We start from the raw sequence: 55,759 nt of genomic DNA, 5'->3' as shown, positions 1-55,759 counted from the left end.
GCCGCCATGCGGCGCATGCAGGGGCAACTGTCCGGCACGCTCGGCGACGTCGTCGGCGCGGCCGGCGCCATCGCCACCGCGACGCGCCAGATCTCCGAAGGCAATGGGGACCTGTCGCAGCGCACCGAGGAGCAGGCGTCGGCGCTCGAGCAGACCGCGGCCAGCATGGAGCAGCTCACGGGCATCGTGCGGCAGAACGCGGACAATGCGCGCCAGGCCAGCACGCTGGCGGCAGACGCATCGGCCATCGCGCACCGCGGTGGCGAAGTGGTGGGCGAGGTGGTCAGCACCATGGGCGAGATCAACGGCGCCTCGCGCCAGATCGTGGACATTATCGGCGTGATCGAAGGCATCGCCTTCCAGACCAACATCCTGGCGCTGAATGCGGCGGTGGAAGCCGCACGCGCCGGCGAGCAGGGCCGCGGCTTCGCCGTGGTGGCGGGCGAGGTGCGCAGCCTGGCCCAGCGCAGCGCGAACGCTGCGAAGGAGATCAAGACCCTGATCGACAACTCGGTGGCCCAGGTCGAGAATGGCGCCGCCCTGGTCGCCAACGCCGGCACGACCATGGACGAGGTGGTCGAAGCCGTGCGACGCGTGACCGACCTGATGGGCGAAATCAGCGCTGCGTCATCCGAGCAGAGCGCGGGGATCGAACAGGTCGGCCGCGCCGTCAGCCAGATGGACTCGGTCACGCAGCAGAACGCGGCGCTGGTGGAAGAAGCTGCTTCCGCGGCCGAATCGCTCGCCGCGCAGGCGCAGTCGATGCTGCAGGCTGTGTCGGCCTTCCGCCTGGCCGCCTGACATCAGGCCCCGCTGCGGGGCGCCCGCGGCGGGCGCCGCGTTCAGTTGCGCGGCGCCAGTTCGCGCAGCGCCTGCGCCGCGATCTCGAAGGAGCGCAAGCGCGCCGTGTGATCGTGGATCTGCCCGGTCAGCATCAGCTCGTCGGGGCGCAGGTCCTCGATGAAGCGCTGCAGGCCTTCGCGCACGCCCTGCGCATCCCCCACCACGGAACAGGCCAGCGAGCGGCGGATATGGTCGGCCTCACTCTCGGTCCACATCGATTCGATATCGTCCACCGGCGCGCGCAGCCTGCCCGGCGTGCCGCGCACCAGCGCCAGGAACTGCTGCTGCAGCGAACTGAACAGGCGCCTGGCTTCGGCTTCCGTGTCCGCGGCGAACACGTTCAGGCCCAGCATCACGTGCGGCCTGGCCAGCGCTTCCGAGGGACGGAACGTGCGGCGGTACAGGTCGACGGCCTGGCGCATGAAACCCGGCGCGAAATGCGAGGCGAAGGCGAATGGCAGCCCCAGCGCCGCGGACAGCTGCGCGCTGAACAGGCTGGAGCCCAGCAGCCAGATCGGCACCTTCAGGCCCGCGCCCGGCACCGCGCGCACGCGCTGCCCCGCCCGCGGCTCGTCAAAATAGGCCAGCAATTCCTCGACATCCTGCGGAAAGGTGTCGGCCGTGTCCTGCCCGAGATGGCGGCGCAGCGCGCGCGCCGTGGCCTGGTCGGTGCCCGGCGCGCGGCCCAGGCCCAGGTCGATGCGGCCCGGATACAGCGAGGCCAGCGTACCGAACTGCTCGGCCACCACCAGCGGCGAATGGTTGGGCAGCATCACGCCGCCCGAGCCGACGCGAATGGTCGAGGTGCCGCCCGCCACGTAGCCGATCAGCACCGCGGTGGCGGCACTCGCGATGCCCGGCATATTGTGGTGCTCGGCCAGCCAGAAGCGGCGATAGCCGAGACGTTCGGCGTGGCGCGCCAGGTCGAGCGAATTGCGCATGGCCTGGCCCGGATCGGACCCTTCCGCGATGGGAGACAGGTCCAGCAGGGAGTAGGGAATCATCGGCGTTGCGTGCCCCCTCGGCCGCCGCAAGGGCGGGCAGCCGGGGCATCGTCCTGATTTATGGAGCGATCGTTATATTAATCAGCGCTGGCGGCGGTGACAACGGAAAAATATAATGACCACTATGGAAAAGAGTGTATCGCCCGGCCGCGGCCGCCCCCGCCAGTTCGACCGCGACGCGGCCCTTGGCACCGCCATGTCACTGTTCTGGCGGCATGGCTATGACGCCACCTCGATCGCCGCGCTGACCGAGGCGATGTCGATCACCGCGCCCAGCCTCTATGCCGCTTTTGGCAGCAAGGAACAGCTCTTCTACGAGGCCGTGGACCGCTACGCGCAGACGCACGGCGCGCGCCTGTATGCGCCGCTGGCGCAGCCCGGCGCCGCACACCTGGCCATCCACGCGCTGCTGCACGGCGCGGCCGCCCTGTTCAGCACACGCGGCAACCCGGCCGGCTGCTTCCTGCTCTCCGGCGCCAGCCATTCCGTCGACTGCGCCTATATCGACGACACCCTGAAGCAGCGCCGCAAGGACATGCAGGCCGCGCTGCAGACGCGCATCCAGCAAGCGATCGACAGCGCCGAGTTGCCTGCGGATGCCGATGCGGCTGCCCTGGCGCGCTTCTTCAACACCGTGATGCAGGGCATGTCGATGCAGGCGCGCGACGGCGCCACGCGCGCGGCGCTGGAATCGGTGGCCGAAACGGCCATGCTGGCGTGGCCGCAGAAACGGGTACGCCGCTGATTCCGGGCCTGCCTATGCAGGCATAGCCAGCGGCGGATTGCTTCGCGTCCCGCGCGGCGACCGCGCCCGCCTGCGCACGATACCGGCGACGTTGGCGCCTGCCGCCGCATCGCCTCATGGCTGCAGGGCAGCCGGGTCACAGTGCAAACAAAGTCCGCGCCACCGCATCGCCGCGCGGGCCGCCGCCGAAGACCCGCTCGCCGATGGCCAGGCCCAGCGCACGGTAGCTCTCCCACTGCGCTTCGTCGAAGAACTGGTCGGCGGTCGGCTCTTGCGGGAAGGCGGGATGCGTGGCGGCGTATTCCCTGACGTCGACCGGCACGAAGTCGGTCAGGCGTGGCTTGATCAACACGATGCGGCACACCGGCTGGCGCGGCTGCGCCTCTGCGGCGCGGTACACGTTGAGCAGCAGTGCACACTTGCCACCGTTGCCGACCGCGGGAGCGGCAGCGCGGAAGTCCTCGGGCACGCCGAATACCTGGCCGAGCACCGGATCGGCCGCCGCGTGCTCGTCGACGGCAATCTCCAGCTCGTGGTCGATGCGCGCCAGCCGCACGAGGTTGGCCAGGTCGCCGAAGCGGTAGTCGGGATCGCAGCCACAGTCGCACAGCACGATCAGGCCGACATTGCGCTCCGGACGAAGCAGCTCGTAGACCGCGGTGTTCTCGAAATGGCCGCCGTCCGACAGGTACTGCCAGCCGCGCCGGGTGCCGTGGAATCGCGCTGAGAGCTCGCAGCCGAGGTAGTACTGGGTGCCGAACAGCGCGATGAAGCGGTCCAGCCAGGGGTGCGCCGCGCGGTCGGCCTGGCGGCGCGAGGCATGGGCGCCATGTCCGGCGTCCAGCGGATAGGACGGCCACCAGATGCCGAGCCGCAGATTGGCGAGCCCCATCAGCATCGAGGTGCCGAGCGTGGTGGCGCGGCCGAGGCCGGTCGAGACCGCCGCGCCCGAGATGGCGACCCAGTCGCCGACGCCCTGCGCCTGCGTCACTTCGCTGGCCCTGGCCTTGCCGCTGGCGGGGTGGTAAGGCTGGCCGTCGACGGTGAAGCGCGCATAGTTGTCCGGCGGCAGGAAGGCCGCGCCGTGTGAGACGCTGCCCGCGCCCGGCGCGACGCACAGGGGCTTGCCCTTGCGATCGCGCTGGACCAGCTGCTCGGCGGGGTCGATGGTGAGGTTCAGCGTGACATTGATCAGGTGCAGCGGCGCCAGCACCTTGGGATCGTAGTAGGCGTTCAGGCTGAGCCCGTCGCCGGCCACCGGCTCGGCCACGCTGAGCGCGGCACGCCGCGCGGGCGTCGCCGCGTGTTCGGCGCTGCCGAAGCGCTGGCCGTTGGAGGCGCCAAGGTAGGCGCGCGTGAGCCGCGCCGCGTAGAAGGGCTGCAGCGTGGAAAGGTTGAGGAAGCCGGCAAAGCGGCCGGCCAGCAGCGCGAGGGCCAGCGCCGCTAGAGTCAGCAGGCTCAGCACCGGCGTCGTCCAGGCATTGCCGAACACCAGCCAGTCGACCGGCTCGTGGCCGTTCCAGCGCACCCACAGCACCAGCCACGACCACAGGATGAAGACCAGCAGTGCCAGCACCGCCGCGGCGATGCCGGCGAGCAAGGACACCGGCAGATGGCTGAGCCAGCCCGCGCCCCCCGCCCCGCCGGCGCGGCCGCGCTCGTCCAGCAGAGTGCTGCCGTAGCGCACCATCCAGACAAGGGCGCCCAGCACGCCGCCGGGCGCCAGCACGCTCCAGTGTTGGCGGGCCATGTAGCCATAGAGGTAGGTGCTGCGTGCCAGGGTATCGGCCAGGCCCAGCGCGACCAGCCACAGCGTGAGCCCGAGGCCGAAGCGCAGCGCCCGCGTGGCGCGCACGCGGTAGCTGGTGACCGTGGCCGGCGCCAGCAGCATGGCGGCACACCAGGCCACGCCGAGCAGGATGGTGGCGCCGATGAAGAGGAACAGATACGCCAGCGACAGCCCCAGCGCATGCGCGGGAAACACGGCGGCGGCGGCCAGCAGGAAACCGAGTCCGGCCAGGGCGGCCAGCAGGGTAGCGGCATTGAACAGGCGCGCGCGTTGGGGGTCCTGCGGCGAGGGGTAGACCAGCCAGTACGCCAGCCCGGGTGGCACGGCGAGCAGCAGCAGGCTCGCCAACGGCAACCACAGGAGTTCGCTCCACCACAGCGGCAGGCCGCCTTCGTTGAAGGCCTGGCGGGCATCGTGCAGGAGGTCGATCTGATAGCGTCCGAGCGCGATCCAGGCGCCCGTCAGCAAGTGCCGGCCCAGGGCCAGTGCCGCCAGCACCGTCACCAGCGCGCTGCCCAGCACGCAGTGCATGGCGAACCAGTTGCGCACGACCGTGGCGGCGGCATAGAGCGCATCGCCGGCGCCGGTCGGGGTCAGGTAGCGCCCGTTCTCGCGCAGCCAGGCGACGGCCTCCCGTGTCGGCTCGTCGCTGTGGCTGGTATGGATGCGCCCAGGCGGCTCGCTTTGCAGTGTGCGATAGGCATCGCCGGCCGCCTGGACCGGATTGGTGCCCCGGCGCAGGCGCCCGGGCACGAACAGGCTGGCGAAGAAGGCGCCGAGGTAGCCTCCGCCGCTGACCGTGGACAGGTAATCGAATTGCGCCAGCAGTGTCGGCGGCACGGGAGGAGGGGGCGGCGGCGCGGCCGACTCGGCGGGCGCGCGCCCTGCCGCTTCCGGCTCGGGCTCGGGCTCGCGCAGCGACGGTGGCGGCGGTGCCTTGGCCAGGGCCTGCAGCACGCCCAGGCAGAAGGTGGCGCTGCGGATGCCGCCCCCCGAGAGCGCCAGCGCCCAGTTGCGCGCGCCGTCGCGCTGGCGCAGGGGAATGCCGAGAAGCTTGCGCCGGCGCGCGATACGGGCCGGCTCGTCGCTGCCAGGATGGGCTTCGTCTCGCATCCGATCCTCCGTCTCGAAGGGTTCAGCCCAGCGAAGTGTTCAGCCCAGTATAGGCAGTCGGAGCGCAGTGCAAGGCACTGCGTGCGCCAGACTCAGGTTTACCCTCGACGAGATGCCGACATGCGGGTGGCGAAGCAGGTGGCCCGTCGCCGGGCGGAGGAAGCGAGCCCGGCCGCTCGCCGCGACCGGGCCTGAGGGATGGAATCGTGGACTCAGCCGGCAGCGGGCTTGTGCACCACCGCCTGCGTCGCTTGCCGTGGCGCTTCCTGCGTCGCAGCCTCCCCGTGCACGCGCTTCCATTCGTCGAAGCCCCCCGCCAGCGCCCAGGTGCTGACATAGCCTGCGGCGTTCAGCCGTTCGGCCAGGATGGCGGCCGAGACCTCGTTCGGGCACGCACAGTAGATCACGATCTCGGCGGTGGGCGGACGGTCGGCCAGCAACTGCAATGCGGAGTTGAGATCGGCGGGAAGCGCGCCGGGGATGCGTTCGATGTCGTCAGATGACACAGAGCGCACATCCAGTACCAGCGGCAGCATGCCATTGCTGCGGCGCGCCTCGAGTTCGTCCACGGTCATGCGCGGGATGCGGCGGGTGCGGCGCAACAGGTGCACGCGCCGCCACCAGCGCCAGGCCAGGAAGAGCGCGAACGCCGCCACCGCGGCCATGACGGCAAGGTGGCCATACGCGCTGAAGGCGCTCAGGATGACGTCGACGAAGTCGCTGAACACCACGCCGACCAGCAAGGCAGCGCCGGCCCAGACCAGCGAGCCAAGTGCGTCATAGAAGAGGAAGACGGTGTAGCGCGTGCCCGTCATGCCGGCCATGGCCGTCGACAAGGCGCCGGCGCCGGGCAGCAGCTTGGCAAACAGCAGCGAGCGCGGCCCCAGCTTCAGGAAGATCGACTGCGTCTGGCGGATGCAGCTGTCGGGCGAGATCGAGACGCGGCAGACCGTGCGCAGCATCGGCTGCCCGAGCCGCTTGCCGGCCAGGTACCAGGCCGTGTCGGCGATCAGGCAGGCAAGGATCACGGCGGCCAGCACGGCGCCGATGGACGGGCCGGAATCCTGCATGCCCAGCGCCCCGGCGACGAACAGCATCGGATAGGCCGGCACCGGCAAGCCAGCCTGCTCGGCCAGCACATTGAGGAACACCAGCATCAGCCCGTGGTGCTCTAGCAAGGCCTGCAAATCACCCACGACGATCTCCTAAGCGGCGCGCCCCGTCAGATGCAAAGGCGCGGCACGAGGAACAAGGCCTCAGTGTGCCAGTGCCGCGCCGAGCCTGCACGGCAGCGCCTTGCATGAAGCCGTCAAAATTCCTGAATGTCGGCAACCCTGCCCGCCGGCTGCCATCGGCAGGTGCGCGCGCTTCACGCGGCGATCTTGCAGCGGCGCGCGAAATCGACCAGTTCGACCAGGGAACCGACCTGCAGCTTGATCATGATGCGGGCCTTGTGGCTGCTGACCGTCTTGTTGCTGATGAACAGCGCCTCGCCGATGGCCTTGTTGGACAGGCCCTTGGTCAGCATCTGCAGGATGATGACCTCCTTGTCGGAAAGGCGGCGCAGGCGCTCCTCGTCGGGGGTCGGCACGCGGGCGGAGGCGCCGCTGTCGCGCGGCATCGCGGGGAAGACCATGTAGCCGGCCATCACCGCTTCCACGCAGCGGACGATTTCCTTGAGGTCCTGCGTCTTGCTGACGAAGCCCTGCGCACCGGCCTGCATGGCGCGTGTGGCGAAGGCGCGCTGGTCCTGGCCGGACACCACCAGGATGCGGATGCCGGCCTGCAGCGTCTTCAAGCGCGGGACGACATCCAGGCCGTTGATCTTGGGGATATCCAGGTCCAGCACCACCAGGTCGGGCGCGTATTGGCGCACTGCCTCCACGGCCGCTTGCCCGTTGTCGGCCTCCAGCACGCCATTGACGCCGAGCACCTGTTCCAACTGCGTCTTGAGCACCAGGCGCAGGGCAGGATGGTCGTCCACGATCAGGATCGTCGTCATAGAATCATCACCTCTTGAATGCCCGGGTAGCATTGGCAGAACCCGGGCCTGTGGGAAAAAGCTGCATCGGTGGCCCGAGTCTAAAAAGACACTGCCGCACGATCTATGCGACATTTCTTTTTTTGGTGTCAGACGTTTCTTCGACGGCGTCCAAAGACTTCCGCTTGTGGCGTATCACGCACGCTAAGGCCGGCGCGCTCGCGCCGGCAATTCCATCACTGCACGCCCTGCCATGCACACCTCGGAAATGGGAATGTGCGCAGCGTTCAACCGGAAAACGCCGAAAGTGCTACGCTACTCGGGCAGTCCTTCCAGGAGCCAAACGTGCCTCGCAAAACACCGATCGAACGCTACCGCAACATCGGCATCAGCGCGCATATCGATGCCGGCAAGACCACCACCACCGAGCGCATCCTGTTTTACACCGGCGTGAACCACAAGATCGGTGAAGTGCACGACGGCGCGGCTACGATGGACTGGATGGAGCAGGAGCAGGAGCGCGGCATCACCATCACCTCGGCCGCCACCACGGCATTCTGGCGTGGCATGGCCGGCAACTATCCCGAGCACCGGATCAATATCATCGACACCCCGGGCCACGTCGACTTCACAATCGAGGTGGAGCGCTCGATGCGCGTGCTCGACGGCGCCTGCATGGTCTATGACGCCGTCGGCGGCGTGCAGCCGCAGTCCGAAACCGTCTGGCGCCAGGCCAACAAGTACAAGGTGCCGCGCCTGGCCTTCGTCAACAAGATGGACCGCGTGGGCGCGGACTTCTTCCGCGTGCACAGCCAGATCCTCGAACGGCTCAAGGGCAACGCGGTGCCCATCCAGATACCCATCGGCGCCGAGGACAAGTTCCGCGGCGTGATCGACCTGGTCAAGATGAAGGGCATTGTCTGGGACGACGAAAGCCAGGGTGTGCGCTTCGAGTACATCGACATCCCGCCCGAGCTGCTGGAGACCGCGCAGATCTGGCGCGAGAAGATGGTCGAAGCCGCGGCGGAAGCCAGCGAGGCGTTGCTGGAACAATACCTGTCCGGCGAGCCGCTGACCGAAGAGCAGATCAAGGCCGGCCTGCGCAAGCGCACCGTGGCCAACCAGATCGTTCCCATGCTGTGCGGCAGCGCCTTCAAGAACAAGGGCGTGCAGAGCATGCTCGACGCGGTGATCGACTACCTGCCGTCACCGGTGGATGTGCCCGCCATCCTGGGCCATACCGAGGACGACCGCGAGGCCGAGCGCCATCCCAGCGACGACGAGCCGTTCGCCGCGCTGGCCTTCAAGATCATGACCGACCCCTTCGTCGGCCAGCTGATCTTCTTCCGCGTCTACTCGGGCGTGGTCCACTCGGGCGACACCGTCTACAACCCGGGCAAGTCCAAGCGCGAGCGCATCGGGCGCATCCTGCAGATGCACGCCAATGTGCGCAACGAGATCAAGGAAGTGCGCGCGGGCGACATCGCCGCCGCGGTCGGCTTGAAGGAAGCCACCACCGGCGACACGCTGTGCGATCCGAACAAGATCATCATCCTGGAGCGCATGAGCTTCCCCGATCCGGTGATCTCGCAGGCCGTCGAGCCCAAGACCAAGGCCGACCAGGAAAAGATGGGCATCGCCCTGAACCGCCTGGCGCAGGAAGACCCGTCGTTCCGCGTCAAGACCGACGAGGAATCGGGCCAGACCATCATTTCGGGCATGGGCGAGCTGCACCTCGAGATCATCGTCGATCGCATGCGGCGCGAGTTCGGCGTGGAAGCATCCGTCGGCAAGCCACAGGTGGCCTACCGCGAGACCATCAAGCAGCCGGTGAAGGATGTCGAGGGCAAGTTCATCAAGCAATCCGGCGGGCGCGGCCAGTACGGGCACGTGGTGATCGACCTGGCGCCGCAGCCGCACGGCAAGGGCTATGAATTCGTCGACGCCATCAAGGGCGGCGTGGTGCCGCGCGAGTTCATCCCGGCGGTGGACAAGGGCATCCATGACACGCTGAGCGCCGGCGTGCTGGCCGGCTATCCGGTGGTGGACGTCAAGGTGACGCTGGTGTTCGGCTCCTACCATGACGTGGACTCCAACGAGAACGCCTTCCGCATGGCGGGCTCGATGGCCTTCAAGGAAGGCATGCGCCGGGCCAGGCCGATACTGCTCGAGCCGATGATGGCGGTGGAGGTGGAGACGCCGGAGGAATTCACCGGCAACGTGATGGGCGACCTCACCTCCCGGCGCGGCATGGTGCTGGGCATGGAGGACATCGCCGGAGGCGGCGGCAAGATCGTGCGCGCCGAAGTGCCGCTGGCCACGATGTTCGGCTACTCCACCTCGCTGCGCTCGCTCACGCAGGGCCGCGCCACCTACACGATGGAGTTCAAGCACTATGCCGAGGCGCCGGCCAGTGTGGCCGAGGCGGTGATCAACGCGAAGAAGGCGGCTTGAGGCTGCGGGCGGCGATGGCTTCGTCTTCGCCATGGCGGGCCGGATAACACCGACGGCTCCGTTGCTTAAACAGGCGCCTTCTGGCGAATGCCGTTCAGTTTAGGCTGGGCGGCATTTTTCTTTTGGGGTGGCGCGGGTCTTAGCGCTTTGCCTTTAGCGGCGTGGGTTGATCGTGGCAAAAGCTTGTTTCGACTCCCCCTGCGGGGGAGCCGAAACAAGCTGTTGTCTCGCAGACCAAAGCCGCTGGGTTGCGAGCTGGCGCTCGCCCTGCGGGCCGTCCTGCGGACGTCCAATGCCCTGCGAGCATTGTCCCGCCTGCGCGGGAACGACGACATAGGCTTAACTGAACGGCATTGCGCCTTCGGGCGCCTGTTTTGTTTTGGGGTTTACACTTGCGGATCCCAGGGTTAGGAACACGTCATGCAAGTGCAAGCTGTTGTCGCCGCAGTAACGTCCGCTGTGTTGATCGTGCTTGCCCTCTGGCACGTGTACTGGGCCTTCGGGGGCCGCCTGGCCCATGCGGCCGCGCTGCCCATCAAGGATGGAAAGCCGCTGTTCCGGCCGTCGGCGCCGGGCACGTTTGCGGTCGCGCTGGCGCTGTTCGGCTTTGCCTGGCTTGCGGCCTTCAATGGCGGCCTCCTGGGTGCATCCGCCCCGTCCCGCTGGCTGCAATGGGCGGGCGCCGTCGTGGCGCTGGCCATGCTGGGCCGCGCCATCGGCGACTTCCGCTACGTGGGGTTCTTCAAGCGCCTGGGTGGAGAGCCCTTTGCCAGCCTGGACAGCCGCGTGTATTCGCCGCTGTGCCTACTGTTGTCCGCCGGCATGGCCAGCGCAAGCTGGCCCGCCTGACACGCCCTGCGCCAACCCCTAATGAGCGGGGCTGACGCACCGCCAGCGCGGTTTTCTCCCCTCACCCGCGCGGACACCGCAGCAAGGCGCGATTCGTTCCGGTGCTGCCCGCCATCGCTGTGAGTTGCGGCGCCAGTGCGCGCAGCAGGTGCACCGCAAGCGCGCTGGTGTAGTTGTAGTGCGCTGCATCCGAACCCTTGACGAACAGCGTCACGGTGCCGAAGTAGCGCTCACCCAGCGTGAACACGAAGGTGGCTGAACGGCTGACCGAGTACGATGCGATCACCCTGCCGCCGGGCCCGCCGACCTGGTAGCGCTGGTCGCCGGTTCCGGTCTTGCCGCCCACCGAAAGTTGCATCGATGGCGGCTGGCCGGGCACCATAAACGCATCGTGGATCGACTTGGCGGTGCCGCCCTCCACCACATCCGTCATCGAGCGGCGCACCAGCGCCGCCACCGGCTCGGGCAGCAGGCGCTGGGGCGGCGGCGGCTGCAGCGTGAAGTGGGTCGCGTAGGGCGTACCGTCGGCGAACTGCAGCCGCGTCAGTGCGGCGGTACGCACCGACATGCCGCCGCTGAGGATGATGCCCGCCAGTTCGGCCAGCGCTGCCGGGCGGTCGCCCGACGCGCCGATGGCGGTGGCGTAGGACGGCGTCAGCGAATCAAAGGGATAGCCAAGCCGCTGCCAGCGCTGCGCGATATGTGCGAAGGCGTCCTGCTCCAGCAGGGTGCGGATGCGGTTGTCCTGGCCGAACTTGCTGTGCGTGCGGAACAGCCAGCGGTAGACTTCCTGCCGCTGCGCGCGGCTGTCCTGCAGCACCTGGGCCAGCGTGGCCTTTGGGTGGCTGGCCAGGTATTCCACCAGCCACAGCTCGAGCGGGTGGATGCGTGACAGGTAGCCGCGGTCGTTCAGGTTGAACTTGTCGTGGCCATACTTCTGGTAGAGCTTGTCGATGTCTTCGTCGGACAGCTTCAGCGCGGGCAGGCGCGCGCGCAGCACCTTGCCGAAGGTTTCTTCGTCGAGAGAAGGCTCCACACTCAGCAACGTCACCGCCAGGCGTACCGCACCGACATGCATGGCGGCGGGCGCACGCACCCGGTCCAGCAGCGTGGTGACGCGGTGGGTCCGGTCCAGGCCGTGGTAGCGCCGATAGAAGCCCGTCATGTAGGCGCTGCCTTCCATGTCGGCGAAGCGTTCGAGGTAGCCGCGCCGCTCGGGCGATGAACGGTCCTCCATCAGCCGATCCAGCTCGGGGTGGGCTTGTGCCACCTCATAGCGGACGATGTCGCGCATCAGCCGGATGAAGACGAGGTTGACCGAATGCTGGAAGCCCTGGCGCACGGTCATGATGCGCTCGCCTTCCCAGCGCTCGAAGTTGGAGAAGCCCTGCATGCCGCCGCCGGTGTAGAAGGCTTCGCCCGGATTGCCGGAATACTTGCGCTCGAGCGCCGCTTCCAGCATCGGCTCCAGCGCGCGCTGGTCGACATCCTTGGTCTTGAGCATGTAGTCGATGGCCCAGCGGCTGAGCACATCCTGGCGCGGCAGCTGGACGGCCTGCAGCTCGGCGCGGCTCATGCCGGCGTAGCGTGCCTGCAATTCAGTGACGATCTCCAGATAGGTGACAAGGGTGCGCAGCTTGGCGGTAGAGCCGAGGTTCAGCCGCGCGCCGCTGTTGAGGTCGAAGGGCTGGTCTACATTGTCGGCCTGCACGCGCAGCAGGCTGGCATTGCCGACCCGCTCGTAGAGGGTGAAGCTCGCCACCAGCTTGCTGGGATCGTCCTTGGGGCGCAGCATGTTGTAGCCGTACAGCCCCATGGCGCGCGCGCCATCCGGCTCGCGCACGCGCTGCAGCGCGTCCGTGATGGTGGCCTGCGCCTCGCGGTTGACGCTGCTGCTCGCGCGCAGGTCGAGCCGATCGAGTTCGTAGCGGCTGGGAATGCCGGTCAGCCTGGCCAGGTCCGCGCGCAACTGGTTGACGGCCTTGCGCGTGACGTAGGGCGGCTGCTGCGGTTGCGGCGGCGGCGCGGCCTTCTCCAGCGACTGTGCCAGCGCGGCATCGCGCAGCGCGGGCGTGATGCGGCCGCTGGCCGACAGCAGCCGCAGGTAGCTGCCGGTCAGCGCATCCAGGTTGGTGTCGTCGCGGCGCAGGTGGTAGGTAGGCCGGCGCTGGGCGATGATCAGCGACAACGCGCGCTTGAACACCTGCGCCTCGCGCGGGGTCGGATTGGCGGGATCCATGTTCACCAGCAGGCGGTTGGCCTCGCCGAAGTCCTCGCCGTACCACACCCACAATCCATCGCCGATGCCGTTGATCTCGCCGAAGCCCGCGCGTGCCGACAGCGGCACGGTGTTCAGGTAGTCCACCACGATGCGCTCGCGCGCGGCCTGTGTGTCCGGCCCGCCCAGATAGGCGCGCAGCGAGGCCGAGGTCATCTGGCGCAGCTTCTCCTTGACGGAAGCAGTGCGGCCTTCAGGCGAGTGCCGGAACTTCTCGATCTGGGTGGCCAACGTGCTGCCGCCGGGCGATTCGTGGTGGCGCAGCACCAGCCGCAGGCCCTGGTCGACAATGGCATGCGAGAAGCGGACCCAGTCCAGGGCCGGATTCAGCTCCGGGTACTCGGGATTGAGCAAGCCCTGGTTCTCGACGAACAGGAGCGCGCTGACCAGCACCGCCGGCACCGCGCCGAAGCCATCGTACTGCCGCTGCGGATAGTGCTGTGAGGCCAGCGTCAGGCCGTTGCAGTCAAGCAGCGCCAGCCCGGCCTGGTCCTTTTCGCGGTAAGGCGCGAACAGGCCGGCATCGACGGCCCGCAGCATCGTATCGGACATGCGCGCCTGGGCATCGGGCACGTAGCCGCGCGCCTCGAGCCGGGACGCGATATCCGGCAGCAGCGCATACCCCAAACGGGTGTCATAAGGAGACGGGTGCGGATACCGGATGCTGTCGCTGGCGCCGGGCTGCAGTTCGAAACCGAGGTCGCGCCCGAGGCGGGCGAAGTAGCGCGCCTGCAGGCGCGAGGTGCGTATTTCATCGGCGATGCTGTGACCGATGATGTAGACGCCACCCAGGGTGGTCAGCAGCAGCACCACTCGGATCCAGACGCGCCGCGGCGCGCGGCGAACGGCCTCGCGCTCCGCGTCGGACGCGGAGGCGGAAGACCGGTTCAGGACCCTGGGCAGCACGGCGGCAATCCTGCGGCAGCGTTGCGACGGAAGCTCGATGATCCCTCTAGTATCGTCGCTGGCGCGCGGAATGCGCGTGTTTTCGCGCACAGAATTTGAGACGCGGCGGCGGGTGGAGACCGTGCCACACAAGGTGGCCGGCCCGGTCGCGCGTGCGCAACGGACCGGCCCGGCAAGGTACCAAAGCGCGGCAGCGGGGTAACGCCGCCGTGCCCCCCCGTGCCCTCAGTTCGCCGCCACCGTCACCGGCCGGCCACCGAAGGGATAGTTCGGGTCGGTGTAGCCGGGCGTGGAAGCGTGGCCCGGGCGCACTAGGGCATCGACCATGGCCTCTTCCTGCGGCGAGATCGGCACCCCCAGCGCGCCGAAGTAGTCTTCGAACTGCGCCAGCGTACGCGGTCCCGCGATGACCGAGCTGATCAGCGGGTTGCCCAGCACCCAGGCGGTGGCGAACTGCCCCAGTGTCAATCCGCGCGTCGCGGCATGCGCCTTAAGCGTCTGGGCGATGACCAGCGACTCGTGGCGGAACTCCGTCTCCATGATGCGGCGGTCGGCGCGTCCGGCGCGCGTGCCCTCTGGCGGCTGCTGACCCGGCACGTACTTGCCGGTCAGCACGCCGCGCGCGATCGGGCTGTAGGGAACCACGCCCAGTCCGTAGTATTCGCAGGCCGGCAGGATCTCGACCTCCGGCATGCGGTTGAGCAGGTTGTAGTACGGCTGGCAGCAGACCGGGCGCGGCACGCCAAGCTGCTCGCACAGGCGCGCCACTTCGGCGATGCGCCAGCCGCGGAAGTTCGACAGGGCCCAGTAGCGGATCTTGCCGGCGCGCACGAGGTCGCCCATCGCGCGCACCGCTTCCTCCAGGTTCTCGCCGGCGTAGTCGCGGTGCAGGTAGAGGATGTCGAGATAGTCCGTGGCGAGGCGGCGCAGGCTGTCTTCGGTCTCGCGCAGGATCCAGGTGCGCGAATAGTGCGACTGGTTGGGGCCCGGGCCCATGGGATTGCCGAGCTTGGACGCCAGCACCCAGTGATCGCGGTCCGCTGTCAGCAGCCGTCCCACCATCTGCTCCGAGGCGCCCCGGCTGTAGACATCGGCGGTATCGATGAAGTTGACGCCGCGCTCGCGCGCGCGGGCAACGATGCGCCCGGCTTCGGCCTCATCGGTCTGGTCGGCGAACATCATGGTGCCGAGGCAGAGGGCCGACACTTTCAGGTTGCTGGCGCCCAGGCGCCGATAGAGCATGTTCGAGTCAGGCATGGCGGGTCTTTGCAGGTGGTGGTTAGACGACGCGTGGCGGCGCGGGCCGCCGCGACTGGCATTGTGCCGCGTGCGCGGCGGTCTTGCAGGGCAGGCGATCCCTGCCCTGTCCGCCGACACGCCGACACGCCGACACGCCGACAGCGGCGGCGCGTCGGCGCGTCGGCGCACTGCAGCACCGGCAGCACCGGCAGCGCCGGGCGGCAGCGGGCAGGCCGCGGCTATTCGCCCCAGCCGTCAGTGTGCAGCAGCGCGTCGAGCGGACGGCCTTGCCGCCACCCCTCCAGCTCCAGCATCGGCGCCGGGTAGAAGGCATGGACCGGCCCCAGGCACAGGATGGCGATGGGCTGGCTGCCTGCCGGCAGGCGCAGCAGGTCGGCCAGGGCCTGCGGCGCGAACATGGACACCCAGCCCATCCCGATATTCTCCACGCGCGCGGCCAGCCACAGGTTCTGGATCGCGCAGGCGGCCGAGCACAGCGCCATCTCGCGCGGCATGGTGCGCCGGCCGAACACGGTGCCATCGTCGGGTGCCAGCGCCACCACCAGCAGTTCGGCGCAATCCTTGACGCCTTCTACCTTGAGCTTGAGAAAGGCCTCGCCGCGCTCGCCCAGCGCCGCGGCGGTGTTCTGCCGCTCCTGCTCCACCAGGTCGGCGATGCGGGCGCGCAGGCCTGGGGCGGCGATGCGGATAAAGCGCCAGGGCTGCATCAGGCCGACAGAGGGCGCGCTGTGGGCCGCCTCCAGCAGGCGGCGCAGGGTTGTCTCTTCCACCTGCGCACCGGCGACGAAATGGCGCATGTCGCGCCGCGCCGCAACCAGGCGGTAGAAGCCGGCCTGCTCCTCGGCGCTGAAATCTGGAACGGTCGTCTGTGGATCCCTTGGATCGCTGGCGGAAGAGGTCATGGCATCGGGGACGTGGCCTGGCGGCCGGAAAAACAAAACGCCGCCGGCAGGACTGCCGGCGGCGTCGGTGCGGGACAGGCAGCGGGAGTCATGCCCCTGCTGCCATCCGCGTTCAGTCTTCCAGCTGGGGCAGGCCAGCGTCGCCGCCGGTCAGCAGGCCACCCTTGGTGTAGTTGACCAGCTTCTGGCGGGTGTCGACGATGTCCAGCGTACGCATGGTCAGCTGGCCGATGCGGTCCTGCGGCGAGAACATCGATTCGCCCTTCTCCATGGTCAGCCGCTCGGGCTGGTAGGTCAGGTTGGGCGAGGTGGTGTTCAGCAGCGAGTAGTCGTTGCCGCGGCGCAGCTCGATGGTGACTTCGCCAGTGATGGCGCTGGCCACCCAGCGCTGCGCGGCCTCGCGCAGCATGATGGCCTGCGGGTCGAACCAGCGGCCCTGGTACAGCAGGCGGCCCAGGCGACGGCCGTTGTCGCGGTACTGCTCGATGGTGTCCTCGTTGTGGATGCCGGTCACCAGGCGCTCGTAGGCGATGAACAGCAGCGCCAGCCCCGGGGCTTCGTAGATGCCGCGGCTCTTGGCCTCGATGATGCGGTTCTCGATCTGGTCGCTCATGCCCAGGCCGTGGCGGCCGCCGATGCGGTTGGCCTCGGCCAGCAGTTCGACGGCATTGGCGAAGGTCTTGCCGTTCAGCGCGACCGGCTGGCCGGCCTCGAAGCGCACGGTGACTTCCTCGGCCTTGATGGCGCAGTCATCGCGCCAGAACGGCACGCCCATGATGGGCTGGACGATCTTGATGCCGGCGTTCAGGTGCTCGAGGTCCTTGGCCTCGTGCGTGGCGCCCAGCATGTTCGAGTCGGTGGAATAGGCCTTCTCGACCGACATCTTGTAGTCGAAGCCGTTGGCGATGAGGAACTCGCTCATCTCCTTGCGGCCGCCCAGCTCGTCGATGAAGGTCTGGTCCAGCCAGGGCTTGTAGATCTGCAGGCCGGGGTTGGTCAGCAGGCCGTAGCGGTAGAAGCGCTCGATGTCATTGCCCTTGAACGTGCTGCCATCGCCCCAGATGTTGACGTCATCTTCCTTCATCGCAGCCACCAGCATGGTGCCCGTGACGGCACGGCCGATCGGCGTGGTGTTGAAGTAGGTCACGCCCGCGGTCGAGATGTGGAAGGCGCCGCACTGCAGCGCGGCGATGCCCTCGGCCACCAGCTGCTGGCGGCAGTCGATCAGGCGCGCGTCCTCGGCGCCGTATTGCTTGGCGCGGCGGGGGATGTCGTCGTAGTCCGGCTCGTCGGGCTGGCCCAGGTTGGCCGTGTAGGCGTAGGGAATCGCGCCCTTTTGGCGCATCCACAGGAGCGCTGCGCTGGTGTCGAGGCCGCCCGAGAAGGCGATACCGACGCGCTGGCCGGTCGGAATGTGCTGCAGAATGGTAGTCATCGCCAGTGATGGTGTGAGTTTGTCGGCTCTTTCGGCGCTCTTCCCGCGGCCGTGCGGTGGCCTTTCGGCGGGAACGCCGGTTTTCCGGCCCCGGGCGGGACCAGGCAACGCGAGCAGCCGGATTCGGATGCCAATCCGTAATTGTGACACGGACGCGCCGGTGCGCCAAACGGTGCGCCAAACGGCGGCGACGGGCGCGGGCATGCGGCGGGCATTCGAATTGCGCGAACGCGCGCTTCAAAACTCTCGACTGGCCCGCCGCGGGGGAGCGCCCCCATACTCGGCCGCACCTTTCATCGACACGGAGCCGACATGCTTCATCGGGCCCTGGAGGGGATCAAGGTGCTGGATCTGTCGCGGATCCTGGCCGGTCCCTGGTGCACGCAGAACCTCGCCGACCTCGGCGCCGAAGTGACCAAGGTCGAGCATCCCGGCCGCGGCGACGACACGCGCGGCTGGGGGCCGCCCTACCTGGAAGCGGCCGACGGCGAGGCCCGCCAGTCCGCCTACTTCCTCTGCTGCAACCGCGGCAAGCGCTCGATCGCGCTCGACTTCACCACTGCCGAGGGCCATGCGCGCCTGCTGGAGCTGGTGCGCGAGGCCGACGTGCTGGTGGAGAACTACAAGGTCGGCACGCTGCGCCGCCACGGCCTGGACTACGACACGCTCAAGGCGGTCAATCCGCGCCTTGTCTACCTGTCCATCACCGGCTTCGGCCAGTCGGGACCGATGGCCGGCAAACCCGGCTACGACTACGTATTCCAGGGCATGGGCGGGCTGATGAGCTACACCGGCCAGCCCGACGGCACGCCCGGCGCCGGGCCGCTGCGCACCGGCGTGGCGGTGGTCGACCTGTCCACCGGCATGTATGCCACCTCGGCCGTGCTGGCCGCGCTGTTCCAGCGCCAGTCGAGCGGCACCGGTGCGCACCTCGATATTGCCCTGCTCGACGTGGCGGTGGCGCTCAACGCGAACCAGGGCGCCAACTACCTGGTCTCGGGCCGCAACCCGCAGCGCAGCGGCAACGCGCACCCCAACTGCGCGCCCTACGAGGTCTTCCGCTGCGCCGACGGCCACCTGATCCTGGCCATCGGCAACGACGCGCAGTTCGCGCGCTTCTGCGCGGTGGCCGGGCTCGGCGCGCTGGCCACGGACCCGCGCTACGCCACCAATTCCGCCCGCCTGCAGCACCTGGAGGCCTTGCGCGCCATCCTGTCCGAGGTCTTTCCCACGCGCCCCCGCGCCGCCTGGACCGAGGCCTTCGATGCCGCCGACGTGCCCTGGGGCCCGATCCACACCATGGAGGAAGTCTTCGCCCATCCGCAGGTGCGGCACCGCGCGCTGCTGCAGCACGTCGAGCACCCGCGCCTGGGCGCCATCCCCCTGGTCCGGAACCCAATGCTGGCGGGCTGCCCGCCGCACGCAACACTGGCGCCGCCGCTGCTGGACGAGCACGGCGCCGGCTGACGGGGCGCGGCCCTGCGCCGCGCGCCGCGCGCCGCGCCACCACAAAACATCCCCAACCTTCGGAGACAAACCGTGCGATCTACGCTTCCCCGCGCCGTCGCCCTGCTGGCGGGCGCCGCGCTCGCCAGCGCGGCCCAGGCCGGCCCCTATCCCGACCGGCCCATCAAGCTGATCGTGCCCTACGCGGCCGGCGGCACCACCGACATCATCGCGCGCATCGTCGCCACGCGGCTCGGCCCCGTGCTCAAGCAGCCGGTGGTGATCGAGAACCGTCCCGGCGCGGGCGGCGCGGTGGGCAGCGCCTATGCCGCCAAGCAAGCGCCGGACGGCTACACGCTGGTGATGGAGGTGGAGAGCTCGCATGCGGTCAATCCCAACGTCTACCTGAAGACGCCCTATGACCCGGTCAAGGACTTCGCGCCGATCAGCAACCTGGCCGACGTGCCCAATGTGCTGGTGGTCAACCCGGACTTCCCCGCCAAGGACCTGCACGCTTTCATCAGCCTGCTCAAGGCCAAACCGGGCGCATACTCCTTCGGTTCTTCCGGCAACGGCGGCCTGAGCCATATGAACGGCGAACTGTTCATGCGCGAAACCGGCACGAAGCTGCTGCACGTGCCCTACAAGGGCCTGGGCCCCGCGCTCAACGACGCCGTGGCCGGGCAGATCCAGGTGGTGTTCGACAACATTCCCTCCTCGGCCGGCCTGATCCAGGGCGGCCGCCTGCGCCCGCTTGCGGTGGCGGCGCGCCAGCGCCTGAAGCTGCTGCCCGACGTGCCCACCTACGGCGAACTGGGCCTGCCCGCGATGAACAACCCCTCATGGTTCGGCCTGGGCGCGCCCGCCGGCGTGCCGGCGCCCATCCTCGACCAGCTCAACCAGGCCGTACGCCAGGTGCTGGCCGAGCCAGAGGTAGTGGCCGCCATCGAGAAGCAGGGCGCCCTGCCCAGCCCGAGCTCGCGCGAGGCGTTCGCCCAGCTCATCCGCACGCAGAATGCGCATTGGCGCAAGATCGTCGAGGATATCCACTTCGCCAAGCTGCAATGAGCCGGCGCAACGACCGTCACCACGACCACCACGAGAACCACGAGAACCAGGAAGAATCCATGAGTGAAATCGTCACGCAAGGCCAGCAGGCCGACTCGCAAGACTCGCAATATGCGCAGTACGCCGGCGTCGAGGTCGACGCCCAGGGCATCGCCACGCTCACCATCCGCGGCGCCGGCTCGCTGAACATTCTCTCCACCCCGGTGATCCAGGCGCTGACCACGGCAGTCACGTCACTGTCGGCCAACCCGGACGTGCGCGTGCTGATCCTGCGCGGCAGCGGCGACAAGGGGCTGGTCGGCGGCGCCGACATCAAGGAAATGGCGGCATTGGACCGCGCCAGCGCCGAGCGCTTCATCAGCGGCCTGCGCGCGCTGTGTGACGCCGTGCGGCATTGCCCGGCTCCGGTCATCGCACGCATGCCCGGCTGGTGCCTGGGCGGCGGCCTGGAACTGGCGCTGGCCTGCGACCTGCGCATCGCCGCCGACGACGTGCGCCTGGGCATGCCGGAGGTGAAGGTCGGCATTCCCTCGGTGATCCACGCCGCGTTGATGCCCAGGCTGATCGGCAATGCGCGTGCCGCCTGGCTGCTGCTGACCGGCGAGCATTGCGAGGCCGCCGAAGCGCTGTCCTGGGGCCTGGTGCACAAGACCGTGCCGCTGGCGGCGCTGGACGAGGAAGTCGCGCGGCTGGCCACGCTGCTGGCCGGCTTCGGCCCGACGGCGCTGCGCCAGCAGAAGCGGCTGCTGCGCGAGTGGGAGGATGCGCCGGTCGATGAATCGATCGCGCGCAGCGTGGCGGAGTTCGGCAGCGCCTTCGACACCGGCGAGCCGCAGCAGCATATGCAGTCCTTCCTGCAGCGCAAGCGCTGAGTCCGCCCGCGCTCCGGACACCGGGGCGGCCACCGCCGCCACGGTCCTTCAGCCCGCCTCGCGCGTGGCCGCCACGCTCGGATCCTCCAGCAGGAACTGCGCGAAGGCGGCGGTGAAAGCCGGCAGCCGGCCATCGGCGCGCACGATCAGGCTCAGTTCGCGGCGCGCCCACGGTTCGGCCAGCGGCACGGCGCCGATGCGCGCCTGCTGCAGCGCTGCCGCGGCCACGCTGCGCGGCACCAGCGCCAGCCCCACGCCCGCCTCGACCAGCGCCAGCACGGCATCGAAGCCGTGCGCGTGCAAACGCACGTTTGGGCTGCGCCCCTCGCGCTGCGCCATCTCGCGCAGGAACAGATAGTTGCTGCTGGCGCGGCTCATGCAGACAAAGTCGAATTCCAGCGCCGCGCCGAAGCGGATGCCGCCGGCCGCGCCCGGTTGGCGCAGCAGCGGGTGACCGGGCGGCGCGGCCAGGATCAGTTCGTCCACCGCGTAGCGCGACGCGCGCACGCCCGGCGTGTCGACCGCGGCCGCGAGGATGCCGATATCGGCCTCCTGTGCCGCCACCGCGGCCAGGATCGCCTCGCTGGCACGCTCCTCCAGATCGATATTGATCTCGGGATGCGCGCCCAGGAAGCGGCTCACGCTGGGGATGATGAAGCCATTGAGCGAACTGCTGTTGGCCAGCAGCTTGATGTGGCCGCGCAGCCCGGCGGCAAAGCGCCCCACCTCGCCATGCATCCGCTCGACGCCGAGCAGCAGCTCGCGCACATGGACCAGCAGCGTCTCGCCCGCCGGTGTCAGTTCCATGCCACGCGCGCTGCGCACGAACAGTGGCGTGCCCATCGCGTGCTCCAGGTTCTTCAAGCGGTAGCTCGCAGCCGAGGCCGTGATGTGCACGGCCGCCGCGCCGTTCGAGAGGCTTTGTGCCTGCGCGATCGCCTGGAACAACCGCAGGTCCGTCAATTCATAACGCACGATGTCTCCTTCCCCCTGCCTCGCCGGCAGGCCGCCAGTCTAGAGCAAGCTCCGGGGGCACCGCATTTTTGTAACCGGGCACGCGATTATGTGGACAACAACCACATTAGCGCCTATGTTTTTGTGTACGCCGTACACAAACCTGCGCCGTCGCCGCGATGGTGGCGCGGCGCGACTTCCAGGAGAGCATCCATGCAAGTCCAGTCCTACCTGTTCTTCGATGGCCGCTGCGAAGAGGCGGTCGAGTTCTACCGGGGCGCCATCGGCGCGGAAGTGATCACCCTGATGCGCTTCAAGGACAACCCTGAGCCGCAGCAGCCGGGCAGCGGCTGCGCGCAGCCTGCCAATGTCGAGAAGATCATGCACGCGGCGCTGCGTATCGGTGACACCACGGTCATGGCTTCCGACGGCCGCTGCGAGGGCAAGCCCGCCTTCCAGGGCTTCGCGCTGTCGCTCGATGCCAAGGACGAAGCCGAAGCCCGGCGCCTGTTCGACGCCCTCGGCAATGGCGGCCAGGTGCTGATGCCGCTGGGCCGCACCTTCTTCTCGCCGGCCTTCGGCATGGTGGCGGACCGCTTCGGCGTCTCATGGATGGTGATCGTGGCGCATGACGCGCCCTGAGCCCTGAGCCCTTGAGCCCTTGAGCCCCTGCCGGCCCGTGCGCGCCGGCAGGCGGAGCATCCACGCGTCCCATGTTCTACAATGCCCGCCCGCATGGCGAAGTCAGATGGAGAACGCGCGATGGAGTCCCGCCTTACCGAACTGGAGATCAAGCTGGCCTTCCAGGAGGACCTGCTGGAAACGCTCAACGCGACCGTGGCGAGGCAGCAGCAGCAAATCGCCTTGCTGCAGGAGCAGTTCCGGGCACTCTACCAGCAGGTTCGCAACAGCGGCGGCGCCGACAACGCGGGCCCGCAGCATGAGATTCCCCCGCATTATTGATCCTGCCGGGAGACTGGCCCCGCGGCGCCACGTGACGCGTGGCGCATAGCGCGCACCCGCGGATGTCCGGAACGAAGCCCGTGGGCGCGGAGTCTGATTGGATATTGCGGCGCCGGGCGCCGCCATCCGCACGTCCATCCATGTCCAACACCCCCAAGCAATCCCCGCGACCGGCGCGCCGTCGCGCCATCCGCTGCATCGCCGCATCGCTCACCGCCGCGCTGGCGCTCGGCGCGCACGGCGCGCTGGCCGGCTACAACATCTGGACCGGTGAATACACCTTCACGCGCGACCAACTGGAGCAGGCGCTGGCACAGCGCTTTCCCGCCACGCTTCGCTATGGCGGCGGCCTGCTCAGCGTCGAGCTGAGCCACCCGCGCCTGCTGCTGGACCCGGCGTCGAACCGCGTCACCACGCAGGTGGACGCGCGCATCGACAACCTCATGCTGAATGGCGCCCCGCTCAACGGATCGCTCGCGCTCAACAGCGGCATCCGCTATGACCCCGCACGACGCGCGGTGCTGCTGGACAATCCGACGCTGCAGCAGGTGCAGGTCGCGGGCATGCCGGCGCAATACCAGGAGCCGCTGAATGCCATCGGCGCCACCGCCGCGCAGCAGTTGCTCAAGGACTATCCGCTCTACACCTTCAAACCGGAGGAACTGCACATCGGCGGGCGCGATATCGAGCCGGGCGCGATCACGGTCTTGTCCGACGGTATCAGCGTGCAGATCAAGCAGCGCTGACGCGGCCGCAGGCCGCGCTTCCAACTTACGCGGCCGCAGGCCGCGTTTCCAGCTTACGCGGCCAGGGACCGCAACACGCCGGACACGCCGGTCGCGCCGCTCAGGCGGCGGGCGCCGCGAGGCCAGCCACCAGCGCCGACAGCGCCGGGCCGCAAGGCTGCATCACCTTGAGCGCGAGCATGGCGTCCGCGCGGGTCTTGCCCAGGTTGAGCGCCGCCACGGGCTTGCCCATCCGCTGCGCCCAGACACAGAAGCGGTAGCCGGAATAGACCATCAGCGAGGAGCCGATCACCAGCACCGCATCGGCCGCCTCGAGGGCCTGCGTGGCGGCCTGCACGCGCTCGCGCGGCACCGAGTCGCCGAAGAAGACCACATCCGGCTTCAGCATGCCCGCGCAGCGGCGGCACACCGGCACATGGAAATGACCGAAGTGTTCGGACTCGAGGTGCGCGTCGCCGTCGGCGGCCGCCTCCGCCCGCAGGCCGAGCCAGTCCGGATTGTGCTGCTCCAGCTCGCGCTGGATCAGTGTGCGCGCGTGCTGCTCGCCGCATGACAGGCAGGAAGCGGTGGCAATGGTGCCGTGCAGCTCGATCACGCCGGTGCTGCCGGCGCGCTGGTGCAGCCCGTCCACGTTCTGCGTGACGAGGCCGCTCAACCTGCCCTGCAACTGCAGTTCGGCCAGCGCGTAGTGCGCCGCATTGGGCTGCGCGCCCGCGGCGATCGGCCAGCCCACCATGCTGCGCGCCCAGTAGCGTTGCCGGGCGGCGTGCGAGCCGAGGAAGTCCTGCAGCTGCACCGGCGGCGTGCGCTGCCACGCGCCCTGGGCGTCGCGGTAGCCGGGAATGCCGGAATCCGTGCTGATGCCGGCTCCGGTCAGCACGAAGAGCCGGGGATGGCGCAGCAGGAAGTCGCGCAGCTCGCGCATCGCGGCGGGCCTTCAGGTCGGCGCGCGCTCGGCGTGCCCGGGATGGCGCGCCTCCCAGGCGCGCAGTTCGGCGCGGTAGCGCTCCATTTCGTCGGCGTAGAAGTCGAAGACGCAGGGATCGCAGCCGCTCTGGCAGCATTCGTTGTCGCCCGGGCGTTCGGGGGGCAGCGGACGGGGATCGTTGTCGGCAGGATGTTGTGGCACGGTGGCTGGTGGCGCGCCACGCGGCGGACGCGCAAGCCGGCGGCGGATGCAATGAAAACGGCTCCCAGTATACCGCCGGCCGGCGGCGGCCATCGGCACGCGCCGCGTCGCGCGCGCCGATCCCGGCGCGCCGGCCTCAGTGATCCAGCAGCCGCTCGCCGACAGGGATCACGACCGGCTCGCTGCCCATGCACGCCAGATCGTCCGTGCTCAGCCAGCGCGACACGAGATCGGTCAGGTGGGAGCCGATGCGGTCCAGTTCGCCGGGCGTGGCAAGGTAGACCGCGTCGATCACGCTCTGGTCGAACTGCAACTCCGCCACACAGGTACGCTGACCATCCTGGGTGGAGGACAGCGCCTGCCAGCTGACGCGTACGAGGCTGCCCCCCTCGCCGGCGTATTGCGCAGACATCGGAAACAGGCGGCTGGTATGTTTTTTAGCCCACTCAATGAGTCTTCCCATGGCGACCTCCCTCGCTGTGCCGGCTCCGGCAAGTCCAAGCCACGCGCGGCGCAGGCCGCGCGTGCTGACGGCGTTCCCGGGCGGCCGCGAAGCGCGTCGCGGTCGCGCGGTGAACGTCATCGCTTATCGACTCAAGATGTGATAGAGCCATTCCTGCGCGCGCGGCGGTACGCCGAGCGCGCTGGCATCCAGGACCTTGCCGTGCAGCGACAGCCTGCCTTCCCACAACGCATCCACCGCCGCCTGCGCGTCCGGATAGCGCCCCATCACCCCATTTCCCAGCAACAGCATCCAGTCGCGCTCGCGCGGAATCAGTGAGAACTGCCCCGCGGCGGTCTGGCAAAAGAAGTAGCCGTGCATGACATCTCCAGGCACGCACCAATCCGTTTCATTCTAGTTGGCCTGCCCGGCCGCCGTCGCTGTAGGGCGGGCGGCGCGTGACGCATTCTCACCGGAACGCGTCACATTCGCTCCCCACCAAAGTTGTATTCAATGTCTTGTAACGGCTGCCTATGCTTCCAGGGTCTGCGGGGCCCCCGTCCTGGCAGACGCCCCCTTCCACCCGCCGTCTCCGACGGCGATTTTTTTTGCCTGCGGTCCGCCCGCCTTGCCCGCCTTGTGCCAGGTCACGCCCCGGTGGCGAAACACTGGCCGGCCGGGGCAAGGCGGTTTACCATTGCGCGATTATCGAACAGCGCAAGCTAGGCCATGGAATCCTCGCGCCGCCTCCGCATCGGTCAAGCCCTGGCCGACACCGTCCGCACCGCCACCCCGCCGACCGACCAACTCTCGAGCTTTGCCGGCGATCCCAATTTCATGTTGTCGCTCGGGCGCGGACTGGCCGTGCTCGAGGCGTTTTCCGAACGCAAGCGCCCACTGACCATCTCCCAGGTCGCGCAGCGCACGCAGTTGTCACGCGCCTCGGTGCGGCGCTGTCTCTATACGCTGGAACAGCTCGGCTACGTCAGCCAGCAGGACGGCCAGTTCGCGCTGCGCCCGCGCGTGCTGCATCTGGGCCACGCCTATTTCTCCTCGACTTCGCTGGTCTCCCTGGCCCAGCCCATCCTCGACGCGCTCAGCGCCGCCATCCGCGAGACATGCGCGCTGGCCATCCTGGATGACACCGACATCCTTTACCTGGTGCGCTCAGAGGTGCAGCGCGTGCTCACTTTCTCGCTGGGGATGGGCAGCCGGCTGCCGGCCTATTGCACCTCGATCGGCCGGCTGCTGCTGGCACACCAGCCGCAGGCCGCGCTCGAGGCCTACTTTGAGCGGGCGGACCTGCGCCCGCGCACCATGCAGACCAAGGTGGCCCGCGCGGAACTGGAGGCCAGCTTTGTCCATGCGCGCGAGCGCGACTACGTGCTGATCGACGAGGAGCTGGAACCCGGCCTGCGCGCGATCGCGACGCCGGTACGCTCGGTTTCCGGCGCGGTGCTGGCAGGCATCAGCGTCAGCGTGCGCGCGGAGCAGGTGAGTGAAGCGGAGATGGTGACGCGGCTGCTGCCGCCGATGCGCGAGGCAGCGGCGGCGATCGGAAAGCTGATCGCGGCCTGAGGCGCAACCTCGCCCGGCCATGGCCTGGACAAGGACGGATGGCGGCGCGCCGGTCCGCCCCGTCCGCGCTGCCTATCAGCCTCGGTGGATCAGCCCCGGTGGGCCAGTTCGAGCTGGAACACCAGCCGCTGCAGGAAGTTCTCGAGCCGGCCGTCGAGCGAGGAAAAGGCGCAGCCGAAGTGAAGGATGCCATTGCCGTCGCTGCCGACCAACCAGTGGCCGACGATCTGCAGGTCCAGCACGATCTTGCCAAGCTCGGCGAAATCGAGGGTGCATTTCTTGAACACGGCGCCGAGCGGAAGCTGCTCCGCCGTCACCGTCTTGGAACGCAGGCCCACGCCTGACAGTGACAGGTCGGCGATGTCCAGCTTCAGCACCTGGTCGTTGGCCGCGTGCAATTCGCACCGATAGCCCTTGGTCACCAGCGTGCGTGCGCGGAAATGGCGGCGGCGCTGGAAATGGTAGAGCTTCTCGGGAAAGCTGGCGACGAAGGCCGGGCCGCCCTGGAATTCGGTCGTGGACGGCTTGCCGATCATGAAGTTGACCGGCACGCCGCGCAGCAAGGCTGAGACTGCGTTTTCTTGCGAGGCCAGCAGCGCCTGGCGCTCTGTATCGGCGCGGCACCAGTCGAAGATGAAACTGCGGCTTGCCGGATCCACCTGCAGCACGGAGGTGACCATGTCGTGACCGCCACGCGCGCGCACGTTCACGATGCACTTCTGCCAGGCCAGGTCCCGCAGCACCGTGCCGATCTGGGAAGGATGCGTGAGCCGATAGCGTTCGTCCGGCATGGGCATCAATTCCTCCGCCTGTACGGTTTCGTCCTGGGATGGCTCAGAGGAATCTTGTGGCTTCATGACTTCACGCAAACGCAAGGGATTCGGCAGCACTGGGCGCGCTCGGGCACCGCGGCAGAGGATCGCGGCCTGGCGAGGGCAGCGGGCGCCCGCATGTTAAGCGGGCACAGCATCCCTGCGCAAGGCCTGCCATAGCCTTCGGCCAGTCGGCGCAAAACTTGAGCGAAAATTTGAGTGCGGCGGTGCCGGGCGCACGCCGCTGCCCCGCTTACTCCGCTTACTCCGCTTACTCCGCTTACTCCGCTTACTCCGCTTGTGCAGCCCCGGCCGGCAGGCAGGCCAGCGCCTGCGTGCGCAGCCAGGCCAGCAAGGCGGTGCGGCGGGGGTCCTCCTCGATCGGCGAGGGCGATAGCAGGCAGTAGGCCGAACCGTCCTGCACGAAGCCCAGCGGCGCCGCCAGGCGGTGGTCGGCCAGCTCATCCGCCGCCATCAGCCGCGAAGCCAGCGCGCACCCCAGTCCGGCAGATGCCGCCTGCAGGCTCAGGTAGAAGTGCTCGTACCAGGCATCCGCGCCCAGGCGGGGCGAGCGGCCTGAGGCGCGTCCCCACGCCGCCCAGGCGTCCGGCCGCGTCCGGGTGTGCAGCCGTGCAGGCGGCGGCCCGTCGCCATCGAGGCCGCCATCGAGGCTGGAGGCGAGATCCGGCCGGCAGACCGGCCCGACCCATTCCGGCACGACCGTGGCGACGTGCATGCGCGCATCGATCGGAAAGTCATTGCGCCGCAGCGCCAGGTCGGCCCCGCTGCGCGCGAAGTCGATGGGCCCGCCGGCTGCGAGCAGGTGCACCTCGATGTCGGGATGCGCGGCGGCCAGCCGCGGCAGGCGCGGAATCAGCCAGCGCATGGCGATGGTCGGCTCGCAGGACAAGACCAGCGCCCGCTGCCGGCGGCCGGCGGCGCGGATGCGCTCCGCCGCGGCTGCCAGCAGGTCCATCGACTGGCTGGCGGCGGCCTGCAGCGTACGCCCGGCATCGGTGAGGAAGACCGCCCGGTTGCGGCGCTCGAACAGTGGCGCGCCAAGGACTTCCTCCAGCTGCCTGATCTGGCGGCTGACCGCCCCGTGGGTCAGATGCAATTCCTCGGCGGCACGCACGAAGCTGCCGTGACGCGCTGCCGCCTCGAAGAAACGGATCCAACCCAGCCAGTGCATCGATCCACCGTCGCTCATGTCAGTTTTTCTCACGTTTTCCGCACAGCATATATCGCTTTTTTCCGCGCCAACACCCAATCAGAATGACGATTCACGGCATGCAACGGCACGCCGGAAAGCCAGCAGATACACAAGGGAAACTATCACGATGACTGCATTGACGGAAGTGTTCGCCGTTGGCGCCATCACGGTGCTGGCGGTTGTCAGCCCCGGCCCCGACTTCGCCATGGTGGTCCGCAACAGCTACCTGCACGGCAGGCGCACCGGCCTGCTGGGCGCGCTGGGCATTGCGCTGGGAGTGCAGGTGCACGTCTTCTACACCATGTTCGGCGTAGCGCTGCTGATGCAGCATGCGCACGGACTGTTGAGCGCGGTGAAGCTGCTCGGCGCGGCCTACCTGATCTGGATCGGAATCCAGACCTTGCGGCGGCGCCCGCCCGCCGACGCAGGCCTGCCGGCCCAGGCTGGCCTGCCCGCCCATGCGGCACTGCGCATGGGCTTTCTCACCAATGCACTCAACCCGAAGACCACGCTCTTCGTCGTCAGCACCTACACGCAGGTGGTGGATGCGCACACACCGCTGGCCGTGCAGTTCGGCTATGGCCTGTTTATGTCAGCCACGCACCTGGTGTGGTTCAGCCTCGTGGCCTGCTGCTTTGCCGCCCCCGCATTGCGTGCGGCAATGCTGCGGCACGCCCGCCTGCTCGACAAGTGCATCGGCTCCGCCCTGCTGAGCCTGGGGCTGGCCCTCGGGTTCAGCAGGCTGTCGTAGCACCGCCCAGGGGATAGGCATGCAGGACGTGGTGGTGCGCGCCGTCCGGTTGCAACTCGCTCGCGTAGAGCAGGAAACGGTCGACTGCGCAGGGCGGCCAGCGGGCGTCGCGCTGGGCGGCCAGCCAGGCGCGCACCAGGGGCTCGGGCACGGCGGAGCGGCAGCGGGCCAGCGTCAGGTGCGGAAGGAATCGCTCCCGTGCGAGCGGCACGCCGGCGTCCCGCAGCGCCTGGCGCAAGTCAGCATGCAGCGCCAGCAGCGGCGCGGGATCGGCCACGCCGGCCCAGAGCACGCTGCCCTGGCGCCCGCGAAAGCGGCCGGCACCCTGCGCCGCCATGACGAACGCCGGCATGGAAACGCCGCCGAGGGCCCGTTCCACGGTCGGCACGGCGTCGGCATCACGCTCGCCGAGAAAGCACAGCGTCAGATGCAGCTGCGCCACCGGTGCGGGACGAATGCCCGGATGGGACGGCAGCGTGGCCAACAGCGCCGCCGCCTGCGCGGGCGGCGTGTCGATGGCGATGAACAGGCGCACCAAGGCGCGGCCGGCCGGAGATCCGGCCGCCTCCGCTCACATCAGGCGGCGGCCAACGCGGCGGCGCGCAGCACGGGCAGCTGCCCGGCCGCGGCGCTGGCCTCCAGCCGCAGCAGGAAGCGCTTGCGCTCCACGCCGCCGGCATAGCCGGTCAGGCTGCCGCTGGCCCCGAGCACGCGGTGGCAGGGCACGATGACCGAGATCGGGTTGCGGCCGACGGCGCCGCCCACCGCGCGTGCATGGCTGGCTGCCAGCCCAAGGCGCCGCGCCAGTTCGCCGTAGGACAGCGTCTGCCCGGGGACGATGGCGAGCAGGGCCTGCCAGACGTCGCGCTGGAATGCGCTGCCATCCAGGCGCAGCGCTACCTTGAAGCACGGCAGGCCGGTGCGGAAATAATCCGCCAGTTCGTCGGCCGCCTGTTCGAACACGCGTGCCGACGCAGCCGGGGGCCGCGGCGTGAGGACCACGCCCACCGGATGGTATTTCTGGCCGGCGAAATAGGCGCCGCTGAGCCGCTCGTCCTCGGCACGCAGCAGGATGTCGCCGAGCGGGCTTGCGATGATGCGATGGCTGATCATGTCTTGCTCTCCTCGTAACGGCGCCACAGATGGACGGCGGCGTAGGCGCGCCAAGGTGCCCATTGTGCTGCATGCGCCTGGATCGCACGTACGCCATCGGTGTCGAGCACCTTGCGCAGTGCGTAGTCGGTAGCCGGGAAGGCGTCGGGCCAGCCAAGCGCGCGCATGGCCACGTACTGGGCGGTCCATTCGCCCACGCCAGGCAGCGCGCACAGCTTCGCCACGGTTTCCTCGGGCTCGGCCGGCGGTTCCAGCTGCAGCCGCCCTTGCGCTACCTCAATGGCAATGGCCTGGATGGCACGCACCTTGGCCGGCGGCATTCCGCAGGCAGCCAGTGCCTCGGGCGGCAACGCGGCCAGCGTGGCCGCCGAGGGGAAGCAGCGCTGCAGCGCGCCGTGCGGCTGCGCCAATGCCTCGCCATGCGCGGCCGCCACGCGCGCCAGCATGGCGCGCGCCTGCTTGACCGAGATCACCTGGCCCGCCACCGCGCGCGCGGCAATCTCGAAGCCGTCGACGGCGCCCGGCAGCCGCATGCCCGGCAGGTCCTGCGCCAACGCACCGAGGTGGCGGTCGACGATATCGGGGCGGCAGCCCAGGTCGCACAGGCGGCGCACCTTGCCCAGCGCTTGCGGGATTGCGTGCGCGAGCGAGCCCGACAGCGTCACGCGCAGCACGGCGCGCGGCGCCACGTGCTCGATGCGGATCCAGCCCAGATGGCTGCGGCCGCCGCCTTCCACGGCAAGGGTGCGTGCGTAGGCATCGTCCTCGACGGATTCGACACCCTCCACCGCCCGCATGGCCAGGAACCCCAGCAGCGGCGCCCACGCCAGCGGCGGCCGGTAGCCCAGTTCGAAGACGAACTGGTCGGCCGCCGCGTCGGCCGCACGCTTGCGCATCGCCAGCGGCGTCAGGCCGTAGCGTGCCTTCAGCACATCATTGAAACGGCGCACGCTGCCGAAGCCGGCGGCCAGCGCCACCTCGGTCACCGGCAAGGCCGTGTCTGTCAGCAGCCGCTTGGCCAGCAGCAGGCGCTGGGTTTGCGCATATTCGAGCACCGACACGCCGAACTGCGCCTCGAACAAGCGGCGCAAGTGCCGCTCGCTGACGCCCACTCTCGCCGCCAGCCCGGCCACGCCGGCCTCCGCCACCAGCCCCTCCTCGATCAGCGTAGCCGCGGCCTGGGCCAGGCGGCCCGAGATGTCGGCCAGGCCATGCCCCGGCGCGAGTTCCGGCCGGCAGCGCAGGCAGGGGCGGAAGCCCTGCTTCTCGGCCGCCGCGGCGGTCTCGAAGAAGCTGCAGTTCTGCTGCTTGGGCGTGCGCACCGCGCAGATGGGCCGGCAGTAGATGCCGGTCGACGATACACCAACAAAGAAGCGCCCGTCGAAGCGGCGATCGCGCGAGGCCACGGCCTTGTAGCAAGTTTCAGGATCCAGTTCCATTCCCGAATCGTACGCTTTCGCACGAAGAATTCTGGCTGGATTCGGACATACGCCTGCAATTCCTTCAGCTTCCCTCAGGCGTGGGAACTGTCATATCCGAGGCGTCCGGCGCGGCTAGAATGAGCCAGCACAACCGTACCGAGGGAGGAGTGCGACGGATCCGAACGGAAGCATTCGGCGCCATTGCGGCGCCTGGCATGCCGCAGTCCTTGCCGGCAACCCGGCATTGCCTGTATATTCGTACAGTATAAGTCGATATAAGAGGTGTGGATGTCTATCGTGCGAGCTGGCAGCAAGGCGGAAGCGCTCCGGCTTCTCGCTACCGAAGGTGTGCTGGCGCTTGAGCTGGACTACGAAACCGGATGGCAGGATGCCGTGGAACTCGGCAGGCTCGGAGATAAGCGCGGTATCAAGGTGCAATATCGCGGACAGGAGAGCATCGCCGTCCGCTCCCGCGAAGCCCTGGTCGAAGGGCTCGCCAAACCCAAGTCAACGTTCCGGCAACGCAACCTGTATTGCCAGTTCGATCTTGGCACGCTGCCCGACCGTGAGTTGCTCGAGCTCGAGGCCAAGGCAAGCCGCCTCGGCGACTACATTCTCGCGGGGCACCTGCTGCGCGACGTGGATGCCGTTTGGCCGGAATGAGCCGCCGAATGAGCCGTCAGCACGGCACGGAGCGCGGGGCACCTGAGGTGCCGGCCGCGTGAAGGCATGCGGCCGGCGTTCGCCGGCTGCGGACCAGGCGACCCCGAACGGCGCGCGGACACGCGCCGATTGACGCCGATTGAAACATTCGAACGGATGGCATGGACCTGGCCGCGAGCCGGCCGTGCTTCGGCCTGCGCTCGTTCAGTGCCAGACGCGTACCGCATTGGCCCAGCGCGCGGCAGCGCAGCGGACCGTGGCAGCCGCCGTGCTGTCCGCTGCGTCCGGGATCGCAGCGAGGATCCCGTCCCCGTCCTCTCCCGCCGGCTTCGGCGCCTGCGCAATCATTTCCGCCATCGCACCGTCCAAGGCGACCGGCGCCACCCCGAAGCTCTCCGCGCACCCCTGCCAAGGCACGGCAGACACATAGGTCTGGCACGCGCCCCAAGGACTGCGAGCCAGTTCGGCCAGGCGCTCGCTGCCATCGAGCAGGATCAGGCGATCGCCCGCATGCGGTTCGAGATCAAGCGCGTAGAGGTGGTCCGCCTCGCAGCGCATGCGGCCGCCCGCCACCGCCACCACGACGGCGCCGGGCAGCGCGATGCCGCTGTCGCGCACGTAGTCGCGCAGCATCTGCTGATGGGCATGGGCGCGGGGATCGCCCGCCGCCCGCGGCGGCAGGCCGGACGCGCACAGGGCCAGCAGCGCCGCCGGCGTGGCAATCAGCGTGTAGGCCGGGACCGCGCTGCGGTAGGCGGCGACGACGGCGCGCAGCGTGACGCAGCGTGACGCTACATCGGAGCCGGCGGGTTTGGCGGTGCCCACGGCGCCTCAGTCGCGCAGCAGCTGCTTGGCGATGATGAGCTGCTGGATCTGCGTGGTGCCTTCGTACAGGCGCAGCAGGCGCACGTCGCGGTAGAAGCGCTCGGCCTTGTACTCGGCGATGTAGCCTGCGCCACCGTGGATCTGCACCACGCGATCGGCCACGCGGCCAACCATCTCGGTACAGAACATCTTGGTGCAGGAGGCAAGCATGCTGACCTCGGGGTCGCTCTTGCCCGGCGTCTTGGCGTCATAGCGCTGGGCGCAGTCGCGCACCATCGACAGGCCCGCGTACAGCTCGGCCTGGCTGTCGGCCAGCATGGCCTGGATCAGCTGGAAGTCGCCGATCGGGTGGCCGAACTGCTTGCGCTCCTTGGCATAGGCCACGGCATCGGTGATCAGCCGGTGCGCCATGCCGCAGGCCAGCGCCGAGATATGCAGGCGGCCGCGGTCGAGCACCTTCATCGCCGTCTTGAAGCCCACGCCCGGCACGCCGCCGATGATGTTGGCCGCCGGCACGCGCGCATTCTCCAGCACCACGTCGCAGGTCTTGGTGCCGCGCTGCCCCATCTTCTTGTCCGGCTTGCCCAGCGAGATCCCCGGGGTGTCGGCCGGCACGATGAAGGCCGAGATGCCCGAGGCCCCCGGGCCGCCCGTGCGCGCCATCAGCGTGAACGCGCCGGCGCGCGGCGCATTAGTGATGAAGCGCTTGGTGCCGTTGATGACGTAGTGGTCGCCGTCGAGCTCGGCCTTGGTCTGCAGCGAGGCGGCGTCGGAACCGGCGTTCGGCTCGGTCAGCGCGAACGAGATGATCAGCTCGCCACTGGCGATCTTCGGCAGGTAGGCCTGCTTCTGGGCCTCGGTGCCGTCCATCAGGATGCCCTGCGAGCCGATGCCGACATTGGTGCCGAACACCGAGCGGAACGCGAACGCGGTGTGGCCGAGATCGTAGACCACATCGCATTCCTGCGACATCGACAGGCCGATGCCGCCGTAATTCTCCGGAATGGAGATGCCGAACAGGCCCATTTCCTTCATGTCGGCAACGATCTCGGCCGGCACGTCGTCCGTCTCTTCGAGGGTGTCCTCTGCGGGCTTCAGGCGCTCGTCGATGAAACGCTGCACCGAGGCGCGCAGCAGCGAGAAGGATTCGGCATCAAGGGCCATGGCGGTTCTCCGGTCAATCCGTTGCTACAAGGTAGCCCACCATGGTACGCCGAACAGCCGCTTTGACAATCCATGATCCGTTGGACAGAATGGATAACGTTATTTGACAATCGAGCCCTCTCGCGGCCTCCGTGCGACCTGCTTGCTGCCTCGTCACGACCGCACGCCGGCGGCCCGGCTCCCGGACCTACCGGGCCGCTGCAGGCGGAATGGCGCCGATGGCAGCTACGGCTTCGCCGGCTCCTTGCCCATCTCGCTCTTGCCGGCTTCTTCCTTGCCCATCTCTTCCTTGCCCATGCTGCTGCCCTTCTTCGCATGGCTCTTGGCCGACTTGTCCTTGGACATCTTGTCCTTGCTCATGTCGCTCTTGCCCATGGTGTCTTTGGCCATGCTGCTGTCCTTGCCCATTTCGTCTTTCTTCATGGTGTCCTGTGCCAGCGCGTTCCCGGCAAGCAGGGCCAGCGACGAAAGCAGTATCACGCAGTATTTGTTCATTGCTTTCTCCAAGCGTGGATGAGGTGGCCGGCACCGCGCCGGCCCGGGCCGACGGTCAGGAACCGCCGAACCAGTTGTATCCCTGGTCCTCCCAGTAACCGCCGGGATACTTATTGGTGACGAAGAGGGCAACGATATGCTTGGGGTTCTTGTAGCCCAGCTTGGTCGGCATGCGTAGCTTCATCGGGAAACCGTACTTCGCCGGCAGGCGCGCGCCGTCATAGGTGAACGTCAGCAGGGTCTGTGGATGCAGCGCGGTAGGCATGTCGATGCTTTCGTAATAGTCGTCCGCGCAGCGGAATCCCACGTACTTGGCCGTGGTGTCCGCGCCGATGCGTTCCAGGAACGTCGAGAAACGGACGCCGCCCCATTTGCCGATCGCGCTCCAGCCCTCCACGCAGATGTGCCGCGTCACCTGCGCGGTCTGCGGCAGCGCGTACAGCGCATCGAGCGTCCACGGCGCCTTGCGCTCGACCAGGCCGCCGACCTCCAGGCGGAACGACTCCGCATCCACCTCCGGCACCTCGTCCAGCCCGTAATAGGCGTTGAAGGGGAACGGCCGCGTGATCATCGATTCGGGATAGGTCGGCGCCAGCCGTTTAGGATCGAACAGCCAGCCCTGCACGCGATCGTTGAAGCGTGAAACCGCCATCAGGAAGGCCTGCACCGAGTCGTTGTCGGTGATGCTGCAGCCGCTGAGCAGCAGCAATCCGCCCAGCGTCAGCACGCGGCGCCCGAACAGGCGTCGCGAGGGCATCTCGAGTTCACGCTCGGCGTCGCGCAAGATCAGCCTGCGGTCAAGCCTGGCGATACGTCCTCGCTCGTTCACATCAGCGCTCCGTTCCGTTGACGCGCGGCTCAGCGGCCGCGCAGCATGATGACGAGGGTGCGCGGCACCACCAGCACCATCGCCACATGCACCACAATAAACAGCGCGATCAGGCTCATGCCCGTGAAATGCACCCAGCGTGCCGCGTCATAGCCACCCATCAAGGTGCGCAGCAAGGGAAACTGCACGGACTTCCAGATCGCCAGCCCCGATATCACCGTGAGCGCGATGACCAGCACCACCCCCAGGTATAGCAAGCGCTGCGCGGCGTTGTATTCGGCAAGATCGGGATGCGCAAGCCTGCCGCGCAAGGCCGCCACGACATCGCGCAGGGCGCCGCCCACCGACAGCGGCATGAAACGCCGCCACAGGCGGCCGGTGGCCACGCTCATGACCAGATAGACGATGCCATTGGCGACCAGCAGCCACATCGCGGCAAAGTGCCATTGCAGCGCGCCGGCCAGCCAGCCGCCAAGCGTGATGCTGTTGGGAAAGTGGAATGCGAACAGCGGAGAGGCGTTGTAGATACGCCAGCCGCTGAGCATCATCACGATGACGGCGAGCGCGTTGATCCAATGCGTGATCCGTACCCACGCCGGCTGGATGACCGGCGCCGCTGGCTCGCGCGTTGCGCGCCGCGAACCCCGCACCGGGGGCGCAGCTTCCACGATCTTGCTCCAGAGTCGCGGCGGCGCGCTCACCCGCTCACCGATAGCGGCGCGCACCCCGCATCTCCTTGACAATAGAGCGTGGCGAGGAAAGGGCAAGGAAGGGGCAAGGAAGGCGCCGGTTTAGAATGCGGGGCCCGCACGCCGCTTCCAGGCAAGCGCCCCGTGACGGGGCCGGCGCCCCGCGCGCCAGCGCGGATCGTGTCGCAATCGCCGCTTTCCCGGGACTCGCCAGCCTGCCAGCCGCCCTATGGACCCGCCCGATGGACCTTAACGCCCTGCGCCTGTTCGTCGACATCGTCGACGCCGGCAATCTCAGCGCCGCCGCGCGCAAGCTCAAGATGACCCGCGCCAATGTCAGCTACCACCTGCGCGCGCTCGAGGAGGAACTGGGCGTGCAGCTGCTGCGCCGCACGACACGCCATGTCGAGCCCACCCCGGTAGGCGCCGGCCTCTACGAGCATGGGCGCAACATCCTCGGCGAGGTGGCGGCCGCCAATGCACTGATCAGCAATATGGGAAAGAGCCTGCAGGGCCATGTGCGGCTATCGGTGCCGACGGGGCTCGGGCATGCGCTGCTCTCGCCGCTGCTGGTGCAGTTCAAGCAGCGCTACCCGGACATCGTGCTCGATGTGGTCTTCGACAACCGCATCCACAACCTGGTCTCGGAGGATGTGGAAGTGGCGCTGCGGATCATCTCCACGCCACCGGACTCGGTGGTGGCCACCGAGATCGGCGAGGTCGACTGGGTGGTGTGCGCATCGCGCGAATACGCCGGGTCCCACCCTGCGCCGCGCCTGCTGTCCGACCTGCAGTCCCATGCCATCGTGTGTGCGTCGCCGGTCGGCCAGAAGCTCAAGGCCTTCGGCGTGCGCGGCGAAGGTGCGGGCGCGGCGCGCGAGCAGGTGGCGCTGGAGCCCACCCTCAGCTCGGAGAACTTCGCCTTCCTGAAGGAAGCGGTCGTGGCCGGCCTGGGCATCGGCATCTTCCCCCTCTACGCGATCGGTGCCGAGCTGGGCAGCGGCGCGCTGCGGCCCATGCTGACGGACTACCGCGTCAGCGTGTTCGGCAGCCGCCTATATATGCTGACCATGCCCAACCGCTACCAGACGCTGGCCACGCGCTACCTGATGAACTTCCTGAAGACCGAGCTGCAGGCCCTCTGGCCCCGCCTGTGCGTCGTGCCCGACGACGTGCGCTGAGCGCCCTGCGCAGGCGCCGCTGACGACGCCACGCCGCCAGGGCACCGCGATTGCGGGCGCAGGCACTATAGTAGGAACACAAGGAAAACTTGTCGCTAGTTCGTAATGCGGGCGCCGCCAGCGCGTGGCGGCCGCGAGGAGACGCATCATGGCACTGGCTGGCACCCTGGCTAACCGCCTGAATGACAGGCACAGCCCTTACGACCTGCTCCATCACCCCTACACGCTCAGCAGCATGGCCACTGCCGAAGCCGCGCACGTACCCGGAGACCGCCTGGCCAAAACCCTGTTGCTGGAAGATGACCGCGGCTATGTGGCTGTGGTGATACCTGCCAGCCACCACCTGCAACTCGCGGCCCTGTGCGAACAGACCGGCCGCCAGCTCGTGCTGGCCCACGAGGACGAGATCCGCGAGATATTCAAGGACTGCGAACTGGGCGCCATCCCGCCGGTGGCGATGGCCTACGGCATGCAAACCTACCTGGATGACACATTGCTCAAGCATCCCGACGTGTACTTCGAAGCGGGGAACCATCAGGATCTCGTGCACATGAGCACGGATGCCTTCCTCGACCTCATGGGCGATGCGGAGATCGGGCACTTCGCGCGGCGGATGATGTAGGCGCCACAGCGCGGAAACACAGTGCGACAAGGGCGGCCGCGTTGCGCGGCCGCCCTTTTGTTTTCTTGCAGCTATCGCTACTGCAGGCTGACGCCGGCTTGCTTGACCCCTTGCCAGTCGGGCAGGACGTGCAGATCGGGCGCAAAGCTCATGGCCTGGGTATCTCGGAAAGGGCAGGCGAGCGGCGCAGGCCGGCACGCGCCGGCAGCGCCAGGGTCAGGCCGGCGCCCATGATCAGGGCAATGCCGGCCATGGCCAGCCCGTCCGGCCAGCGCCCGAACCACAGCGCGCTGTAGACCAGGGCCAGCAGCAGATGGAAGTAGTTCAGCGGCGCCAGCGTCGACGCTGGCGCGCGCTGCAGCGCGAAGATCAGCAACACCTGCGCGGCGGCACTCATCAGGCCCATGGCCAGCATCGCGCACCAGTCAGCCAGGCTTGGCCAGGCCGCCGGCGGGAAGAACGGTGCCGGCACGCCGGTGGCCAGCAGGCAGATCACGGCGGCGAAGCCGTACTGCACGCCGGCATCGACGCGGCCCGCCATGCGCCGCGTCAGCAGTTGCAGCAGGGCATGGGCGAGCGCCGCGGCCAGCATCAGCACGGTGCCCAGTACCGGCAACTGCCCGCCCGGCCGCACGATCAGCAGCATGCCGCCGAAGCCGGCCGCCACCCCCAGCCACTGCCGCGCACCGACTCTCTCGCCCAGCATCCAGGGCGACAGCGCCACCACCACCAGCGGCGCCATGAAGTAGATGGCCGTGGCCTCGGCCAGCGGCATCCACAGCAGCGCGGTCATGAAGCAGGTTCCCACCACCGCCAGCATCAGGCCGCGCAGCACCAGCAGGCCCCGGTGCGGGGTGTCCCACCAGCGCGAGCGCCCACGCGCGGCCAGCAGGCCGAGCGCCACGGCGAAGGTGGCGCCATAGCGCACCGCATTGAGAAAGGGAGCCGGGTAGCGTCCGACCAGGTGCTTGGCGGTGGCGTCGACGGTGGCGAACAGCCCCACCACGCACAGGAAGATCAGGGCCCCGGTGCGCCACCCGGCCGCCGGCCCTGGCGCACCCTGCCCCCCGATGCTCATCGCGAGGCCCGCGCCAGCATCGCGCCCAGCAGCACGTTGGCGCCGGCTGCCAGGTGCTCGGGCTTGGCGTCCTCGACCTCGTTGTGGCTGATGCCGTCCTTGCAGGGCACGAAAATCATTGCCGTGGGCGCCACGCCCGCGATATAGACGGCATCGTGGCCCGCACCGGTGACGATGTCCTGGTGCGCATAGCCGTGCGCGGCAGCTTGTGCGCGAACCTGCGCCACCAGTTCGGGCGCGAACGGCGTCGGCGCGAAGTACTGCACGTCCTCGATGCCCACGTCGAGCGCGGTGCCGGTGGTCTCGCCCGACGCCAGCGCCTTGCAGGCACTGCGAAAGCGCGCGTCCATGCGCGCGAGCTGCTCCGCATCCTCATGGCGCAGGTCGACGGTGAACTGGACCCGGCCGGGGATCACGTTGCGCGAGGCCGGATGCACCTTGACCACGCCGACCGTGCCCCGTCCGTGCGGAGCGAACTCGCGGCCGATGCGCACCACTTCCTGCATCAGGAAGGTGGCGCCGTACAGCGCATCGCGCCGCAGCGGCATCGGCGTGGGGCCGGCGTGCGCCTCCATGCCGGTCACCGTGACGTCGTACCAGCGCAGGCCGAGCGATCCGGTCACCACGCCGATCACATTGCCCTGCTGCTCGAGGATCGGCCCCTGCTCGATATGTGCCTCGAAATAGGCGCCGACGGGACGCCCGCCCACCTCGGCCTCGCCCGCGTAGCCGATGGCGCGCAGCTCGTCCTCGACGCGCTTGCCCTCGGCATCGGCGGCATCGAGCGCGGTGCGTAGCGGGAAAACGCCGGCGAACACGCCCGAGCCCATCATCACCGGCACGAAGCGCGTGCCTTCCTCATTGGTCCAGATCGCCAGCTCGAGCGGCGCCTCGGTTTCGATACCGTGGTCGTTGAGCGTGCGCATCACCTCCAGGCCGGCGAGCACGCCATAGCAGCCGTCGAACTTGCCGCCGGTCGGCTGAGTGTCGATATGGCTGCCGGTCATGACCGGCGGCAGCATCGCGTTGCGGCCGGCGCGGCGCCCGAAGATGTTGCCCAGCCGGTCCACCGTCACCGTCAGGCCGGCCTCGCGCATCCAGCCGCACACCAGGTCACGCCCTTGCCCGTCGAGCGCCGTCAGCGCCAGGCGCGCATTGCCACCCTTGGGCGTGGCGCCGATCCTGGCCAGGTCCATCAGCGACTGCCACAGCCGCTGCCCGTTGATCTGCAAAGTCGTCATGCGGATTCTCCGTGTTGGGTTGCCGTGCCGGCGCCGTCCCCGGCGCCATCCAGTGCTTTCAAGCCGCCACCGGCATGAAGCCGGACAGGAAGGCATCGAGTGCGAGGCCGATGGCGTCGACCTCGTAGCCGCCCTCCTGCACCACCACCGTCGGCACGCCGAGCGCATTGATGCGCTCGCCGATGCCGCGGTAGGCCTCCATGCCCAGGCGCAGCACGCTGATGGGGTCGTGCTTGTAGGTATCGAATCCCAGCGCCAGCACCAGGGCCTGCGGACGGTAGTCGCGCAGCGCGTCGAGCGCGCCGTCGAGCGCGCCCAGGAAGGCGCCATCCTCGGTGCCGTGGGCGAGCGGGAAATTCAGGTTGTAGCCGTAGCCGGCACCGTAGCCGCGTTCGTTGGCGTAGCCGGTGTAGAAGGGGTAGTAGCCGCTCGGGTCCGCATGCAGCGAGATCGTCATCACGTCGGCACGCTGGTAGAAGATCTGCTGCGTGCCGTCGCCATGGTGAGCGTCGACGTCCAGCACCGCCACCTTGCCGAAGCGCTTGAGCAGGGTTTCGGCGGCGATCGCCGAGTTGTTGACGTAGCAGAAGCCGCCGGCGCGGTCGCTGTGCGCGTGGTGGCCCGAGGGCCGGCACAGCGCGTAGGCCAGCCCGCAGCGGTGCTGCTGCTCGCCCACGTGCAGCGCTGCCGCCACCGCACTGTGCGCCGAGCGCAGGATGGCGCGCCAGCTGTCCGGGCCGAGCGGGCAGCTCAGGTCACCGAGGTAATAGCCCGCGCGGGCGATCACCGAGTCCGCCGGGCACGGTGCACGGCGCGCCTGGTCGACGCTGCCGTTGTGGTAGGGCGACAGGTTGGGCAGCACCTCGATGCCCGGTGCGAAGTCCGGCTTGGCCAGAGTCTGCCAGTCGGCATAGGCCCGCTCGAGGAAGTCGAGATAGGCCGGGCTGTGCACGGCCTCCAGCGGTGCGCGGCCGTAGTCCGGCGGCGCGGCCAGCGCGATGCCGCGGCCGGCGAGCGCGCCCTGCAGCGCCGCGGCGCGCGCGGGCACGTCGGTCGGCTCGCAGATCCGGCCCGCGCGCATGAACTGGCGCGGCTGGTGCAACAACTGGTCATCGGAGAAGAAGGCGCGCATCTTGTTGTGTTCTCTTGTTCTCTTGGTAAGCGCGCGGACCGCGGCCGGCCCGCGCCGTTGCAGGTGGCGCGGATCAGCGCGCACCTGCCTGCGCCCGCTGCGCGAGTGCCGCCGCGCGGATGCCCGACAAGGTCTGGCCGGGGGCGATGCCGTCCGGCTCGTAGCGCATCTCGATCAGCGCTGGCAGGCTGTGTTCGCGCGCGAAGGCCAAGGCGCGCTCCAGCGCCGGGCCGAACTCGGCATCGCTGTGCACCACCTCGCCATGACCGCGATAGGCGCGCACCAGCTCGGCGAAATCCGGGTTGTCGAAGTCGAGCGCGATGGTGCGGCCCGGGAATTCGCGCTCCTGGTGCGCGCGGATCGTGCCCCACATGCCGTTGTTGAAGACCAGCACGACGATGCCGAGCCGATATTGCATCGCCACGCCCAGCTCCTGCAGGTTCATCTGGAAACAGCCGTCGCCGGCATAGCAGACCACGGTCCGCTCCGGATGCTCCAGCTTGGCCGAGATCGCGGCCGGCAGCCCGTAGCCCATGGAGCCCACCGTCGGCGCCAGGCTGGTGCCCGGCCCCTTGAAGCGGTAGTAGGTGTGCGGGAACAGCGCGTAGTTGCCGGCGCCCACCGTGACGCAGGCATCCTCGGGCAAGCGCTCGCGCACCACGCAGGCCGCCTGGTTCAGGTTGAGCGGCCCGGGCGCGGGACGCGGCTGCTGGTGGGCGAGGAAATCGGCGTTGGCCGCGCGTGCCAGTCCGCGCCAGGCGGGCTCGCCGGCCGGCCGCAGCGCCGCCGCGGCGGCGGCGAAGGAGACCACGTCGGCCGCAACCGGCAGCTCGGCGCGGAACACGCGCCCGAGTTCATCGGCTGCGGGATAGACATGCACCAGCGTCTGCCGCGGCAGCGGGCTCTCTACCAGCGTGTAGCCCTCGGTGGTCGCCTCGCCCATGCGGGTGCCGACCGCCATCAGCAGGTCGGCCTCGCGGATGCGCGCGCGCAGCGCCTCGTCCATGCCCCAGCCGACGTGTCCGGCATAGTTGGGATGGTGGTTGTCGAAGCACTCCAGCCGGCGCCAGGCCACGCCCACCGGCAGGTCGAAGCGTTCCGCGAAGGTCTCCATGTCGCGCATGGCCTGCGGCGTCCAGCCGGAACCGCCGACCAGCAGGAAGGGCCGGCGCGCCTGCGCCAGCAGCGTCTGCAGCGCATCGAGCGCGGACGGCGCAGGCGCGCTGCGCGCGCGCTGGTAGCGCGGCATGTCGGCCACGGTGGCGCGACCCCACAGCGTGTCCTCGGGCAGCGCCAGCACCACCGGGCCGGGCCGCCCGCTGGTCGCCACCGCGAAGGCGCGCGCGATGAACTCGGGGATGCGGTCGGTGCGGTCGATCTGCGCCACCCACTTGGCCATCTGCCCGAACATGCGGCGGTAGTCGATTTCCTGGAAGGCCTCGCGCTCGATGAAGTCGTTGCCGACCTGGCCGACGAACAGGATCATCGGCGTGGAGTCCTGGAAGGCCGTATGCACCGCGATGCTGGCGTTGGTGGCGCCTGGCCCGCGCGTGACGAAGCAGATGCCCGGCTCGCCGGTCAGCTTGCCATAGGCCTCGGCCATATAGCCGGCCCCGCTCTCCTGGCGGCAGACGATCGGCTGGATCGCGTCCTGGTGGTCATAGAGCGCATCGATGCAGGGCAGGTAGCTCTCGCCCGGCACCAGGAAGACGCGCTTGACACCCTGGATGCGCAGCTGCTCGACCAGGATCTGGCCGCCGTTGCGCTCGTGCGCGGGCGCCTGGCCTTGTGAGGTTCCGCTCATGGCGTCGCCTCCCCGGCGGCCGCCGGCCGCTTGATCTCGATTTCGACGAAGACGCATTCGCCTTCGTGGGCGTTGATCACATTGTGCTCGACGCCCGCGGGCCGGTAGTAGGCCTGCCCTGCCACCAGCTGGCTGATGACCTCGCCGGCCGGCGTCTGCAGGCGCAGCGGCCCGCTCGTCATGGGCACCACCACGTAGTCGTAGCCGTGGCGGTGGTGGCCGGTCTCGGCCCCCGGCGCGAAGCGCCACTCGGTCACCGTCACACGTTCATTGTCGACCTGCACGGTCGGCACTGCCTGGGCTCTTGTCATCTCGGTTCTCCGCTGTATCCCTGTCTGCCGCTTCAGCTCCAACACATCAGCGCATCAGCGCGCCAGCACGTCGGCCAGGATGTCCAGCCCCTCGTCCATCACCGCATCGGGAATGGTGAGCGGAAACAGGAAGCGGATCACGTTGCCGTACACGCCGCACGACAGCAGCAGCAGGCCGCGCTCCAGCGCGCGGCTCTGCACCTCGCGCGTGAAGGCAGCATCGGGGCTGCCGTCGGCCTGGCGGAACTCGACCGCCACCATGGCGCCCAAGCCGCGCACCTCGGCAATCTGCGGCACGCGCGGCTTCAGGCTCTCCAGCCTGGCCATCAGGCGCTCGCCCAGCGCCGCGCCGCGCGCCGGCAGCTTCTCCTCCTCCAGCACGTCCAGCACCGCCAGCGCGGAAGCCACGGCCAGCGGATTGCCGGCATAGGTGCCACCCAGGCCGCCGGGCGCCGGCGCATCCATCACCTCGGCGCGGCCGCACACCGCCGACAGCGGCATGCCGCCGGCCAGGCTCTTGGCCATCGTGGTCAGGTCGGGCACGACGCCGTAGTGCTCCATCGCGAACAGCTTGCCGGTGCGGCCGAAACCCGTCTGCACTTCATCGGCGATCAGCAGGATGCCGTGCTCGTCGCAGATTGCGCGCAGCGCCTCGACGAAGGCGGGCGGCGCCACGTTGAAGCCGCCCTCGCCTTGCACCGGCTCGAAGATGATCGCGGCCACACGCCGGGGATCGACGTCGGCCTTGAACAGGTGCTCCAGGCACTTCAGCGAATCCTCCACCGTGACGCCGTGCAGCTCACAGGGATAGGGCGCGTGGAAGACCTCGCCCGGGAAGGGGCCGAAGCCCACCTTGTAGGGCACCACCTTGCCGGTCAGCGCCATGCCCATCATGGTGCGGCCATGGAAGCCGCCGGAGAAGGCGATCACACCGGGGCGGCCGGTGGCCGCGCGCGCGATCTTGATCGCGTTCTCCACCGCCTCAGCGCCGGTGGTGAAAAAGGCGGTCTTCTTGGCGAAGCGGCCCGGCGCGCGCGCATTGATCTTCTCGGCCAGCTCGACATAGCTGGCGTAGGGCACGATTTGGTACGCGGTATGGGTGAAGCGCGCCAGCTGCCGCTCAATGGCCTGCACCAGCCGCGGGTGGCGATGGCCGGTATTGAGCACGGCGATGCCGGCGGCGAAGTCGATATAGCGCTTGCCCTCGACGTCCCAGATCTCGGCGTTGTCGGCGCGGTCGGCGTAGAAATTGCACATCACACCCACGCCGCGCGGGGTGGCGGCATCCTTGCGGCGAACCAGTTCGGCATTCTTCATCTGTGTGGCTCCATCGTGTCGGGTACGGCAGGTATTGCGATTACGGGGTTGCCGTCGCCTAGGCGGCGGCGCGGATCGAGGACGGGTCCCATTCCTTGCCGGGAATGGCACCGATCAGGCGCTGCGTGTACGGGTGCTGTGGGGCATCGAAGATCTGCCCGGGCGGGCCCGCTTCGACGACCTTGCCCTTGTGCATCACGATGACCTGGTGGCAGATCTGCGCGGCCACGCGCAGGTCATGGGTGATGAAGATCAGGGCGATGTCCAGCTTGCGCTGCAGCGTGTCGAGCAGAGCAAGCACCTGCGCCTGCACCGACACGTCGAGCGCGGAGACCGATTCGTCGGCCACCAGCAGCTTGGGCTCCAGCGCCAGCGCGCGCGCGATGCCGATGCGCTGGCGCTGCCCGCCGGAGAACTGGTTGGGATAGCGGTCGAAGGCGCTGGCCTCCAGCCCGACCAGCTCCAGCAGCTCGCGCGCCCGGGCCTGCGCCTGTGCCGGCGGCACGCCGTTGGCCACAGGCCCGTCGCTGATGATGCGGCCCACCGTGTGGCGAGGGTTCAGCGAAGCGAAGGGATCCTGGAAGATCATCTGCACGTCGCGCCGCAGCGGGCGGAACTGGCGCTCGGACAGGCGCGCGATGTCCTGGCCGTCGAAGTGCAGCTCGCCGCCGTCGATGTCGGTCAGACGCAGCAGGCACTTGCCGATGGTCGACTTGCCGGAGCCCGACTCGCCGACAATGCCCAGCGTCTCGCCGCGCCGCACGGCAAAGCTGACGCCGTCGACCGCGTGGACCACGCGCTTGCGCGAGAACAGCCCGCCGCCCGAGACATAGGTCTTGCGCAGGTCGCGCACCGCCAGCACCACCTCGTCCCTGCCCTGGCCCTGGCCGCCGTCGCCGGCGCGGCCGTGCGGCACCGCGGCGATCAGCCGGCGCGTGTAAGGATGCTGCGGGTAGTTCAGCACCTGCGCCGCCGGTCCGGCCTCCACCAGCACACCCTTCTCCATCACGGCGACTCTGTCGGCGATCTCCGCGACGACACCGAAGTCATGGGTGACGAACATCACCCCCATGCCCTTCTCGGCCTGGATGCGCTGGATCAGCGCCAGGATCTGCGCCTGCGTGGTGACGTCGAGCGCCGTGGTGGGCTCGTCGGCGATCAGCAGCTTGGGCTCCAGCGCCAGCGCCATCGCGATCACCACGCGCTGGCGCTGCCCGCCGGACAAGCGGAAGGGATAGCTGTGGACCAGCGCAGCCGGGTCGGGCAGGCCGACGAAGTCGAGCAACTCGAGCACGCGGCGCATGCAGGCCTCGCCCGGGTAGGCGTGGTGCACGCGCATCACCTCGGCGATCTGCTCGCCGATGGTCATCACCGGATTGAGCGCGGATAGTGGCTCCTGGAACACCATGGCCATGTCCTTGCCGCGCATGCCCAGCAGCGTGGCTTCGTCCTGCGCCAGCAAATCGCGCCCCTCGAACAGGATCTGCCCGCTCTCCGGCTTCAGGTAGGACGGCAGCAGTCCCATGATGGCGTTGGCGCTCATCGACTTGCCGGAGCCCGACTCGCCGACGATGCACAGGATCTCGCCGGCGTGCAGGTCATAGGACACGTCGCGCACGGCGTAGGGCCGGTCCCCGCCCTTGGGCAAGGCGATCGACAGGTTGCGGATCGACAGCAGCGGGGCCGCCCCTTCGCGGGCGCCGTCCTTGTCTTGCATCAGATGCATGGCGTCTCTCTCCTACTCACCGCGGCGGCGCAGCTGCGGGTTCATGGCGTCGTTCAGGCCTTCGCCGATCAGGTTGATCGACAGCACCGTCAGCAGGATGGCCACGCCGGGCCACACGCTCATCCACCAGGCCTCGCGGATCATGGTGCGGGCCGCGCCGATCATGAAGCCCCAGCTCATCATGTTGCGGTCGCCCAGGCCGAGGAAGGCCAGCGCGGACTCGGTCAGGATGGCCGTGGCCACCATGAAGGAGGCCGAGACGATGATGGGCGACATCGCGTTGGGCAGGATCTGCGTGAGGATGATGCGCAGCGGCTTCTGCCCGATCACCACCGCGGCCTGCACGAACTCGCGCTGCTTCAGCGTGAGGAACTCGCCGCGCACCAGGCGCGCCACCGGCGGCCAGGACACCACGGAAATGGCGCCGACGATGGAGTAGATGGTCGGGTTGAAGATGGCCACGATCACCACCGCCATCGCCAGCTGCGGGATGGTCTGGAAGAACTCGGTGAAGCGCATCAGCACGTCGTCGATGCGGCCGCCGCAATAGCCGGCCACCGAACCGATCAGGATGCCGAACACCAGCGCCACCGCGGTCGAGATCACGCCCACCAGCAGCGAGACGCGCGCGCCGTAGACCAGGCCGGCGGTGATGTCGCGCCCGAGCATGTCGGTGCCGAAGGGGTAGGTGGTGTCGGTGAAGGGCCGCGTCAGCGGCTCGGCCACCATCAGCCAGGGCGAGTCCTCGTAGACCAGCGGCGCCAGCAGCGCCAGCGCGATCACGGCCAGCAGCACCAGCAGCCCGATCACGGCCCCGTAGTTGCGGCAGTAGCGAAGCAGGAAGGATTTCATGCCGCGGCTCCCTTGGCGCCCACGGCGATGCGCGGGTCGATGAATCGGTAGAGGATGTCGGTCAGCAGGTTGAAGAAGACCACCAGTGCCGAGGTGACGAAGAAGATGCCGAGCAGCAGCTGGTAGTCGCGCTGCAGCAGCGCGTCGAACATCAGCCGCCCGATGCCGGGCCAGGAGAACACGGTCTCGGTGAGCACGGCGCCGCCGGCCATCTGGCCGAGCTGGATGCCGGCGAAGGTGACCACCGGCAGCAGCGCGTTGCGCAGCACGTGCACTCTCACCACGCGGCCAGCCGGCACGCCCTTGGCGCGCGCGGTCTTGACGAAGTCCATGCCCATCACCTCCAGCATCGAGGCCCGCGTCAGGCGCACATAGACCGCCATGAAGAAGCAGCCGAGCGACACCGTCGGCAGGATCATGTGCAGGGCCACGTCCTTGACGCGCGCCAGGCCCGTGTAGCCGGCGCCCACGCTCTCCATGCCGAAGGCCGGCAGCCAGCCCAGCACCACCGAGAACAGGATGATGGCCATCAGCGACAGCCAGAACAGCGGCGTGGCGTAGAGCAACAGCGCGCCGGACATCACTGCGCTGTCCACCCAGCGGCGCCGGTTCTCGTAGCGCGTTCGCGCCGCCACCACGCCCAGCAGCACGCCCAGCACGATGGAGAAGAGGAAGGCCCCGCTCATCAGCAGGAAGGTGGCGGGCAGCCTGTCCAGGATCAGGTCGAGCACCGGCAGATGGTTGCGGTAGGAGTAGCCCAGGTCCAGCGTGGCCACGCCCTTCAGGTAGATGCCGAGCTGGGTCATGACCGGCTTGTCCAGGCCGAACTGCTCGCGCAGCTGGCCGACGAAGGCGGCATCGCCGGCTCCTGCTTCGCCGGCCAGCACCGTGGCGGGATCGCCCGGTGCCATCCGGATCAGGAAGAAGTTGATGATCACCACGCCGAGCACGACCACGACGGCCTTGGCAAGACGGGCGGAAAGGAAGGAGAGGAAGTTCACGGCTCGCTCCACACGGGCAAGGGCTGGCCCGTGCCCGGCGCGCCCCCTCAGGGGGAGCGCCGGGCACCTGCTGTTCGCGCCGGGCGGCGGCTGCCGGCCCGGCGGGGAGGAGGACGGTGCGCGCTGCCACTAGGTAGCGCGCACGGCCCGCACTCAGTTCTTCTCGATCGAGACGTTGTCGAAGGACTCGTTCAGGCCGATCGCCGTCGTCACGAGGTTCTTCACGTTCTTGCGGTAGAGCGTGGGAAACTCGATCTCGAACAGGTTGCCCGCGGCCACGTCGCTGGTCAGGATCTTCTGCACCTGGCTGTACATCTTCTGCCGCTCGGCCGGATCCATGGTGGCGCCGGCCTTGGCCCACAGCTCGTCGGCCTGTGCATTGCTATAGCCCTGCACGTTGGCGAACGGCGTACCCTTGACGATGTTGCGCGTCACGTAGAGGCGCTCCACGCCCAGCGCCGGGTCACCGTACTGGTAGGTGTAGGTGGCGGTCAGGTCGAAGTCCCAGTTGCTGACGCGGCTGGACCAGGTACCGGCGTCGGCCGACTCGATGCTGACCTTGAAGCCGAGTTGCTCCAGCATCTGCTTCATGTACTCATCGAGGCGGTCCCAGTTGGCGCCGTAGGACGAGGACAGGATCTTGACCGGATACTGGCCCACGTTGACGCCGGATTCCTTGATCAGCTCGCGCGCCTTCTTCAGGTTGAAGTCATAGGCCGGCATGTTCTTGTCGAAGAACAGCGTGGTCGACGAGAAGGGGCTCACCGCCGGCTTGCCCATGCCGAAGAAGATGTTGTCGACGATCAGCTTGCGGTTGAGCGCGTGCATCACCGCCTGGCGCACCTGGACGTTGTTGAACGGCGGCTTGCGCGTGTTCATCAGCAGGTTGGACATGGGCGCGAACATCTCCCAGCCCTTGGTGGTGTATTCCACATTGGGCAGCGCGCGCAGCCGCTTGACGTCGACGTTGTCGACATCGCCGCCGCGCAGCACCTGCACATCGCCCTTCTCGAAGGCGACGGCGCGCGAGGCCGAGTCCGGGATCACGTAGAACACCAGCTCGTCCAGGTAGGGCTTGCCCTTCTTCCAGTAGTTGGGGTTCTTCGCCAGCTTGATGTAGGCGCCCTTCTTCCACTCCTTGAAGACGAAGGGACCGGTGCCGATCGGCTTCTGGTTGGCCGGGTTGCTGCGATAGTCCGTGCCCTCGTAGATGTGCTTGGGCATCATCGGCATGGTGCCGGCCTCGAACATCGAGATGAAGGGCGGGAAAGGTTCCTTCAGCTTGATCTCGACCGTGGTGTCGTTGACCGCGCGGATCGACTCCATGTACTTATTGATGATGGCGCGCGCGCGCAGTTGCACCTCGCGCAGCATCTTGTCGACGGAGAACACCACGTCGGCCGAGGTGAACGGCTTGCCGTCGTGCCATTTCACCCCGCTCTGCAGCTCGAAAGTGTAGGTCAGGCCGTCTGGCGAGATCTTCCAGGACTTGGCCAGCTCCGGATGCGGCTTCAGGTCGGGACCGTAGGTCAGCAGGCTCTGGTAGATCTTGCCGGCCACGTACTGGGTTGGCGCCTGCGAGTTCATCGCGCTCACCAATGTGGGCGGCTCGGGCTGCACGATGCCGGACAAGGTGCCGCCAACGGTCTGCGCCGCGGCGCTGCCCGCCGGCACGGCCAGCACGGCGAAGCCGATGCCGGCCAGGGCCAGCGCCATCGAAGCCAGGCGAGCGCCCAGCCGCTGCTTCCGCAGTGGTGATTGGTGTGTCATCGTTCGGTTCCCTCTGAGTGTGTGCGTCGAAGTCGGTGGAGGATTGCTGTGAGGCAGTGAGGCCTGGAGCCGCGTGACGGCACGGCGAGCCATCGTGCGATTCAGCCGGCCGCGCCGGCCGGCTCGACGCCGCACCAGTCGTGGATGAACTGCGCCAGCGTGGTGGTCACGCGCACCATGCTGTCGATGGAAACGGACTCGTCGATGCCGTGGATGTTGCGCGCCTCCGGGCCGTAGCAGGTCACGGGGGTCTCCAGCATCAGCTTGAAGTGGCGGGCATCAGTGGTGGCGGTGGTGGCCTGGCGCCGCACCGGCTCGCCGTGGACCTTGCGATGCGCCTCGCCCAGCGCCGCCATGCTCGGGTTATCGAGATCGAATTCGCAGCCCGGCGCGTGGAAGCCCTCATAGCGGATGGCGAGGTCGAGATTGCTGTCCAGGCGCGCCAGCGTGGCGCGGATGCAGGCTTCGACTCTCGCCTTGGCATCGTTCACGTCCATGTCGGGGTAGAAGCCGATGCGCACGCCCAGCGTGCAGGTGCAGGGCACCGACGAATTCCACTCGCCGCCGTGGATCTGCCCGAGGTTGAAGTTGATCGGGTGCGCGTGCTCGCGATAGGCGGCGGGACGGTTCTGCGGCAGGTTCCACTCGGCCTCCAGCTCGCGCAGCCCCGCCATCACGGCAATGCCGGCCTCGACCGGATTGACGCCGCTGGTCATGTAGGCCGCGTGCGCCGGGCGTCCGGTCAGCTCCACGAACATCCAGAACACGCCCATCTGCGCGCTCATCAGGCATTCGCCCAGCGGCTCGGGAATCACCACCGTGTCGAACGAGGCCAGCTTGCCCGCGCCCACCGCGCTGCGCAACGCGGCGACTGTAGCCAGCGCGCCGTTGCCGGTGTTCTCTTCCTCCAGCACCGCGTTGAAACCGACCGCGCCGGCCGGGCGCACGCCCAGCTCGCCCAGCGCCTTGAAGGCGGCCAGCGCGCAGACGATGCCGGCCTTCATGTCGCCCGCGCCGCGGCCGTACAACCAGCCGTCCTCGACGAAGGGCGCGTACGGCGACTGGCGCCACATCGCATCCGGGCCGGTCGGCACCACGTCGAGATGGCCGTTGAACAGCACCGAACGTCCGCCCTGGCGCGCCGGACGATAGGCTGCGAGCAGGTTGTAGCGCCCGCCGTCCGGACAGCACGGCGGCGAAAACAGCGGCAGGTGCTTGAGCGAGTCCGTGTTCAGGTAGATGCGTTCCGCTTCCAGGCCCAGTGCCTGCAGCGCGTCCTCCATCACCGCGACCGCAGCTTGTTCCTGCCCCGAGGGACTGGGTGCCGCCACCAGCTGCGACAGCGTCTCGATCATGTAGGGCGTGAGCGCCTTCACGGCAGCGGCGATGGCCTCGGTGCGCAATGTCACGGCGCTGGTGTCGGCACGGCTTGCAGCGTCTTGCATGGGGACTCCACTGGCTGTCCGGGCAGGGGCCCGGGAAATCAGGGGGACCGTCGACAACGACGGCGATGAACAAGTTGCTGGAAAATTAACGCAAGGTTGGTACCATAGGTAGGTCCATATTTCCGATTTCATCAGGTGCCACTTTGAAGGAAACGATCTTGTCGGAATTGCTGCTGCAGCGTCTGGAACGTCCAGCGGGCAGCGCCATGGATAAAAGCGGGGCGCATATGAACCGCCAGCTCTACGAGATCATTCGGCAGGAAATCCTTGGTGGATCACTGGTTGCGGGCAGCAAGCTGCCCGCTTCACGGATGCTTGCCAAGGAGGTCGGGGTCTCGCGCAATACCGTGCTCTATGCCTATGAGCAGCTCCTCGCCGAGGGCTACGTCACGGCATCGACTGGAAGTGGCACCTTTGTGTCGCACAGTTTTCCCGACCACAGTGCGCTGCACAACGGCAGGGCGCAAAGTGGCACCATTACCGTGCCCGCAGCGCAGCAAAACCCGAACCGATTCACGCTCTCCCGACGCGGGCAGCATCTCGTGTCCCATGCCAGTGCATCCGATCGCCAATGGGGTGCCTTCGTCGCCGGCGTGCCCGATGTCTCGCTGTTTCCGCACGCCGTCTGGGCACGGCTGCTCAACAAGTACTGGCGCGCGCCGCGCCCCGAACTGCTGACGTATGCGCACAACGGTGGCTACATGCCGCTCAAGCGCGTGCTGGCCGAGCACCTGCGCCTGGTGCGCTCGGTGCGCTGCGAGCCGGACCAGATCATTCTGACCACCGGCATCCACCAGGCCATCGACCTGATCGCGCGCCTGCTGGCCGACCCGGGCGACAAAGCCTGGATGGAAGACCCGGGCTACTGGGGCACGCGCAGCCTGCTCAACAGCGCCGGCATCGAGACGCTGCCGGTGCCGGTCGACCAGGAGGGCATCGCGCCGGACGCGGCCACTTTGCAGAACCCGCCGCGCTTCATCTTTGTCACGCCCTCGCACCAGTACCCGCTGGGCATGGTGATGAGCCTGCCGCGACGGCGCATGCTGCTGGAGTACGCGCGCCAACGCGGCGCCTGGCTGGTGGAGGACGACTACGACAGCGAGTTCCGCTTCGAAGGACGGCCGCTGGCCTCGCTGCAGGGCCTGGACGAGCACGACCGTGTGATCTACATGGGCACCTTCTCCAAGACGCTCTTCCCCGGCCTGCGCATGGGCTTCATGGTGTTGCCCAAGCCGCTCGCGCCGCATTTCGCCATGGCGCAGTCCGAGCTCTACCGCGAAGGCCAGCTGGTGCAGCAGGCCGTGCTGGCCGATTTCATCGAGGAAGGGCACTACGCCACCCATATCCGGCGCATGCGCCAGCGCTACGCCCAGCGCCAGGGCCTGCTGCGCGAAGCCATCGCCGCACGCTTCGGCGCGGACTGGCCCACCTCCACGCACGAGGCCGGCCTGCACATGGTGATGCACCTGCCGGAAGGCACCGACGATCTCGGCATCAGCATGGCGGCGCGTACCCAGGGACTGTCGGCGCGCCCGCTGTCGCGCTACTACAGCGATACCTCGACACCGCAGCAGGGCCTGCTGCTCGGCTACGCCTGCGTGCCGGAGGAGACCATCGCGCCGGCCTTCCACAAGCTGGCCGAGGTCATCGAACCCGCGCTGGAACACCTGGCGCGCACGCAGGCGCCGCGCCCGCTGCGCAATGGGGCCACCATCAATCGCGAGGCCTGGAGCGGGGCCTAGGCTCCGACCGCCAGCGCCTGCGGCGGTGGCGCCATGCCCCCGCCGCCGATTGGCCCTTAACCACGCGGCCTTCCTGGCCTAGCATGCGGGTTCCGCCAACGTGCCCGCACCGCCGCCATGCCCGACTCCAACACGCCCCCGGCAAGCGCCGCACTGCTGCGCGACCTGCGCGAGGCGCTCGACAGCGCCGGCCTGCAGACCGGCGCGGACATCGAGACGCGCTTCCGCAAGGACTGGTACGCCCCGCTCGATCCACAACCGCCACTGGCCGTGGCGCGTCCCCGTAACACGCGCGAGGTCTCGGCGGTGCTGGCCGCCTGCCACCGGCATGGCCAGCCGGTGGTGCCGCAGGGCGGCATGACCGGGCTGGCGGCCGGCGCCACGCCGCGCGGCGGCGAACTGGTGCTGTCGCTCGAGCGCATGCGCGGCGTGGAGGAAATCGACGCCCAGGCCGGCACCATGACCGTGCTGGCCGGCACCACGCTGCAGGCCGCCCAGGAAGCGGCGCGCGAGGCGGGCTGGCTGCTTGCGCTGGATCTCGGCGCGCGCGGCAGTTGCCAGATCGGCGGCAATATCGCCACCAATGCCGGAGGCAACCGCGTGATCCGCTACGGCATGGCACGCGACCAGGTGCTCGGGCTCGAGGCAGTGCTGGCCGACGGCACCGTGCTCAGCTCGCTTAATAAGATGCAGAAGAACAATGCCGGCTATGACCTGCGGCAGCTCTTCGTGGGCAGCGAAGGCACGCTGGGCGTGGTGACACGCGCGGTGCTGCGACTCGCACCGCTGCCCGCCTGTACGCAGACCGCGCTGTGCGCGCTGTCGCGCTACGACGACGTGGTCGCGCTCCTGCGCCACGCGCAGCGCCGCCTGTCGGGTCGGCTCTCCGCCTTCGAAGTCATGTGGGCGGACTATTACGGCCTGGTCACCAGCCGCATCGCCGGCATCCGCGCGCCGCTGCCGGCTGGCCACCCCTTCTACGTGCTGCTCGACCTGCAAGGCAACGACAGCGCCCTCGACGCCCCCGCCTTCGAGGCCATGCTGGAGTCCGCCATGGAAGACGGCCTGATCGCCGACGCCGCGCTTGCCTCCAGCCAGAAGGAGGCCGACGCCTGCTGGGCGCTGCGCGACGCCGTGGCCGAGTTTCCCCAGATGTGGGCGCCCAACGCCGCCTTCGACGTCAGCCTGCCGATCGGCCGCATCGGCAGCTTCGCCGACACCCTGCGCGCGCGCGTCCTCGCCGTGTGGCCGCAGGCCGAACTGGTCAACTTCGGCCACGTCGGCGACAGCAATTTGCACGTCAGCGTGCATCTCCCGGGCGCGACCGGCCAGTCCTTCCCGGAAGCGGAAATCGAAGCCGTCGTCTACGGCGTGGTCGGCGAGTTCGCAGGCAGCATCTCGGCCGAGCACGGCATCGGCCTGCACAAGAAGCCCTATCTGCACCACTCGCGCTCGCCCGCGGAACTGGCGCTGATGCGCACGCTGAAGCAGGCGCTGGATCCGCGCAATATCCTGAATCCTGGGCGGGTGTTCGAGGCGGGCTGAGCGGCAACGTTCCGCCTGAGCTCGCGCCATTGCACGCCGCCAGCGGCTGAGGCCTGCGCGGAAGCGAGGTGCTGGGCGGCGCTGGGCGGCGAGCACTAGCGCGCCCGCCTCGCTGCCTGCTGCAGCAGGCCATACAGCACGCCCGCGGCGCCGGTGACCGGCCTGCCGCGGCGCGCGATCAGGCCAAGCGTGCGCGATACCTCCGGCTCCACCAGCGCGATGGCGCGCAGCGTCGGATGGCCGCTGACCGGCAACGCCAG

The 55,759-nt window shown here is 68.6% G+C and carries 52 protein-coding genes (2 of these 52 cut by a window edge); 17 read left to right on the top strand and 35 right to left on the bottom strand.

Annotated elements, in window-relative coordinates; all coding sequences use genetic code 11:
• Nucleotides 1–801, top strand: partial view of a methyl-accepting chemotaxis protein gene (locus tag AC1Z3O_RS34865; protein WP_483521842.1) — the 3' portion only. It extends 771 nt beyond the left edge of the window; the window shows 801 of its 1,572 coding nt (coding positions 772–1,572); its start codon lies off the left edge, out of view; it ends in the stop codon at nt 799–801.
• A gap of 41 nt (nt 802–842) precedes the next feature.
• On the opposite strand, the gene AC1Z3O_RS34860 is transcribed toward AC1Z3O_RS34865, so the two are convergent.
• Nucleotides 843–1,847, bottom strand: coding sequence for an LLM class flavin-dependent oxidoreductase (locus AC1Z3O_RS34860; protein WP_483521840.1), 1,005 nt, complete (start codon nt 1,845–1,847; stop codon nt 843–845).
• Between the two features lie 115 nt (nt 1,848–1,962).
• Between AC1Z3O_RS34860 and AC1Z3O_RS34855 the strand changes: the two genes are divergently transcribed.
• Entirely contained in the window at nt 1,963–2,592 is a 630-nt protein-coding gene (locus AC1Z3O_RS34855; protein WP_483521838.1) for a TetR/AcrR family transcriptional regulator, read from the top strand.
• 136 nt (nt 2,593–2,728) lie between these two features.
• On the opposite strand, the gene AC1Z3O_RS34850 is transcribed toward AC1Z3O_RS34855, so the two are convergent.
• From AC1Z3O_RS34850 to AC1Z3O_RS34840, 3 genes are all read right to left on the bottom strand, one after another.
• Nucleotides 2,729–5,494, bottom strand: a complete 2,766-nt coding sequence (locus AC1Z3O_RS34850; protein WP_483521836.1) for a hypothetical protein — start codon at nt 5,492–5,494, stop codon at nt 2,729–2,731.
• Nucleotides 5,495–5,706: 212 nt separating this feature from the next.
• Nucleotides 5,707–6,690, bottom strand: coding sequence for a DedA family protein/thiosulfate sulfurtransferase GlpE (locus AC1Z3O_RS34845; RefSeq protein WP_483521834.1), 984 nt, complete (start codon nt 6,688–6,690; stop codon nt 5,707–5,709).
• A 173-nt stretch (nt 6,691–6,863) separates the two neighbouring features.
• Entirely contained in the window at nt 6,864–7,496 is a 633-nt protein-coding gene (locus AC1Z3O_RS34840) for a response regulator (protein WP_483521832.1), read from the bottom strand.
• Nucleotides 7,497–7,820: 324 nt separating this feature from the next.
• On the opposite strand from AC1Z3O_RS34840, the gene fusA reads away from it, so the two are divergent.
• On the top strand, nt 7,821–9,929 hold the full coding sequence (gene fusA, locus AC1Z3O_RS34835; protein WP_483521830.1) for an elongation factor G: 2,109 nt from the start codon (nt 7,821–7,823) through the stop codon (nt 9,927–9,929).
• A gap of 420 nt (nt 9,930–10,349) precedes the next feature.
• On the top strand, nt 10,350–10,778 hold the full coding sequence (locus tag AC1Z3O_RS34830; RefSeq protein ID WP_483521828.1) for a DUF3995 domain-containing protein: 429 nt from the start codon (nt 10,350–10,352) through the stop codon (nt 10,776–10,778).
• A gap of 61 nt (nt 10,779–10,839) precedes the next feature.
• On the opposite strand, the gene AC1Z3O_RS34825 is transcribed toward AC1Z3O_RS34830, so the two are convergent.
• The 4 genes from AC1Z3O_RS34825 to argG form a co-directional block, all read right to left on the bottom strand.
• Entirely contained in the window at nt 10,840–13,863 is a 3,024-nt protein-coding gene (locus tag AC1Z3O_RS34825; RefSeq protein WP_483522154.1) for a transglycosylase domain-containing protein, read from the bottom strand.
• A gap of 324 nt (nt 13,864–14,187) precedes the next feature.
• On the bottom strand, nt 14,188–15,219 hold the full coding sequence (locus AC1Z3O_RS34820; protein ID WP_483521826.1) for an aldo/keto reductase: 1,032 nt from the start codon (nt 15,217–15,219) through the stop codon (nt 14,188–14,190).
• Between the two features lie 221 nt (nt 15,220–15,440).
• Nucleotides 15,441–16,124: a 5,6-dimethylbenzimidazole synthase gene (gene bluB, locus AC1Z3O_RS34815; RefSeq protein ID WP_483521824.1), complete on the bottom strand. Its 684-nt coding sequence runs from the start codon at nt 16,122–16,124 to the stop codon at nt 15,441–15,443.
• A 112-nt stretch (nt 16,125–16,236) separates the two neighbouring features.
• A complete protein-coding gene (argG, locus tag AC1Z3O_RS34810; protein ID WP_483521822.1) occupies nt 16,237–17,559 on the bottom strand; it encodes an argininosuccinate synthase in 1,323 nt (440 codons plus the stop codon).
• A gap of 312 nt (nt 17,560–17,871) precedes the next feature.
• On the opposite strand from argG, the gene AC1Z3O_RS34805 reads away from it, so the two are divergent.
• From AC1Z3O_RS34805 to AC1Z3O_RS34795, 3 genes are all read left to right on the top strand, one after another.
• Nucleotides 17,872–19,026, top strand: a complete 1,155-nt coding sequence (locus tag AC1Z3O_RS34805) for a CaiB/BaiF CoA transferase family protein (protein ID WP_483521820.1) — start codon at nt 17,872–17,874, stop codon at nt 19,024–19,026.
• A gap of 72 nt (nt 19,027–19,098) precedes the next feature.
• Nucleotides 19,099–20,073, top strand: a complete 975-nt coding sequence (locus AC1Z3O_RS34800; RefSeq protein WP_483521818.1) for a Bug family tripartite tricarboxylate transporter substrate binding protein — start codon at nt 19,099–19,101, stop codon at nt 20,071–20,073.
• A 59-nt stretch (nt 20,074–20,132) separates the two neighbouring features.
• A complete protein-coding gene (locus tag AC1Z3O_RS34795; RefSeq protein ID WP_483521817.1) occupies nt 20,133–20,945 on the top strand; it encodes an enoyl-CoA hydratase in 813 nt (270 codons plus the stop codon).
• Nucleotides 20,946–20,993: 48 nt separating this feature from the next.
• Here the strand turns inward: AC1Z3O_RS34795 and AC1Z3O_RS34790 are convergent, their stop codons facing one another.
• A complete protein-coding gene (locus tag AC1Z3O_RS34790) occupies nt 20,994–21,920 on the bottom strand; it encodes a LysR family transcriptional regulator (RefSeq protein ID WP_483521815.1) in 927 nt (308 codons plus the stop codon).
• 192 nt (nt 21,921–22,112) lie between these two features.
• Between AC1Z3O_RS34790 and AC1Z3O_RS34785 the strand changes: the two genes are divergently transcribed.
• The 3 genes from AC1Z3O_RS34785 (at nt 22,113) to AC1Z3O_RS34775 (ending at nt 23,608) form a co-directional block, all read left to right on the top strand.
• Nucleotides 22,113–22,541 carry a VOC family protein gene (locus AC1Z3O_RS34785; protein WP_483521813.1) on the top strand — a complete coding sequence of 143 codons (429 nt, stop codon included), beginning with the start codon at nt 22,113–22,115 and terminating at the stop codon, nt 22,539–22,541.
• Between the two features lie 120 nt (nt 22,542–22,661).
• On the top strand, nt 22,662–22,862 hold the full coding sequence (locus AC1Z3O_RS34780) for a SlyX family protein (protein WP_483521811.1): 201 nt from the start codon (nt 22,662–22,664) through the stop codon (nt 22,860–22,862).
• A 140-nt stretch (nt 22,863–23,002) separates the two neighbouring features.
• Entirely contained in the window at nt 23,003–23,608 is a 606-nt protein-coding gene (locus tag AC1Z3O_RS34775; protein ID WP_483521809.1) for a DUF1439 domain-containing protein, read from the top strand.
• A gap of 100 nt (nt 23,609–23,708) precedes the next feature.
• Here the strand turns inward: AC1Z3O_RS34775 and AC1Z3O_RS34770 are convergent, their stop codons facing one another.
• The 4 genes from AC1Z3O_RS34770 to AC1Z3O_RS34755 form a co-directional block, all read right to left on the bottom strand.
• Nucleotides 23,709–24,533: an NAD-dependent protein deacetylase gene (locus AC1Z3O_RS34770; RefSeq protein ID WP_483521807.1), complete on the bottom strand. Its 825-nt coding sequence runs from the start codon at nt 24,531–24,533 to the stop codon at nt 23,709–23,711.
• A 12-nt stretch (nt 24,534–24,545) separates the two neighbouring features.
• Nucleotides 24,546–24,737: an oxidoreductase-like domain-containing protein gene (locus AC1Z3O_RS34765; protein ID WP_483521805.1), complete on the bottom strand. Its 192-nt coding sequence runs from the start codon at nt 24,735–24,737 to the stop codon at nt 24,546–24,548.
• A gap of 136 nt (nt 24,738–24,873) precedes the next feature.
• Nucleotides 24,874–25,200, bottom strand: coding sequence for a hypothetical protein (locus AC1Z3O_RS34760; protein WP_483521803.1), 327 nt, complete (start codon nt 25,198–25,200; stop codon nt 24,874–24,876).
• Between the two features lie 123 nt (nt 25,201–25,323).
• Nucleotides 25,324–25,560: a hypothetical protein gene (locus AC1Z3O_RS34755; RefSeq protein WP_483521801.1), complete on the bottom strand. Its 237-nt coding sequence runs from the start codon at nt 25,558–25,560 to the stop codon at nt 25,324–25,326.
• Between the two features lie 348 nt (nt 25,561–25,908).
• Here AC1Z3O_RS34755 and AC1Z3O_RS34750 point away from each other — a divergent pair, with 348 nt between their 5' ends.
• Nucleotides 25,909–26,757 (top strand): IclR family transcriptional regulator domain-containing protein, encoded by an 849-nt coding sequence (locus tag AC1Z3O_RS34750; protein ID WP_483521800.1) that lies wholly within the window; start codon nt 25,909–25,911, stop codon nt 26,755–26,757.
• A gap of 89 nt (nt 26,758–26,846) precedes the next feature.
• Here the strand turns inward: AC1Z3O_RS34750 and AC1Z3O_RS34745 are convergent, their stop codons facing one another.
• Nucleotides 26,847–27,614, bottom strand: a complete 768-nt coding sequence (locus AC1Z3O_RS34745; protein ID WP_483521798.1) for a flagellar brake protein — start codon at nt 27,612–27,614, stop codon at nt 26,847–26,849.
• A gap of 244 nt (nt 27,615–27,858) precedes the next feature.
• Nucleotides 27,859–28,761, bottom strand: coding sequence for a LysR family transcriptional regulator (locus tag AC1Z3O_RS34740; RefSeq protein ID WP_483522152.1), 903 nt, complete (start codon nt 28,759–28,761; stop codon nt 27,859–27,861).
• 148 nt (nt 28,762–28,909) lie between these two features.
• On the opposite strand from AC1Z3O_RS34740, the gene AC1Z3O_RS34735 reads away from it, so the two are divergent.
• Nucleotides 28,910–29,533 (top strand): LysE family translocator, encoded by a 624-nt coding sequence (locus AC1Z3O_RS34735; RefSeq protein ID WP_483521796.1) that lies wholly within the window; start codon nt 28,910–28,912, stop codon nt 29,531–29,533.
• Here the strand turns inward: AC1Z3O_RS34735 and thpR are convergent.
• From thpR to AC1Z3O_RS34720, 3 genes are read right to left on the bottom strand one after another with little or no spacing between them, the layout of a single operon-like run.
• Complete coding sequence (gene thpR / locus AC1Z3O_RS34730; protein WP_483522151.1) at nt 29,517–30,068, bottom strand: RNA 2',3'-cyclic phosphodiesterase; 552 nt, start codon at nt 30,066–30,068, stop codon at nt 29,517–29,519. The genes AC1Z3O_RS34735 and thpR overlap by 17 nt on opposite strands.
• Nucleotides 30,069–30,109: 41 nt before the next feature.
• Nucleotides 30,110–30,646 (bottom strand): methylated-DNA--[protein]-cysteine S-methyltransferase, encoded by a 537-nt coding sequence (locus AC1Z3O_RS34725; RefSeq protein WP_483521794.1) that lies wholly within the window; start codon nt 30,644–30,646, stop codon nt 30,110–30,112.
• Nucleotides 30,643–32,085, bottom strand: a complete 1,443-nt coding sequence (locus AC1Z3O_RS34720) for a DNA-3-methyladenine glycosylase 2 family protein (RefSeq protein WP_483521792.1) — start codon at nt 32,083–32,085, stop codon at nt 30,643–30,645. Before AC1Z3O_RS34720 ends, AC1Z3O_RS34725 begins: the two co-directional genes overlap by 4 nt.
• A 270-nt stretch (nt 32,086–32,355) precedes the next feature.
• On the opposite strand from AC1Z3O_RS34720, the gene AC1Z3O_RS34715 reads away from it, so the two are divergent.
• A complete protein-coding gene (locus AC1Z3O_RS34715; protein WP_483521790.1) occupies nt 32,356–32,730 on the top strand; it encodes a PHA-granule associated protein 4 in 375 nt (124 codons plus the stop codon).
• A 204-nt stretch (nt 32,731–32,934) separates the two neighbouring features.
• Here AC1Z3O_RS34715 and AC1Z3O_RS34710 read toward each other — a convergent pair whose 3' ends face one another.
• From AC1Z3O_RS34710 to AC1Z3O_RS34690, 5 genes are all read right to left on the bottom strand, one after another.
• Entirely contained in the window at nt 32,935–33,555 is a 621-nt protein-coding gene (locus AC1Z3O_RS34710) for a hypothetical protein (protein WP_483521788.1), read from the bottom strand.
• Between the two features lie 6 nt (nt 33,556–33,561).
• Nucleotides 33,562–34,719, bottom strand: coding sequence for an acyl-CoA dehydrogenase family protein (locus AC1Z3O_RS34705; protein ID WP_483521786.1), 1,158 nt, complete (start codon nt 34,717–34,719; stop codon nt 33,562–33,564).
• Nucleotides 34,720–34,944: 225 nt separating this feature from the next.
• Nucleotides 34,945–35,214: a pentapeptide MXKDX repeat protein gene (locus AC1Z3O_RS34700; protein ID WP_483521784.1), complete on the bottom strand. Its 270-nt coding sequence runs from the start codon at nt 35,212–35,214 to the stop codon at nt 34,945–34,947.
• 55 nt (nt 35,215–35,269) lie between these two features.
• Nucleotides 35,270–36,043: a molybdopterin-dependent oxidoreductase gene (locus AC1Z3O_RS34695; RefSeq protein WP_483521782.1), complete on the bottom strand. Its 774-nt coding sequence runs from the start codon at nt 36,041–36,043 to the stop codon at nt 35,270–35,272.
• Nucleotides 36,044–36,072: 29 nt separating this feature from the next.
• The gene (locus AC1Z3O_RS34690) at nt 36,073–36,693 is read right to left on the bottom strand and encodes a cytochrome b/b6 domain-containing protein (RefSeq protein WP_483522149.1); all 621 of its coding nucleotides are present in this window, start codon (nt 36,691–36,693) and stop codon (nt 36,073–36,075) included.
• 281 nt (nt 36,694–36,974) lie between these two features.
• Between AC1Z3O_RS34690 and AC1Z3O_RS34685 the strand changes: the two genes are divergently transcribed.
• Together AC1Z3O_RS34685 and AC1Z3O_RS34680 are read left to right on the top strand one after the other, a co-directional pair.
• On the top strand, nt 36,975–37,913 hold the full coding sequence (locus AC1Z3O_RS34685) for a LysR family transcriptional regulator (protein WP_483521780.1): 939 nt from the start codon (nt 36,975–36,977) through the stop codon (nt 37,911–37,913).
• A gap of 148 nt (nt 37,914–38,061) precedes the next feature.
• The gene (locus AC1Z3O_RS34680; protein WP_483521778.1) at nt 38,062–38,535 is read left to right on the top strand and encodes an aminoacyl-tRNA deacylase; all 474 of its coding nucleotides are present in this window, start codon (nt 38,062–38,064) and stop codon (nt 38,533–38,535) included.
• A 148-nt stretch (nt 38,536–38,683) separates the two neighbouring features.
• On the opposite strand, the gene AC1Z3O_RS34675 is transcribed toward AC1Z3O_RS34680, so the two are convergent.
• From AC1Z3O_RS34675 to AC1Z3O_RS34625, 11 genes are all read right to left on the bottom strand, one after another.
• On the bottom strand, nt 38,684–39,613 hold the full coding sequence (locus tag AC1Z3O_RS34675) for a DMT family transporter (RefSeq protein ID WP_483521776.1): 930 nt from the start codon (nt 39,611–39,613) through the stop codon (nt 38,684–38,686).
• Nucleotides 39,610–40,854, bottom strand: a complete 1,245-nt coding sequence (locus AC1Z3O_RS34670; RefSeq protein WP_483521774.1) for a Zn-dependent hydrolase — start codon at nt 40,852–40,854, stop codon at nt 39,610–39,612. The genes AC1Z3O_RS34675 and AC1Z3O_RS34670 overlap by 4 nt, the downstream gene beginning before the upstream one ends.
• A gap of 58 nt (nt 40,855–40,912) precedes the next feature.
• Nucleotides 40,913–41,986, bottom strand: coding sequence for a histone deacetylase family protein (locus tag AC1Z3O_RS34665; protein ID WP_483521772.1), 1,074 nt, complete (start codon nt 41,984–41,986; stop codon nt 40,913–40,915).
• Nucleotides 41,987–42,059: 73 nt separating this feature from the next.
• Nucleotides 42,060–43,790 (bottom strand): thiamine pyrophosphate-binding protein, encoded by a 1,731-nt coding sequence (locus AC1Z3O_RS34660; RefSeq protein WP_483521770.1) that lies wholly within the window; start codon nt 43,788–43,790, stop codon nt 42,060–42,062.
• On the bottom strand, nt 43,787–44,101 hold the full coding sequence (locus AC1Z3O_RS34655; RefSeq protein ID WP_483521769.1) for a cupin domain-containing protein: 315 nt from the start codon (nt 44,099–44,101) through the stop codon (nt 43,787–43,789). Before AC1Z3O_RS34655 ends, AC1Z3O_RS34660 begins: the two co-directional genes overlap by 4 nt.
• A gap of 54 nt (nt 44,102–44,155) precedes the next feature.
• Nucleotides 44,156–45,418, bottom strand: coding sequence for a 4-aminobutyrate--2-oxoglutarate transaminase (locus AC1Z3O_RS34650; protein ID WP_483521768.1), 1,263 nt, complete (start codon nt 45,416–45,418; stop codon nt 44,156–44,158).
• 58 nt (nt 45,419–45,476) lie between these two features.
• On the bottom strand, nt 45,477–47,144 hold the full coding sequence (locus tag AC1Z3O_RS34645) for an ABC transporter ATP-binding protein (protein ID WP_483521766.1): 1,668 nt from the start codon (nt 47,142–47,144) through the stop codon (nt 45,477–45,479).
• 12 nt (nt 47,145–47,156) lie between these two features.
• A complete protein-coding gene (locus AC1Z3O_RS34640) occupies nt 47,157–47,996 on the bottom strand; it encodes an ABC transporter permease (protein WP_483521764.1) in 840 nt (279 codons plus the stop codon).
• Complete coding sequence (locus AC1Z3O_RS34635; RefSeq protein ID WP_483521762.1) at nt 47,993–48,997, bottom strand: ABC transporter permease; 1,005 nt, start codon at nt 48,995–48,997, stop codon at nt 47,993–47,995. The genes AC1Z3O_RS34640 and AC1Z3O_RS34635 overlap by 4 nt, the downstream gene beginning before the upstream one ends.
• Nucleotides 48,998–49,150: 153 nt before the next feature.
• Nucleotides 49,151–50,767 (bottom strand): ABC transporter substrate-binding protein, encoded by a 1,617-nt coding sequence (locus tag AC1Z3O_RS34630; RefSeq protein WP_483521760.1) that lies wholly within the window; start codon nt 50,765–50,767, stop codon nt 49,151–49,153.
• A gap of 101 nt (nt 50,768–50,868) precedes the next feature.
• Nucleotides 50,869–52,212 carry an ArgE/DapE family deacylase gene (locus tag AC1Z3O_RS34625; RefSeq protein WP_483521758.1) on the bottom strand — a complete coding sequence of 448 codons (1,344 nt, stop codon included), beginning with the start codon at nt 52,210–52,212 and terminating at the stop codon, nt 50,869–50,871.
• A gap of 143 nt (nt 52,213–52,355) precedes the next feature.
• Here AC1Z3O_RS34625 and pdxR point away from each other — a divergent pair, with 143 nt between their 5' ends.
• Nucleotides 52,356–53,954 carry a MocR-like pyridoxine biosynthesis transcription factor PdxR gene (pdxR, locus tag AC1Z3O_RS34620; protein ID WP_483521756.1) on the top strand — a complete coding sequence of 533 codons (1,599 nt, stop codon included), beginning with the start codon at nt 52,356–52,358 and terminating at the stop codon, nt 53,952–53,954.
• Nucleotides 53,955–54,071: 117 nt separating this feature from the next.
• A complete protein-coding gene (locus AC1Z3O_RS34615) occupies nt 54,072–55,499 on the top strand; it encodes an FAD-binding oxidoreductase (protein WP_483521754.1) in 1,428 nt (475 codons plus the stop codon).
• A 95-nt stretch (nt 55,500–55,594) separates the two neighbouring features.
• Here AC1Z3O_RS34615 and AC1Z3O_RS34610 read toward each other — a convergent pair whose 3' ends face one another.
• Nucleotides 55,595–55,759, bottom strand: partial view of a LysR substrate-binding domain-containing protein gene (locus tag AC1Z3O_RS34610; protein WP_483521752.1) — the 3' portion only. 741 nt of this gene lie beyond the right edge of the window; only the last 165 of its 906 coding nucleotides appear in the window; its start codon lies off the right edge, out of view; its stop codon occupies nt 55,595–55,597.

The sequence above is a fragment of the Cupriavidus sp. 09_S30 genome (assembly GCF_056930435.1).
This window is presented reverse-complemented; position numbering and strand designations above follow the sequence as displayed.

What these genes read in the sequence shown, in the direction of transcription:
- AC1Z3O_RS34860 (WP_483521840.1), bottom strand. Translation starts at nt 1,847, where the DNA reads ATGATTCCCTACTCCCTGCTGGACCTGTCTCCCATCGCGGAAGGGTCC.
- AC1Z3O_RS34855 (WP_483521838.1), top strand. Translation starts at nt 1,963, where the DNA reads ATGACCACTATGGAAAAGAGTGTATCGCCCGGCCGCGGCCGCCCCCGC.
- AC1Z3O_RS34850 (WP_483521836.1), bottom strand. Translation starts at nt 5,494, where the DNA reads ATGCGAGACGAAGCCCATCCTGGCAGCGACGAGCCGGCCCGTATCGCG.
- AC1Z3O_RS34840 (WP_483521832.1), bottom strand. Translation starts at nt 7,496, where the DNA reads ATGACGACGATCCTGATCGTGGACGACCATCCTGCCCTGCGCCTGGTG.
- AC1Z3O_RS34830 (WP_483521828.1), top strand. Translation starts at nt 10,350, where the DNA reads ATGCAAGTGCAAGCTGTTGTCGCCGCAGTAACGTCCGCTGTGTTGATC.
- AC1Z3O_RS34820 (WP_483521826.1), bottom strand. Translation starts at nt 15,219, where the DNA reads ATGCCTGACTCGAACATGCTCTATCGGCGCCTGGGCGCCAGCAACCTG.
- bluB (WP_483521824.1), bottom strand. Translation starts at nt 16,124, where the DNA reads ATGACCTCTTCCGCCAGCGATCCAAGGGATCCACAGACGACCGTTCCA.
- argG (WP_483521822.1), bottom strand. Translation starts at nt 17,559, where the DNA reads ATGACTACCATTCTGCAGCACATTCCGACCGGCCAGCGCGTCGGTATC.
- AC1Z3O_RS34805 (WP_483521820.1), top strand. Translation starts at nt 17,872, where the DNA reads ATGCTTCATCGGGCCCTGGAGGGGATCAAGGTGCTGGATCTGTCGCGG.
- AC1Z3O_RS34795 (WP_483521817.1), top strand. Translation starts at nt 20,133, where the DNA reads ATGAGTGAAATCGTCACGCAAGGCCAGCAGGCCGACTCGCAAGACTCG.
- AC1Z3O_RS34785 (WP_483521813.1), top strand. Translation starts at nt 22,113, where the DNA reads ATGCAAGTCCAGTCCTACCTGTTCTTCGATGGCCGCTGCGAAGAGGCG.
- AC1Z3O_RS34780 (WP_483521811.1), top strand. Translation starts at nt 22,662, where the DNA reads ATGGAGTCCCGCCTTACCGAACTGGAGATCAAGCTGGCCTTCCAGGAG.
- AC1Z3O_RS34775 (WP_483521809.1), top strand. Translation starts at nt 23,003, where the DNA reads ATGTCCAACACCCCCAAGCAATCCCCGCGACCGGCGCGCCGTCGCGCC.
- AC1Z3O_RS34770 (WP_483521807.1), bottom strand. Translation starts at nt 24,533, where the DNA reads ATGCGCGAGCTGCGCGACTTCCTGCTGCGCCATCCCCGGCTCTTCGTG.
- AC1Z3O_RS34760 (WP_483521803.1), bottom strand. Translation starts at nt 25,200, where the DNA reads ATGGGAAGACTCATTGAGTGGGCTAAAAAACATACCAGCCGCCTGTTT.
- AC1Z3O_RS34755 (WP_483521801.1), bottom strand. Translation starts at nt 25,560, where the DNA reads ATGCACGGCTACTTCTTTTGCCAGACCGCCGCGGGGCAGTTCTCACTG.
- AC1Z3O_RS34750 (WP_483521800.1), top strand. Translation starts at nt 25,909, where the DNA reads ATGGAATCCTCGCGCCGCCTCCGCATCGGTCAAGCCCTGGCCGACACC.
- AC1Z3O_RS34745 (WP_483521798.1), bottom strand. Translation starts at nt 27,614, where the DNA reads ATGAAGCCACAAGATTCCTCTGAGCCATCCCAGGACGAAACCGTACAG.
- AC1Z3O_RS34740 (WP_483522152.1), bottom strand. Translation starts at nt 28,761, where the DNA reads ATGCACTGGCTGGGTTGGATCCGTTTCTTCGAGGCGGCAGCGCGTCAC.
- AC1Z3O_RS34735 (WP_483521796.1), top strand. Translation starts at nt 28,910, where the DNA reads ATGACTGCATTGACGGAAGTGTTCGCCGTTGGCGCCATCACGGTGCTG.
- AC1Z3O_RS34725 (WP_483521794.1), bottom strand. Translation starts at nt 30,646, where the DNA reads ATGATCAGCCATCGCATCATCGCAAGCCCGCTCGGCGACATCCTGCTG.
- AC1Z3O_RS34720 (WP_483521792.1), bottom strand. Translation starts at nt 32,085, where the DNA reads ATGGAACTGGATCCTGAAACTTGCTACAAGGCCGTGGCCTCGCGCGAT.
- AC1Z3O_RS34715 (WP_483521790.1), top strand. Translation starts at nt 32,356, where the DNA reads ATGTCTATCGTGCGAGCTGGCAGCAAGGCGGAAGCGCTCCGGCTTCTC.
- AC1Z3O_RS34705 (WP_483521786.1), bottom strand. Translation starts at nt 34,719, where the DNA reads ATGGCCCTTGATGCCGAATCCTTCTCGCTGCTGCGCGCCTCGGTGCAG.
- AC1Z3O_RS34700 (WP_483521784.1), bottom strand. Translation starts at nt 35,214, where the DNA reads ATGAACAAATACTGCGTGATACTGCTTTCGTCGCTGGCCCTGCTTGCC.
- AC1Z3O_RS34685 (WP_483521780.1), top strand. Translation starts at nt 36,975, where the DNA reads ATGGACCTTAACGCCCTGCGCCTGTTCGTCGACATCGTCGACGCCGGC.
- AC1Z3O_RS34680 (WP_483521778.1), top strand. Translation starts at nt 38,062, where the DNA reads ATGGCACTGGCTGGCACCCTGGCTAACCGCCTGAATGACAGGCACAGC.
- AC1Z3O_RS34675 (WP_483521776.1), bottom strand. Translation starts at nt 39,613, where the DNA reads ATGAGCATCGGGGGGCAGGGTGCGCCAGGGCCGGCGGCCGGGTGGCGC.
- AC1Z3O_RS34670 (WP_483521774.1), bottom strand. Translation starts at nt 40,854, where the DNA reads ATGACGACTTTGCAGATCAACGGGCAGCGGCTGTGGCAGTCGCTGATG.
- AC1Z3O_RS34665 (WP_483521772.1), bottom strand. Translation starts at nt 41,986, where the DNA reads ATGCGCGCCTTCTTCTCCGATGACCAGTTGTTGCACCAGCCGCGCCAG.
- AC1Z3O_RS34660 (WP_483521770.1), bottom strand. Translation starts at nt 43,790, where the DNA reads ATGAGCGGAACCTCACAAGGCCAGGCGCCCGCGCACGAGCGCAACGGC.
- AC1Z3O_RS34655 (WP_483521769.1), bottom strand. Translation starts at nt 44,101, where the DNA reads ATGACAAGAGCCCAGGCAGTGCCGACCGTGCAGGTCGACAATGAACGT.
- AC1Z3O_RS34650 (WP_483521768.1), bottom strand. Translation starts at nt 45,418, where the DNA reads ATGAAGAATGCCGAACTGGTTCGCCGCAAGGATGCCGCCACCCCGCGC.
- AC1Z3O_RS34645 (WP_483521766.1), bottom strand. Translation starts at nt 47,144, where the DNA reads ATGCATCTGATGCAAGACAAGGACGGCGCCCGCGAAGGGGCGGCCCCG.
- AC1Z3O_RS34640 (WP_483521764.1), bottom strand. Translation starts at nt 47,996, where the DNA reads ATGAAATCCTTCCTGCTTCGCTACTGCCGCAACTACGGGGCCGTGATC.
- AC1Z3O_RS34630 (WP_483521760.1), bottom strand. Translation starts at nt 50,767, where the DNA reads ATGACACACCAATCACCACTGCGGAAGCAGCGGCTGGGCGCTCGCCTG.
- AC1Z3O_RS34625 (WP_483521758.1), bottom strand. Translation starts at nt 52,212, where the DNA reads ATGCAAGACGCTGCAAGCCGTGCCGACACCAGCGCCGTGACATTGCGC.
- AC1Z3O_RS34615 (WP_483521754.1), top strand. Translation starts at nt 54,072, where the DNA reads ATGCCCGACTCCAACACGCCCCCGGCAAGCGCCGCACTGCTGCGCGAC.